At 47.2% G+C, this 57,671-nt stretch carries 57 protein-coding genes and 1 other annotated feature (2 of these 58 cut by a window edge); of the genes, 16 read left to right on the forward strand and 41 right to left on the reverse strand.

Features of this window, described 5'->3' with window-relative positions; genetic code table 11:
- The 10 genes from ccpA to NYE62_RS14970 form a co-directional block, all read right to left on the reverse strand.
- Window positions 1-507, reverse strand: the 5' portion of a protein-coding gene (gene ccpA, locus NYE62_RS14925) for a catabolite control protein A (protein WP_012118209.1). Its footprint begins 498 nt before the window's first position; the window shows 507 of its 1,005 coding nt (coding positions 1-507); it begins with the start codon at window positions 505-507; its stop codon lies off the left edge, out of view.
- Between the two features lie 278 nt (window positions 508-785).
- Window positions 786-1,862, reverse strand: a complete 1,077-nt coding sequence (locus NYE62_RS14930; RefSeq protein WP_003152383.1) for a bifunctional 3-deoxy-7-phosphoheptulonate synthase/chorismate mutase — start codon at window positions 1,860-1,862, stop codon at window positions 786-788.
- Window positions 1,863-2,097: 235 nt separating this feature from the next.
- Window positions 2,098-2,424, reverse strand: a complete 327-nt coding sequence (ytxJ, locus tag NYE62_RS14935) for a bacillithiol system redox-active protein YtxJ (RefSeq protein ID WP_007408776.1) — start codon at window positions 2,422-2,424, stop codon at window positions 2,098-2,100.
- A 25-nt stretch (window positions 2,425-2,449) separates the two neighbouring features.
- Window positions 2,450-2,863: a YtxH domain-containing protein gene (locus tag NYE62_RS14940; RefSeq protein ID WP_003152380.1), complete on the reverse strand. Its 414-nt coding sequence runs from the start codon at window positions 2,861-2,863 to the stop codon at window positions 2,450-2,452.
- A gap of 32 nt (window positions 2,864-2,895) precedes the next feature.
- The gene (locus tag NYE62_RS14945) at window positions 2,896-3,318 is read right to left on the reverse strand and encodes a DUF948 domain-containing protein (RefSeq protein WP_007408777.1); all 423 of its coding nucleotides are present in this window, start codon (window positions 3,316-3,318) and stop codon (window positions 2,896-2,898) included.
- A gap of 155 nt (window positions 3,319-3,473) precedes the next feature.
- Window positions 3,474-4,772: a UDP-N-acetylmuramate--L-alanine ligase gene (gene murC, locus NYE62_RS14950; RefSeq protein WP_015418019.1), complete on the reverse strand. Its 1,299-nt coding sequence runs from the start codon at window positions 4,770-4,772 to the stop codon at window positions 3,474-3,476.
- Window positions 4,773-5,012: 240 nt separating this feature from the next.
- Complete coding sequence (locus NYE62_RS14955; RefSeq protein WP_095352851.1) at window positions 5,013-7,616, reverse strand: DNA translocase FtsK; 2,604 nt, start codon at window positions 7,614-7,616, stop codon at window positions 5,013-5,015.
- 167 nt (window positions 7,617-7,783) lie between these two features.
- Window positions 7,784-8,389 carry a YtpR family tRNA-binding protein gene (gene ytpR, locus NYE62_RS14960; protein ID WP_022552814.1) on the reverse strand — a complete coding sequence of 202 codons (606 nt, stop codon included), beginning with the start codon at window positions 8,387-8,389 and terminating at the stop codon, window positions 7,784-7,786.
- Window positions 8,390-8,403: 14 nt separating this feature from the next.
- The gene (locus tag NYE62_RS14965; protein WP_012118213.1) at window positions 8,404-9,213 is read right to left on the reverse strand and encodes a DUF1444 domain-containing protein; all 810 of its coding nucleotides are present in this window, start codon (window positions 9,211-9,213) and stop codon (window positions 8,404-8,406) included.
- Window positions 9,214-9,228: 15 nt separating this feature from the next.
- On the reverse strand, window positions 9,229-9,552 hold the full coding sequence (locus NYE62_RS14970) for a thioredoxin family protein (protein WP_003152373.1): 324 nt from the start codon (window positions 9,550-9,552) through the stop codon (window positions 9,229-9,231).
- A 197-nt stretch (window positions 9,553-9,749) separates the two neighbouring features.
- On the opposite strand from NYE62_RS14970, the gene NYE62_RS14975 reads away from it, so the two are divergent.
- Window positions 9,750-10,196, forward strand: a complete 447-nt coding sequence (locus NYE62_RS14975) for a YtoQ family protein (protein WP_095352850.1) — start codon at window positions 9,750-9,752, stop codon at window positions 10,194-10,196.
- Between the two features lie 33 nt (window positions 10,197-10,229).
- On the opposite strand, the gene NYE62_RS14980 is transcribed toward NYE62_RS14975, so the two are convergent.
- Window positions 10,230-11,303 carry a M42 family metallopeptidase gene (locus NYE62_RS14980; protein WP_003152370.1) on the reverse strand — a complete coding sequence of 358 codons (1,074 nt, stop codon included), beginning with the start codon at window positions 11,301-11,303 and terminating at the stop codon, window positions 10,230-10,232.
- A gap of 158 nt (window positions 11,304-11,461) precedes the next feature.
- Between NYE62_RS14980 and NYE62_RS14985 the strand changes: the two genes are divergently transcribed.
- Complete coding sequence (locus NYE62_RS14985) at window positions 11,462-11,779, forward strand: PepSY domain-containing protein (RefSeq protein ID WP_003152366.1); 318 nt, start codon at window positions 11,462-11,464, stop codon at window positions 11,777-11,779.
- Window positions 11,780-11,834: 55 nt separating this feature from the next.
- Here NYE62_RS14985 and NYE62_RS14990 read toward each other — a convergent pair whose 3' ends face one another.
- From NYE62_RS14990 to trmB, 3 genes are all read right to left on the reverse strand, one after another.
- The gene (locus NYE62_RS14990) at window positions 11,835-13,532 is read right to left on the reverse strand and encodes an NAD-dependent malic enzyme (protein ID WP_031379297.1); all 1,698 of its coding nucleotides are present in this window, start codon (window positions 13,530-13,532) and stop codon (window positions 11,835-11,837) included.
- A gap of 78 nt (window positions 13,533-13,610) precedes the next feature.
- The gene (locus NYE62_RS14995) at window positions 13,611-14,456 is read right to left on the reverse strand and encodes an MBL fold metallo-hydrolase (RefSeq protein WP_033574222.1); all 846 of its coding nucleotides are present in this window, start codon (window positions 14,454-14,456) and stop codon (window positions 13,611-13,613) included.
- A 58-nt stretch (window positions 14,457-14,514) separates the two neighbouring features.
- Window positions 14,515-15,168, reverse strand: a complete 654-nt coding sequence (gene trmB / locus NYE62_RS15000) for a tRNA (guanosine(46)-N7)-methyltransferase TrmB (RefSeq protein ID WP_003152359.1) — start codon at window positions 15,166-15,168, stop codon at window positions 14,515-14,517.
- Between the two features lie 185 nt (window positions 15,169-15,353).
- Between trmB and NYE62_RS15005 the strand changes: the two genes are divergently transcribed.
- A complete protein-coding gene (locus NYE62_RS15005) occupies window positions 15,354-15,632 on the forward strand; it encodes a YtzH-like family protein (RefSeq protein ID WP_003152357.1) in 279 nt (92 codons plus the stop codon).
- Here the strand turns inward: NYE62_RS15005 and NYE62_RS15010 are convergent, their stop codons facing one another.
- From NYE62_RS15010 to thpR, 4 genes are all read right to left on the reverse strand, one after another.
- Complete coding sequence (locus NYE62_RS15010; RefSeq protein WP_003152355.1) at window positions 15,633-16,430, reverse strand: phosphotransferase family protein; 798 nt, start codon at window positions 16,428-16,430, stop codon at window positions 15,633-15,635.
- A 270-nt stretch (window positions 16,431-16,700) separates the two neighbouring features.
- A complete protein-coding gene (locus NYE62_RS15015; RefSeq protein ID WP_020956225.1) occupies window positions 16,701-17,630 on the reverse strand; it encodes a YegS/Rv2252/BmrU family lipid kinase in 930 nt (309 codons plus the stop codon).
- Window positions 17,631-17,682: 52 nt separating this feature from the next.
- Entirely contained in the window at window positions 17,683-18,615 is a 933-nt protein-coding gene (locus NYE62_RS15020; protein WP_241457623.1) for a hypothetical protein, read from the reverse strand.
- Between the two features lie 26 nt (window positions 18,616-18,641).
- A complete protein-coding gene (gene thpR / locus NYE62_RS15025) occupies window positions 18,642-19,193 on the reverse strand; it encodes an RNA 2',3'-cyclic phosphodiesterase (protein ID WP_088461252.1) in 552 nt (183 codons plus the stop codon).
- Between the two features lie 89 nt (window positions 19,194-19,282).
- On the opposite strand from thpR, the gene cysK reads away from it, so the two are divergent.
- A complete protein-coding gene (gene cysK, locus NYE62_RS15030; RefSeq protein WP_095352847.1) occupies window positions 19,283-20,254 on the forward strand; it encodes a cysteine synthase A in 972 nt (323 codons plus the stop codon).
- 37 nt (window positions 20,255-20,291) lie between these two features.
- Here cysK and pepV read toward each other — a convergent pair whose 3' ends face one another.
- The gene (gene pepV, locus NYE62_RS15035; protein ID WP_094032172.1) at window positions 20,292-21,683 is read right to left on the reverse strand and encodes a dipeptidase PepV; all 1,392 of its coding nucleotides are present in this window, start codon (window positions 21,681-21,683) and stop codon (window positions 20,292-20,294) included.
- A gap of 95 nt (window positions 21,684-21,778) precedes the next feature.
- Here pepV and NYE62_RS15040 point away from each other — a divergent pair, with 95 nt between their 5' ends.
- On the forward strand, window positions 21,779-23,083 hold the full coding sequence (locus NYE62_RS15040) for an NCS2 family permease (RefSeq protein WP_014418668.1): 1,305 nt from the start codon (window positions 21,779-21,781) through the stop codon (window positions 23,081-23,083).
- 33 nt (window positions 23,084-23,116) lie between these two features.
- Here NYE62_RS15040 and NYE62_RS15045 read toward each other — a convergent pair whose 3' ends face one another.
- Entirely contained in the window at window positions 23,117-24,277 is a 1,161-nt protein-coding gene (locus tag NYE62_RS15045) for an ABC transporter permease (protein WP_342497027.1), read from the reverse strand.
- Window positions 24,274-24,978, reverse strand: coding sequence for an ABC transporter ATP-binding protein (locus NYE62_RS15050; protein WP_064115643.1), 705 nt, complete (start codon window positions 24,976-24,978; stop codon window positions 24,274-24,276). Before NYE62_RS15050 ends, NYE62_RS15045 begins: the two co-directional genes overlap by 4 nt.
- 280 nt (window positions 24,979-25,258) lie before the next feature.
- On the opposite strand from NYE62_RS15050, the gene NYE62_RS15055 reads away from it, so the two are divergent.
- Complete coding sequence (locus NYE62_RS15055) at window positions 25,259-25,480, forward strand: DeoR family transcriptional regulator (RefSeq protein ID WP_003152337.1); 222 nt, start codon at window positions 25,259-25,261, stop codon at window positions 25,478-25,480.
- 127 nt (window positions 25,481-25,607) lie between these two features.
- Here the strand turns inward: NYE62_RS15055 and NYE62_RS15060 are convergent, their stop codons facing one another.
- On the reverse strand, window positions 25,608-26,327 hold the full coding sequence (locus NYE62_RS15060) for a pseudouridine synthase (protein ID WP_144663865.1): 720 nt from the start codon (window positions 26,325-26,327) through the stop codon (window positions 25,608-25,610).
- Between the two features lie 56 nt (window positions 26,328-26,383).
- Window positions 26,384-28,021: a polysaccharide biosynthesis protein gene (locus NYE62_RS15065; protein ID WP_003152313.1), complete on the reverse strand. Its 1,638-nt coding sequence runs from the start codon at window positions 28,019-28,021 to the stop codon at window positions 26,384-26,386.
- A gap of 207 nt (window positions 28,022-28,228) precedes the next feature.
- Between NYE62_RS15065 and NYE62_RS15070 the strand changes: the two genes are divergently transcribed.
- The 3 genes from NYE62_RS15070 (at window position 28,229) to NYE62_RS15080 (ending at window position 32,477) form a co-directional block, all read left to right on the forward strand.
- The gene (locus NYE62_RS15070) at window positions 28,229-29,494 is read left to right on the forward strand and encodes an NAD(P)/FAD-dependent oxidoreductase (RefSeq protein ID WP_342497028.1); all 1,266 of its coding nucleotides are present in this window, start codon (window positions 28,229-28,231) and stop codon (window positions 29,492-29,494) included.
- A gap of 179 nt (window positions 29,495-29,673) precedes the next feature.
- A complete protein-coding gene (locus NYE62_RS15075; protein ID WP_007408799.1) occupies window positions 29,674-31,209 on the forward strand; it encodes a BCCT family transporter in 1,536 nt (511 codons plus the stop codon).
- A 117-nt stretch (window positions 31,210-31,326) separates the two neighbouring features.
- Window positions 31,327-32,477, forward strand: a protein-coding gene (locus NYE62_RS15080) for an IS3 family transposase (RefSeq protein ID WP_222835235.1) whose coding sequence is annotated in 2 segments (ribosomal slippage) — window positions 31,327-31,600 and window positions 31,600-32,477 — 1,152 coding nt in all. Because the reading frame shifts where the segments join, the coding sequence is not laid out codon by codon here.
- 56 nt (window positions 32,478-32,533) lie between these two features.
- Here NYE62_RS15080 and NYE62_RS15085 read toward each other — a convergent pair.
- Window positions 32,534-32,716: a sporulation protein Cse60 gene (locus NYE62_RS15085; protein ID WP_003152309.1), complete on the reverse strand. Its 183-nt coding sequence runs from the start codon at window positions 32,714-32,716 to the stop codon at window positions 32,534-32,536.
- Between the two features lie 200 nt (window positions 32,717-32,916).
- Between NYE62_RS15085 and NYE62_RS15090 the strand changes: the two genes are divergently transcribed.
- From NYE62_RS15090 to melA, 5 genes are read left to right on the forward strand one after another with little or no spacing between them, the layout of a single operon-like run.
- Window positions 32,917-33,942 carry a LacI family DNA-binding transcriptional regulator gene (locus NYE62_RS15090; RefSeq protein WP_095352843.1) on the forward strand — a complete coding sequence of 342 codons (1,026 nt, stop codon included), beginning with the start codon at window positions 32,917-32,919 and terminating at the stop codon, window positions 33,940-33,942.
- A 41-nt stretch (window positions 33,943-33,983) separates the two neighbouring features.
- Complete coding sequence (locus NYE62_RS15095; protein ID WP_095352842.1) at window positions 33,984-35,261, forward strand: ABC transporter substrate-binding protein; 1,278 nt, start codon at window positions 33,984-33,986, stop codon at window positions 35,259-35,261.
- On the forward strand, window positions 35,258-36,172 hold the full coding sequence (locus NYE62_RS15100; protein WP_342497029.1) for a sugar ABC transporter permease: 915 nt from the start codon (window positions 35,258-35,260) through the stop codon (window positions 36,170-36,172). Before NYE62_RS15095 ends, NYE62_RS15100 begins: the two co-directional genes overlap by 4 nt.
- Entirely contained in the window at window positions 36,169-36,990 is an 822-nt protein-coding gene (locus NYE62_RS15105) for a carbohydrate ABC transporter permease (protein ID WP_342497030.1), read from the forward strand. The genes NYE62_RS15100 and NYE62_RS15105 overlap by 4 nt, the downstream gene beginning before the upstream one ends.
- Before the next feature lie 22 nt (window positions 36,991-37,012).
- Window positions 37,013-38,311 (forward strand): alpha-galactosidase MelA, encoded by a 1,299-nt coding sequence (melA, locus tag NYE62_RS15110; RefSeq protein ID WP_342497031.1) that lies wholly within the window; start codon window positions 37,013-37,015, stop codon window positions 38,309-38,311.
- Between the two features lie 36 nt (window positions 38,312-38,347).
- Here the strand turns inward: melA and NYE62_RS15115 are convergent, their stop codons facing one another.
- From NYE62_RS15115 to NYE62_RS15130, 4 genes are all read right to left on the reverse strand, one after another.
- Complete coding sequence (locus NYE62_RS15115; protein WP_012118234.1) at window positions 38,348-38,824, reverse strand: GNAT family N-acetyltransferase; 477 nt, start codon at window positions 38,822-38,824, stop codon at window positions 38,348-38,350.
- Between the two features lie 84 nt (window positions 38,825-38,908).
- Complete coding sequence (locus NYE62_RS15120) at window positions 38,909-39,220, reverse strand: rhodanese-like domain-containing protein (protein ID WP_003152299.1); 312 nt, start codon at window positions 39,218-39,220, stop codon at window positions 38,909-38,911.
- A 115-nt stretch (window positions 39,221-39,335) separates the two neighbouring features.
- Window positions 39,336-41,750: a leucine--tRNA ligase gene (leuS, locus tag NYE62_RS15125; RefSeq protein ID WP_342497032.1), complete on the reverse strand. Its 2,415-nt coding sequence runs from the start codon at window positions 41,748-41,750 to the stop codon at window positions 39,336-39,338.
- 108 nt (window positions 41,751-41,858) lie between these two features.
- Window positions 41,859-42,072, reverse strand: a binding site (T-box leader).
- A gap of 102 nt (window positions 42,073-42,174) precedes the next feature.
- Window positions 42,175-42,510 (reverse strand): DUF4257 domain-containing protein, encoded by a 336-nt coding sequence (locus NYE62_RS15130; RefSeq protein WP_015418038.1) that lies wholly within the window; start codon window positions 42,508-42,510, stop codon window positions 42,175-42,177.
- Between the two features lie 388 nt (window positions 42,511-42,898).
- Here NYE62_RS15130 and NYE62_RS15135 point away from each other — a divergent pair, with 388 nt between their 5' ends.
- Window positions 42,899-43,684: an STAS domain-containing protein gene (locus NYE62_RS15135; RefSeq protein ID WP_022553638.1), complete on the forward strand. Its 786-nt coding sequence runs from the start codon at window positions 42,899-42,901 to the stop codon at window positions 43,682-43,684.
- Between the two features lie 115 nt (window positions 43,685-43,799).
- A protein-coding gene (locus NYE62_RS15140) for an IS3 family transposase (RefSeq protein ID WP_241457897.1) occupies window positions 43,800-44,950 on the forward strand; the annotation gives its coding sequence in 2 pieces (ribosomal slippage) (window positions 43,800-44,073 and window positions 44,073-44,950; 1,152 coding nt in all).
- A gap of 64 nt (window positions 44,951-45,014) precedes the next feature.
- Here NYE62_RS15140 and NYE62_RS15145 read toward each other — a convergent pair.
- The 13 genes from NYE62_RS15145 to ytrA all read right to left on the reverse strand — a co-directional run.
- Window positions 45,015-46,199, reverse strand: coding sequence for an MFS transporter (locus NYE62_RS15145; RefSeq protein ID WP_095352838.1), 1,185 nt, complete (start codon window positions 46,197-46,199; stop codon window positions 45,015-45,017).
- Between the two features lie 195 nt (window positions 46,200-46,394).
- Window positions 46,395-47,114, reverse strand: a complete 720-nt coding sequence (locus NYE62_RS15150; RefSeq protein WP_342497033.1) for a TIGR02206 family membrane protein — start codon at window positions 47,112-47,114, stop codon at window positions 46,395-46,397.
- Window positions 47,115-47,221: 107 nt separating this feature from the next.
- Complete coding sequence (locus NYE62_RS15155; protein ID WP_007408811.1) at window positions 47,222-49,162, reverse strand: ABC transporter permease; 1,941 nt, start codon at window positions 49,160-49,162, stop codon at window positions 47,222-47,224.
- Window positions 49,159-49,914 carry an ABC transporter ATP-binding protein gene (locus NYE62_RS15160; RefSeq protein WP_007408812.1) on the reverse strand — a complete coding sequence of 252 codons (756 nt, stop codon included), beginning with the start codon at window positions 49,912-49,914 and terminating at the stop codon, window positions 49,159-49,161. The genes NYE62_RS15155 and NYE62_RS15160 overlap by 4 nt, the downstream gene beginning before the upstream one ends.
- A gap of 102 nt (window positions 49,915-50,016) precedes the next feature.
- On the reverse strand, window positions 50,017-51,021 hold the full coding sequence (locus NYE62_RS15165) for a sensor histidine kinase (protein WP_106080245.1): 1,005 nt from the start codon (window positions 51,019-51,021) through the stop codon (window positions 50,017-50,019).
- Complete coding sequence (locus tag NYE62_RS15170; RefSeq protein ID WP_144663859.1) at window positions 51,014-51,709, reverse strand: response regulator transcription factor; 696 nt, start codon at window positions 51,707-51,709, stop codon at window positions 51,014-51,016. The genes NYE62_RS15165 and NYE62_RS15170 overlap by 8 nt, the downstream gene beginning before the upstream one ends.
- Before the next feature lie 63 nt (window positions 51,710-51,772).
- The gene (locus NYE62_RS15175) at window positions 51,773-53,083 is read right to left on the reverse strand and encodes an FtsX-like permease family protein (protein ID WP_342497034.1); all 1,311 of its coding nucleotides are present in this window, start codon (window positions 53,081-53,083) and stop codon (window positions 51,773-51,775) included.
- The gene (locus NYE62_RS15180; RefSeq protein ID WP_007408816.1) at window positions 53,073-53,768 is read right to left on the reverse strand and encodes an ABC transporter ATP-binding protein; all 696 of its coding nucleotides are present in this window, start codon (window positions 53,766-53,768) and stop codon (window positions 53,073-53,075) included. Before NYE62_RS15180 ends, NYE62_RS15175 begins: the two co-directional genes overlap by 11 nt.
- Before the next feature lie 15 nt (window positions 53,769-53,783).
- Window positions 53,784-54,764: an ABC transporter permease gene (locus NYE62_RS15185; protein WP_144663857.1), complete on the reverse strand. Its 981-nt coding sequence runs from the start codon at window positions 54,762-54,764 to the stop codon at window positions 53,784-53,786.
- Between the two features lie 36 nt (window positions 54,765-54,800).
- Window positions 54,801-55,787 carry an ABC transporter permease gene (locus NYE62_RS15190; protein WP_144663856.1) on the reverse strand — a complete coding sequence of 329 codons (987 nt, stop codon included), beginning with the start codon at window positions 55,785-55,787 and terminating at the stop codon, window positions 54,801-54,803.
- A 15-nt stretch (window positions 55,788-55,802) separates the two neighbouring features.
- Window positions 55,803-56,783 carry an ABC transporter permease subunit gene (locus tag NYE62_RS15195; RefSeq protein ID WP_144663855.1) on the reverse strand — a complete coding sequence of 327 codons (981 nt, stop codon included), beginning with the start codon at window positions 56,781-56,783 and terminating at the stop codon, window positions 55,803-55,805.
- Window positions 56,777-57,655, reverse strand: a complete 879-nt coding sequence (locus NYE62_RS15200) for an ABC transporter ATP-binding protein (protein WP_020956239.1) — start codon at window positions 57,653-57,655, stop codon at window positions 56,777-56,779. Before NYE62_RS15200 ends, NYE62_RS15195 begins: the two co-directional genes overlap by 7 nt.
- Window positions 57,648-57,671, reverse strand: partial view of a GntR family transcriptional regulator YtrA gene (gene ytrA / locus NYE62_RS15205; RefSeq protein WP_003152275.1) — the end only. The gene runs 369 nt beyond the window's last position; 24 of the gene's 393 nt are visible here — the last part of the coding sequence; its start codon lies off the right edge, out of view; its stop codon occupies window positions 57,648-57,650. The genes NYE62_RS15200 and ytrA overlap by 8 nt, the downstream gene beginning before the upstream one ends.

Raw genomic sequence — 57,671 nt, forward strand, 5'->3', positions numbered from 1 at the left:
GGCATCATAAATCGCCTGTTCGTAATCAATGGCGACAGAAGGCGTCTCGCCCTGTTCTTCCACTGATGCCGCCAAGACGATCGGCACAGGAGAGCGCTTAAATTCTTCGACATGCTCGTCCGTAATGTTGCCGCCCATAAATACGATACCGTCCACTTGTTTGCCCAGCATCGTATTTAACAGATGCAGTTCTTTCTCAAGATTTTGGTCCGAGTTGCTTAAAATAATATTATATTTGTACATCGTCGCGATATCTTCAATTCCACGCGCAAGTTCAGAGTAGAAAATGCTTGAGATATCAGGGATGATGACGCCGACCGTAGTCGTTTTTTTGCTTGCAAGCCCTCTTGCCACCGCATTCGGGCGATAGCCGAGCCGATCAATGGCTTCCAATACTTTTTTTCTGGTCGTCGGTTTTACATTCGGGTTGCCGTTCACGACGCGGGAAACAGTCGCCATACTGACATTTGCTTCTCTGGCCACATCGTATATCGTAATGTTGCTCACTGAAACCACTCCTTTTACTGGATACACTTATCCTTATCTATAGCATAAACACTTTATGTAAAGAAATGTCGTACGATTTCGCATTCTGTCGTTTATGATTGTAAGCGTAAGTCAGTAGTGTACATTATTTTTCATTATTCATCAAATTTAAATATCTCTCATGAAATTATACACGTTTTTCCCAGTGATGAAAACGTTCACTTTCATTTTATAATTAAATAAAATGAAGATACGAAAAAAAGCCGCGCGAGGCGGCCTTTAAAGAGCGAAACGTTGTATTATGCTTTTACTTTCAGCATTGGCTTTAATTCGTTCAGCCATTTCTCGAATTCAGGTATATCCATCTGCTGCGCAGAGTCTGAAAGGGCAACGGAAGGATCAGGGTGAACTTCGGCCATCACGCCGTCAGCGCCGATCGCAAGCGCCGCTTTTGCTGTCGGAAGCAGGAGATCGCGGCGGCCTGTTGAGTGTGTGACGTCAACAAACACCGGCAAGTGAGTTTCCTGTTTCAAAATCGGCACGGCAGAAATGTCGAGTGTGTTTCTCGTTGCCGTTTCGTACGTTCTGATACCGCGCTCACAAAGAATGATTTGGTCGTTTCCTTGTGACATGATGTATTCAGCTGCATTGATGAACTCTGAAATTGTTGCGGCAAGACCGCGTTTTAACAATACCGGCTTTTTAACGGAACCGGCGGCTTTCAGCAATTCAAAGTTTTGCATGTTCCGCGCGCCGATCTGAATGACGTCAATGTAATCAATCGCTTGCTCAATGTGGGCGGGCGTTACGATTTCACTGATCACCGCGAGGTCATATTCATCAGCGACGCGTTTAAGAATTTGCAGGCCTTCTACGCCGAGACCTTGGAAATCATACGGACTTGTGCGGGGTTTAAACGCGCCCCCGCGCAGGATTTTAATGCCTTGTTTTTTCGCTGCGGCCGCTACTTCGGCAACCTGCTCATAGCTTTCTACGGCACAAGGTCCGACGATGAATCTCTGATCGCCGTCACCGATTTTTTCACCTTTAATGTCAACGATCGTATCTTCTGCTTTTTTCTTCCGGGAGACGAGCAACGCTTTGCTGTGATCCTCTTCTTGAAGTTCAAGTCCGGCTTTGAAAATTTCTTTGAAAATATGCTGGATCGTTGAGTTTTCAAATGGGCCGTCATTGCTTTCAATAATGCGGTTAAGCATTGTACGCTCTCTGACAGGGTCAAATCGGTTGACACCCTGTGCTTCCTTTGCTTTACCGATTTCTTTTACAACGGCTCCGCGTTCATTGATTAATTTAAGGATTTCTAAGTTTAGTGCATCTGCCTGCTGTCTTAGGCTCTCTAATTCCTTGTTGCTCATCTTTTTCATCCCTTCTATGCTATGTTTTATTTTAATGGTTAACATGCATCTTACTACAGTTATGCGAAAATAGGAATATGAAATAATAAATTTTTTCACATTCGGCTTTATCACCAAAACGCTTTTAAGCTTTTATGCGTTGAAGTGGTATATATTGATATCCTACATGATCCGGCTGAAATGATCAATAGTTTTTTTCAAAAAAAAACCGCCGGTATCAACCGGCGGCCAGCAATTATGAAAGGTGCTGCTCTATTGCGTTTTTTGTGATTTGTGAATGAGACGCGTGCCATTTCACTTCGCCGTTTGCAATGACGAATACTTGCGGGCTTTCATGTTTCACGCCGTATGTCTCGGCGATATAGTTTGAAAGCGGCCGGCTGTCCTGCACCTGCAGGTAATAAGAAGGCACTTCCGAATGCGCCGATGCAAAGGCGTCAAACTCCTGAAACGCGGCTTGGCTGATCGGGCAGGTTGTGCTGTGTTTCAAAAACACGAGCGTGTTTTCTTTCTCAGCGGCATTTTTGAACTCTTCCTCAGACGATATCAGCTGTTTTGTCATGTCGGTTATCTCTCCTTATTGAAGATCAGCGATTTGCCTGACCGGCTTTTTCCCCGGCGTCTTCCGCTTCGGCCTTGATGCTTTGGGCCGTGTCCTGCATTTCGCTTCTCGTCTCTTCGGCTTTCTCGGTTAGTGTGCTCTTAGAACGGTCTTTTAAATCCTTGACTTTATTCATAATCTGGCCTGACTGATCAGCTACCAGCTGGGTGATATTAGATGTTTTGTCTTTGGCGATGCTGACATATTGAGAGCCTTTTTCTTTCGCGTCGGCCGTCATTCTGTCCGTCTTATCCTTTAACGCAGAAGCCTGACTGCCGAGATCGTCGCGCAGCTCCTTACCTGATTTAGGCGCCAGAAACAACGCCGTTGTCGCGCCGATAATTCCCCCGATCAGCGTTCCGATTAAAAAATCCTTACTATTGATTCCATCTTTGCTCATTATGATTCCTCCTTAGTGGATTTTTCTTATGATTAAAGCGATGTTTTTTTCTTTTGCTTCCACTTGTCCCATATTTCCATAGCGGCCTGGCTCCAGGTGACAACCTGACTGATCTTATCCTGATTCTCTCTTACAGAGGCCGTAACGGAACCTGCTGCCTGCTTTATGGATGTATTAAACTGCTGGACGGAAGTTCCCACTTCCTGGACAGCATGGACAACCGTATTTAATTTCTCTGATTTTTCCTGAATGTCTTCCGCGAGACGGTTTGTCTTATGTAACAGCTCGGTTGTCTCTGCGGTAATGCCTTTCATCTGCCCTTCAAGGCCGTCTAAAGTCGAGGCAACGTTTGTTAAAGTCATCTGCACGGACTTTAATGTTTTGGACAGATAGATGACGAGGATGAGAAATGCAACGGCAATGAGTGCGACGCTTAAGTAAAGAATGATGATCATCTAATACCTCCTTAATGCAGGATATAGTGGTATATACCCAATTCTTAAAATGATAAACATATATGAAAGATCTGTATGTATACTATTTCTCCGTTTCTCGGTAAATCCCTTTGCAGCACGCGCAAAAAAGCAGTGAGAGCCCCACTGCTTTTTCGTTACGCTATGACGTTTTCATAGGCTCTCATATATTTTTGAATGTCTCCGGCGCCCATGAAGATCAGCACTGCGCCTTCATGCGCTTTTAACACGGATGTGTCATTTTCTTCAATGAGTTCTGCGTTAGCGATTTTTTCCTGAAGATCCGTGATCGTGAGCTTGCCGACGTTCTCGCGGGCAGAGCCGAAAATGTCGCACAGATACACGCGATCGGCCGCGCTTAAACTTTCTGCGAATTCATCCAGGAATGATTGCGTCCGTGTAAACGTATGCGGCTGAAATACCGCGATGATTTCACGTTCGGGATATTTTTGACGCGCCGCCTCAATCGTGACTTTGATTTCAGTCGGATGGTGGGCGTAGTCGTCGATCAGTACCTGGCTGCCGATCACTTTTTCATTGAATCTGCGTTTGACGCCGCCGAATGATTCAAGTCCGCGCTTAATCATGTTCACGTCTATCTCTTCATAGTGGCAGAGCGCAATAACCGCTAAGGAATTGAGGACATTGTGATGCCCGTATGCCGGGATGTAGAACGTATCGTAAAACGTATTGCGGACAAAGACGTCAAATGTCGTGCCTTCCGTATTTTTCACGATGTTTCTCGCTTGAAAATCATTTTCTTCTCCCGTGCCGTAATAAACGACAGGCACATTGGCGTGAATTTTCGGCAGGTACTCGTCATCACCGCAGGCAATGATGCCTTTGTTGACTTGAAGCGCCATGTTTTGGAAAGCATCAAACACATCGTCAATGTTGGCGAAATAATCAGGGTGGTCAAAATCAATATTCGTCATAATCGCATAATCAGGCTGATAGCTTAGAAAATGACGGCGGTACTCGCAGGCTTCAAATACAAAGTATTCGCTGCTTTCATTTCCTCTGCCCGTTCCGTCCCCGATAAGAAACGAAGTCGGCTTCGCCTGCTGCATCACGTGTGCCAAGAGGCCCGTTGTGGACGTCTTGCCGTGTGCGCCCGTTACCGCGACACTTGTGTATTTTTTCATATATTCAGCTAAAAATTTATGATATCTGATGACAGGAATCCCTTCAGCGAGCGCCTTTGCGATTTCCGGATGAGAATCAGGGAATGCGTTTCCGGCGATTACCGTTAAGCCGGGTTTGATGTTATCGGCGCTGAACGGATAGATCGGGATATTTCTTTTTTCAAGGGCAGCCTGAGTGAAAATCTGCTTCTCGATATCCGATCCCTGCACCTGATACCCTGTATCATGCAGGATTTGAGCAAGCGGGCTCATACCTGTCCCTTTTATTCCAACAAAATGATAAACAGTCATAATCGTACCTCCAACAAACGTCTATCTGTTCCCCAGTATATGACGCTCATTTCATTTTGCGACCGCCGCGGGCGAAAAGCCCGCACAGCGGCGCTTCCATTTATTTTTACGTTATCGTCAGTATCTGTAACTTTCTTTTTGATTAAACCTGCCGCATGATATTTCAGCGCGTGACAGTGATGCAGTTTTGATGGTCCATCCACTATCATACCATGTTTGTGAGAAAAATGAACGATATTCTTATTCTTGAGCAATGTCAGCGGCCGTAATCAGCACTTCACGGGGTTTGCTGCCCTTCGCTTCTGAGATCATGCCTTCGGCTTCCATCATGTCAATCAGCCTCGCGGCGCGGTTATAACCGATTCTGAACCTTCTTTGAAGGCTTGAGGTGCTGGCACTGTTTTGCTCCACGACGAATTGGCACGCCTCAGGAAACAGTTCGTCTTCTTCCTTAAGGGCGGTTCCCTGCCTGATCAGTTCTTCCTGTTCAAACAAATAAGAAGGCGGCAGCTGCTTTCTGACATGAGAGACGACGCGGTCAATTTCTCTGTCGGATACAAAGTTGCCCTGCAGGCGCACCGGTTTTCCGGTACCGTTTTCCCAGTACAGCATGTCGCCTTTTCCGAGCAGCTTTTCCGCTCCCGCCATGTCGATGATCGTTCTGGAATCTACCTGGCTTGAGACGGAGAATGCAATCCTCGTCGGTATGTTTGCCTTGATCATTCCGGTAATGACATCGACAGACGGACGCTGTGTCGCGACAAGCAGATGAATGCCGCAGGCTCTCGCTTTCTGCGCGATTCTGGCAATGCTTTCTTCCACATCGTTCGGCGCGACCATCATTAAATCGGCAAGCTCATCAATGACCACTACGAGGTACGGAAGCTTTTCGCCTGTCTTATGATCGGCGGTTAATTCATTAAAGCGGCCGATATCTCTCACACCCGAATGGGCAAACAGTTCATATCGCCGTTCCATCTCTTCCACAACCCATTTTAACGCGGCGGTCGCAGCTTTGGCGTCCGTGATGACGGGGCTGACCAAATGCGGAATTTGGTTATAAGGCGCAAGCTCGACCATTTTCGGATCAATCAGAAGCATTTTGACATCACTCGGATCCGCCTTATAAAGCAGACTGACCAAAATGGTATTGATGCAGACGCTTTTTCCCGATCCTGTCGCACCCGCTATCAACCCGTGCGGCATCTTTTTCAAATCAATGACGACCGGGTTTCCGGAAATATCGACACCGAGCGCGGCTGTAAGCGGAGACGGATTCGTCCTGAAAGCGGCGCTTCTGATCATCTGCCTTAAATCGACGACTTTGCTTACGCGGTTCGGAACTTCAATGCCGATCGTGTTTTTACCGGGGATCGGCGCCTCAATCCGAATATCCTTGGCAGACAGGCTCAGTTTAATATCATCTGCTAAGTTTGTAATTTTGTTTACTTTCACTCCGGGCTCAGGATGCACTTCAAAACGTGTGACGGACGGGCCTTGTGTGACATGAACGACTTGGGCGCGCACATTAAAGTTTTTCAGCGTAACGTTTAAAAGCTCGCGCTGTTCTTCAATCCACGATTGGTCGTCATGTCTTTGCGCCGGCGGTACGTCCAGAAGCGACAGATTCGGAAAGACATAGCTCGCTCCGCCCTCTGGCGTCTTCGCCTGCTTGTGTTTATCGCTTTTAAGCATCATGACGTTAAACGGAACATTGCGCTCTTTCGGCCGCTCCGCTTTTTTCACAGTCTGAGGCTGTCCTTGATGCTCCGTTTTTTCTTCGGCAGGCCGGGACGGGGCATCGGCCGTCTCGATGCTTGCAGGTTCAGGCTCGGGGTCTGAATGCCGCGTGACTTCATTGTACTCAGGCTGCGAGTCTGTTTCCTGTTCCGCGTCGGTTTCAGCTGATTCGGGCTTGTCTTCAGACTGCGGCTGAACCTCCTCATCGTATCCGGGTTCTGTGTATGTATACACCGTTTCTTCTGCGGTTTCAAAAGGCGGTGCTTTTTCCGGCTCAGGCTCCTGATATTCCTCCTGCGGCGCCGCTTGTTCCTCTGTGTTTTCAGCCGTTCGGGATTCTTCATACTCAGGCTCTTTAATAGGCTGCGGGCGGGTTTGTTCATGCTCTTGTTCTTCTGTAAAGCCGGCAGACTCCGCGCTTTCCGTGTGCTCCCGCTCTTCAGTCTGCTGCGGTTCTGCTGCTGCAAACACTTGCTCTTTTGCATTCTCAGCCTCGGTGTGAAGCTCCTCTTTTTTAACGGCCGGGATTTCTTCCGTTTCTTGTTTCGCAAACGGTTCTGGCCGGTCATTCGTCTGTTTTGTTATGCCGGATGTTGTGAAGACGGGCTCTTTTTCTGTTTCCTGGCCGGCTTTTGGCGGAACAAATTGCTCCTCTGAAAGCAATGTTACGTTCTCTTCACGCCGCTTTTCGGAATTAGGCGCTTTTTTTATGCTGTGCTGAGATTGAAAGCCGTAAACCGGTGAAGGAATGGATGACGGTTTAAAGGGCTTTTTCACCGTTTCAGGCTCTTTATGTGTATGCTGTTTCCGCTCGGTTTGCTCCTTCCCGGCGGCATAATCCCGGGACGGCTGGCGGCGTTCGTGCCTTTCCCGCTGTCTTTGGTTTTGCTCCGTTCGCTTATAGCCGTCCGGAACGACGGGGAAGCGGAAATTCCCTTTCGGATATTCGTAATATATTTTAGGATCTTCCATGCGCGTGAATTTGCCTTCTGGCTGATCCGGTATCTGCTGTTTCGGGATTTGGGCATGCGTGTTTGGTTCACGTTCATGCTCTTCTTCTTTTTCACCTAAAAATAAGTCAAAAAATTTATTCAGCCAACTCATGTTTAATCACTCTCTAACTCCCTTTTTAGTAGTCTGGGACGATATTTAGTATACCATTGCCGGGCGGCTCAGAAAAGATTAAGCTCCCAACTGAAGAAAGCCGTTAAGCAGGCCTGCTTAACGGCTTTCTCTCACATCATTCGATTCTGTGCGCTTATTTATGGGAGTTAGAATTGAAATGCTTCGCCGGCCTCGCGGCTGTCTTCAAGAACAAGAATCCCTTTTTCCGCCGGCGCATCCGGCAAAGCGAGTTCTTTCGCGGAGCAGATCATGCCGCTTGACGGAACGCCTCTTAATTCAGCGTCTTTAATCACAAGTCCGCTCGGCATCACCGCGCCGACTTTAGCGACGACGACTTTTTGCCCTTTGTCCACGTTCGGCGCGCCGCAAACGATTTGGAGGGTTTCCTCTCCCACATTCACTTGGCAGATATTCAGTTTATCCGCATTCGGATGTTTTTCTTTCGATTCAACGTGACCGACAACAAATTTCGGAGAAAGGTCAACCGTCAGCGTTTCTGAAACGCCGTTTCTGTTCAGTATTTCATTCACATCCTGAACGAATGTCTCAGACAAAGCGACGGGGCCGTTGTCCTCAATCTGTAGATAAGAAGACACATTAAAAATGTTAAAACCCGTCGTTTCTTTTGTTTCTTTGTTAAAGATTCTGATGACATCGCCTTCTCTTTCATAGGCGATTTCTTCGCGTGCCGCATCTTTAAGAGAGATCAGAAGCGTATCTCCCACACCTTCTTTATTGTAAAAAGCGTTCATAAGAAAAATCCTTTCTAATCCTTTTTCGGCCGGCTTTTCGCCATGATAAACACAGGTTCCAGTCTGCCTTCATTATACAGAAATGAAAGGGCCGTAATCGGCACCGTGCCGCTTGCAAAGAAGCTCATGGACATTTGCCCTAAAATATCATAACCCGATTCATTTCGAATGTCAGCAAGTATTAATACATCCTGATGCGGGACGGAAATCGCCAATTCGCCTTCAGCGGCCTGCTTGTATTCATGAAGAATCGAATCATTGAGAATCCGGCTGGCGTCATAGCCGTCATTCGCCCTGAAAAAATAAAAATAATTGTCCGCAACCGTATCCTGTTTCACAACTGAAGGAAGAGAGCGAAGATTGAATGACGCCGTCTCCCTGATCCGTTCTTTTGTCCAGTTTTCTTTCTCGAGCATACGGCTGTCAATTAAGCGGTACGTCTTGCCGAGGTCAAGCGCGTAGTAGATTCTCGTTTCGGCCGTATGGTCATCATACACGAGGGGAATGCCGTCGCTCGTTTGATCGGGAAATGATGTGGAGCGGATGACCGGATAGATACCGGCTTCCTTTCCGGACATCTCCTGTCCGCTGCCTTCCATCGCCTCCATTGCTTCTGACACATAGTAGACGATTTCGTCGATCGCTTCTTCTTTTTTCGTCTCCCACTTCGCAATGATCGGCGGGAGCTCCAATGTGATGCCTTTTTTGGTCGTTTGATCCTCAACACGGAGGGTGTCTTTTTCTCTGTCAAAAAAGAAGGATCGGTTCTCGTGCTGCAGGCGCTGTTTTAATAAATCCGCCAGCTTCCTTGACGTCATTTTCAAAGCCCGTGGCCTCCTTTATGCTTTAGCAAGGGAATCGGTTAAAAATTGCTCAATTTCTTCTTTTGTTTTACGGTCTTTGCTGACGAAGCGGTTCACTTCTTTTCCTCCGTTAAACACAACAAAGCTCGGAATGCCGTAAATTTCCCATTCCGCGCATGTATCAATAAATTGATCGCGGTCTACGTAGTAATAAGTGAATTCAGGAAAGTCCGCTTCCAGCTCAGGGAGAAACGGCTCCACAAAGCGGCAGTCCGGGCACCAATCCGCTGAAAACATAAATACCGCCCAATCGTCTTGTACCGCTTTTTGCAATTCTTCCGTGCTTTCAATCTTTTTCATTGTCATTCCTCCATCTGAATTATGAGTTTTTTATATGCTGATGTTTGTCCAATTGGATCATACCAGACTGTTTACAGCAAGACCAACTATATGCAATATCATTATCATATTTCATTTGCATTATCAAGCAAGTTTCGTTTACCATTTTGCTTGTAGCCGTACGAAAATCTGAATATGTACATAAGGAGGGGCAAAAGATGCATTTTGTCGTGTATTTAGCGGGTGAAATCCACAGTAATTGGCGGGATGAGATTAAGCAAAAAGCAACGGCGCTGGACCTGCCGATTACGTTTGTCGGCCCGATGGAAAACCATGAACGCTCAGACAATATCGGAGAAGAGATTATGGGCGTGCAGCCCGATTCTGTTTTAAAAGACGCCAGAGCTTCTGATATCAACAATTTCCGTACAGAGGTGCTGATGGAAAAAGCCGATTTTGTGATCGCCCTGTTTGGCGAGAAATATAAGCAGTGGAATACCGCGATGGATGCTTCTTATGCCATCGCAAAAGGAAAGCCGCTCATTCTCATCCGCCCGAAAGAACTTCATCATCCGCTGAAAGAGCTTTCCGGAAAAGCGAATATCACGGTCGAAACCGTCAATCAAGCGATGAAAGCACTCTCTTATTTATTTGAAACAGAATAAGCAGGCCGCCTTTATGCGGTCCTGCTTATTTTTTCACACATTTTCTCTGATCGTTTCGACCGTCTGTTTGTCACTCGCCATGACCAGCTTAATGAGCATTTCTTTCGCCGCGGCATAATCATCGACATGGATGATGGCGGCATTTGTATGAATGTATCTTGAACAAATGCCGATGACGGCAGACGGAACCCCGCTGTTTGATATGTGGACCCGTCCGGCATCCGTTCCCCCGCCTGAAGCGAAATATTGATAAGGGATATTGTGCGTTTCCGCCATATCAAGGACGAACTCTCTCATCCCGCGGTGCATGACCGTCGTTCTGTCGAGAATGCGGAGCAGCACCCCCTCGCCGAGACGGCCGAACAGCTCCTTATCGCCGCTCATATCATTTGCCGGGCTGGCATCAAGCGCGAAAAAGAGATCAGGCTGAATCATGTTGGCCGCTGTCTGCGCCCCTCTCAAGCCGACTTCCTCCTGAACGGTGGCCCCGGCGTACAGATTGTTCGGCAGGTCTTTTCCGTGCAGCTCTTTTAATAGTTCAATGCTTAACCCGCAGCCGTAGCGGTTATCCCACGCTTTGGACAATATTTTCTTCTCGTTGGCCATCGGGGTGAACGGGCAGACAGGCACGACCTGCTGTCCCGGTCTGATCCCCATTTTGACCGCGTCCTCTCTGTCATCGGCACCGATATCAATCATCATATTTTTGATCTCCATCGGCTTTGCGCGCTGGGCATCCGTTAAAATGTGGGGCGGGATGCTTGAGATGACGCCGATAATCGGTCCGTTATCCGTCTGCACCTCGACGCGCTGGGCAAGCAGCACCTGGCTCCACCAGCCGCCGAGCGTCTGAAATCTCAGCATGCCGTTATCCGTAATCTGCGTTACCATAAACCCGACTTCGTCCATATGGCCGGCTACCATAACGGTCGGCGCATCTTCAGCGCCGCGCCTTACTCCGAAAACACTTCCGAGTCTGTCCTGCACGATGTCATCCGCATATTTCGCAAGCTCCCGTTTCATAAAGGAGCGGACCTGATGTTCATTTCCCGGTGCGCCGGGAAGCTGCGTCAGCGTCCGGAAAAGCGTTTTCGTTTCCTCATTCATATTTTCCCCTCATTTCTATGTAATGCTTTTATTTTATTAGAAAAACAACCGTTTTCCAAGCGCTCAGATTGAATGGGCTGGAAAACCGTCGCTTTACTTAACACCGTCTGGCATCTTCTGTATAATAAAAATTACGACATAATTGGAGGTGCTTCATATTGAAATTACGTCATTTTCTCTTAGGTGCAGGAGTCGGATTATGCGCTGCCATCGCAGTGAAAAAGTATGCGATGAAACCTTATATCTCTTCAGAAAAAGCGCTCCGTATCGTGAAAGCGGCTTTTAAACAGCGCGGGCCGATAGACGGATCATGGATTTACACAGAGCCCGAGCCCTACCAGGTAAACGGAGAAACCATCCAGGTATACAAGACCGGCGTGACACGTTCGGCATTCGGCGAACTGGAGCAATATGAAGTTATGGTCAATGCAAAAACAGGCCAGATTGTCGATGTCATTGATTCTGTCGCCTCATAATTCGGACAAGCAAAAAATAAAGCCCAAAACCATCAGCGTTTTGGGCTTTATTCGGTTACATCGGCCGAATTCGTTTATATACTGGGTGCCACATCGCGTCCTGCACCGCTTGGATCAGATCCTCGGGTTCCGTTTCCGCTACACCGTCCTGAATCGCAGCTTTAGCTACAGCTACCGCCACAGTTGCCGATACCGTCCTAAGATCCTCCACTTTCGGAAGCATCGGCGCCCCCGGCTTGCCGACATCCACCATACCGGCGATGGCATTCGCGCAGGCAACGAACATATTGTCCGTAATGATCCTTGCTTTCGTCACAATCGTGCCGAGTCCGAGTCCCGGGAATACGAGCGCGTTGTTCGCCTGTCCGATATGGTAGGTAACGCCGTTATACGCAACAGGCGGAAACGGACTACCCGTAGTGACAAGCGCGCGGCCTTCCGTCCATTTAATCAAATCTTCAGGTTTTGCTTCTGATAATGTCGTTGGGTTTGACATCGGCAAAATAGCGGGCCGTTTGACATGCGAGGCCATTTCTTTGACGATTTCTTCCGTAAATGCGCCTGATACGGTGGATGTGCCGATCAGAATCGTCGGCTTGGCCTGACGCACCGTCTCCGCCAGATCAATTGATCCGCCTTCACCGCTGCGGCCGTACTCTTTCACTTCATCAGCAGGGCGCGCGTACGGAACCTGAAAATCACGCAAGTCCTTCATATCATCCGTTAACAATCCGTTTCTGTCGATACACCAAAAATGGCTGTAGGATTCTTCTTCGCTTAATCCGTCATGCACCATGGCTTCGCGCAGCTGCTCAGCAATTCCGATACCGGCCGTTCCCGCGCCGAAGACGACGACTTTATGCTCTTTTAAAGGCACTTTTGATGCTTTTGCACACGCTAAAACAGCTGCAAGCGATACCGCGCCCGTTCCTTGAATGTCATCGTTAAACGTACAGACTTTATCTTTATACCGTTTTAATATGCCGCGGGCGTTAGCCGTACCGAAATCCTCCCAATGAAGCAGCGCATTCGGGAATGTTTCCCGGGCAAGCGAGACATACTCATCAATAAAGCGGTCATATTTCTCGCCGCGCACTCTTGAATGCTGGTTTCCGACATACAGCGGGTCATTTAAGAGGCTTTCCTGATTTGTCCCCGCGTCCAATACGACCGCAAGCACTCGTGACGGATCAATTCCTGCCGCCGCCGTATACACCGCAAGTTTTCCGACAGAAATGGCGATGCCGCCGACGCCCCAGTCACCGATTCCCAGAATGCCCTCGGCATCTGTCGCAACGATTAAGTCAATGTTTTCATTTTTTCCGAACTGCTGAAATGCGGCGCGCATTCCTTCAGGGTCATCTATTGACAAATACAGACCGCGGGGTTTTCTGTACTCATGGCTGTAACGCTGGATCGCAGTGCCGACGGTCGGCGTATATACGATCGGCAGCATTTCGCCTAAATGATCATTTAACAGCCTGTAAAATAACGTTTCATTCCGGTCATGGAGAGCGGTCAAGTAGACATTTTTGCTCAGCTCATCAGGCTGCGAACTGAATTGTTCGTAGGCCCGCCTCGCCTGCTCTTCGATTGTCAATACTTTCGGCGGCAGAAACCCCTCGAGCCCGAGTTCCTTTCTTTCCTCCTGTGTAAAGGCCACCCCTTTATTTAAAAAAGGCGTAGAAAGCACTTCTAATCCGCGCAGTGTTGTTTTGATTTCTCCATCTTTCGTCACTTGAAATTGATTCACCTGTCTCTTCCTTTCAAAGCAATTTGTCTTAGGTTTGCTTTTATTCCCGAAATTCATACAGGCAAATCATCGATCCGCTTATTTTTTCTCCCGTTTGACAGATGCAGCCACTTCGCCGTCTTCTCCCCATTTTACCGCTCTGTAAATCGCGTCGTGATAGAAAATCAGCCAGGCGTCTTTTTCTGCCGCGAACGTCTGCCATTTCTGCTTTTCTGGAATAGAGGTCATCGGATAATCATCATAGGCCAGCACCCATAACGGATTTTTATGCGCATTCGTCGGCATCAGGTCGGCAAAATGCACAGCCGTCTCCCCTCCGTCTTCTAAGACGATGACGCTGTGGCCGTCGCTGTGGCCGCCGGTGTGGTGCATCGTAATGCCTTCTGTCAGCTGATACTCGTTTTCAAAGGTTTCGACCTGATCTTGCACCGCCTCCCAATTTTCTCTCCAATATGTATTTTTCGATCTGATATTAGGATTTCTCATTTCGCGCCACTCTGTTGCAGAAGTGATAATGCGGGCATTCGGGAAAACAGAGACAAGCTCCTCTCCGCTGTACTCCGTCAGGCCGCATGCATGGTCAAAATGAAGATGGGTCATCGCGGCAATATGAATGTCCTCACAGGAAAGCCCGAGGTCACGAAGAGATTGTTTCAGATTGGATTCCTGTGTTACGCCGTAATTCCTTTTTTGTTTATCAGAGAATTTCCCTCGGCCGATACCCGCGTCAACCAATATATTGAGGCCGTTTTTTCTGATCAGAATCGGGTCTGTTCTTAATTCAATCTGGTTTTTGTCATTTACGGGGTATTTTCTCGACCATAAAGGTTTCGGGACAACGCCGAACATCGCTCCGCCGTCCATATGTGTTACACCGCCGTCCAGCCATGTTAATGAAATATTCCCAATATTCAATGTCTCCATCTTGATCCCTCCTGATGTAATGGTAGCAAATGGCGGCATAAAAAAACAGACTCCCGCATCAGAGTCTGTCTTTTGTTCTCCATTCAACTTCGGCCCGATAAATCGGCTGGCCGAGCGCGGAGAATTTTTCTTCGTATTCTGTCATAATATTGCCCTTCGGATCGCTGTTGTGCAGATCAAGGCTGACTTCCGTCAGAAGCAGGCCGTATTCGGAAAAGCTTTTCAGAGAGTATTCGAATAAACCGCGGTTATCGGTTTTGAAATGAATCTCACCTGTTTCGCCCATCACTTCTTCGTATTTTTTCAAGAACGTTTTAAAAGTTAAACGGCGCTTTTCGTGGCGGTTTTTCGGCCACGGGTCAGAAAAGTTTAAATATACGCGCTTGATTTCTCCCCGTTCAAATACGTCATTCAGTGTTTCCGCGTCTATATTTAACAAACGGACATTGTGAGCCCCGCTGTCCTTAACTTTTTGGACGGCAGTGACGATGACGCTTTTAAACAGCTCAATCCCGATATAGTTGATATCCGGATTCTGCTTGGCCATTCCTGAAATGAACTGCCCTTTACCCGTACCGACTTCAATATGGATCGGGTTGTCATTGCCAAAGACCGTGTTCCACCGCCCTTTATACTGGGCCGGATCACTGATGGCGATGTCAGCGTTTTCTGCCAGAAAATCATTCGCCCAAGGTTTATGGCGCATTCTCATATGATTGACACCTCTATCTATAATTTCGAGTAACAACATACCATGAAACATAAAGAGCCGCAAGCGCCTTTTAAAGGCGCCGGCTGCATAAAAAAAGAGGCTCCCCGGTCCGGAACACTCATGTGATGCATAAAACCGCACCGCTTTGCACAATGTATGACACAGAAAGGATGTGTATATGAATCATGGGCTTAACAAGCGAACATCAGGTCCGGTTATTAAAGGACATACTGGCCGACCATCAATTGGATTGCTGCGGCACGGTTGCCGAGTATGAACAGCTGGAGCGCGTCATCAAATCACTGATGGCCAACACCGGGCTTGATTCAAATATAAAAAACGTGCTCGAGGATGTCTACCGCTACAGCCAGTCCGGCATCACGGCCGATTCCATCGACACGCATATTCAGGAGCACCAAAACCATTTGTCCCAATGGGTGGAGCAGATGGATTCGTACTCCTGACTACTTGACAATCCGCTTCATCAGGGCATGAAGCTCTTCCATGGCATCATGATACGCTTTGTCGTTTCCTTTTGATTTGTGCCAGGCGATGAAGGTGATGGTCTCCGATAACATGTACCACGCCATCCGCAGCCGAAGCCCTTCCGTGAGCTTCATGCCGTACATCCCAAGCCAGCTGTCCCACGCTGGCTCTTCGACGTAATGATACAATAAAGGGCCGAGATCCATGGCCGGATCAGCTATCATGGCGCCGTCCCAATCTATTAAATACAGCTGGTTGTCTTCAGACAGAAGCCAGTTATTATGATTCACATCACAATGGCAAACGACTTTTTCACCGAATTGCACCTGATCCACATGAGCTTCCAAATAAGCAAGGCCTTCCTGAATAAGCGGCGAAAATTGCCGCACGGCAAAGACGGCCTGCTTCAGCTGCGACAAAAGGGCGCCCGGATCAAGCGGTTCTTTTCCCAATCTTTTCAGCATGTCGAGCAAAGCTTTTGATGTGTGGATTTTGCGGAGCAGCTCAGCCACCGGGCGTCCGCTCATATCCTTTGCCTTCAGCTCCCTGCCCGCCATCCAATGCTGAGCCGTAATGACGTCCCCGTTTTCCATCCGTTTCGTCCAAACCAGCTTCGGAACAATGCCTTCGGCAGATAACACGGCTAAAAAGGGCGAGCTATTACGTTTTAAAAAAAGCTGTTGGCCGTTATGTTTCGCATAATATGCATCTCCTGTAGCTCCTCCGGCGGGGAAGATCTCCCAATCGCTACCTAGTAATTGTCCCAACCAGTTCATATCAATGTTCAACCCATCATTTCTTAAAATATTTTAGAATAGGCCTCCAGCCTGTCTCTATTGGCGGAGCGGCCTGTCATAAACAATTTCATGAGAATAAAAAAGACAGCTATTGAGAGTCTCATATGCTAATCAATAGCCGTCCTATAAATTTTAGCGCTACAGCACAAACTTCGTCAAGCATAACTAGCAAGAACACCTGTGAATTCTGAAGATTTATGCCGCGAACCGCTCTTTGCCGTGAAACATTTGACGGGTTTCATTTGTTTATTATGTTTTTATTTTCAACGGCGTACCGCCCGGCATAAGCCGAAACGGCGTCGTTCCGATCAGCTCGCCGTCAGCGTGAAACGGAATTTTCCCATCTGTTTCAAAAACGAATTCCTTCCCCTTTATCATCGTCACTCCGTCCATTTTGATATGCCGGCCGAAGCTCATCGCCCATAAAAAACGATACAGTGAGAAAAAGGACAGGTTTTCTGCGATGACAATATCAAAATGGTTTTGACGGGGATTTGCTGAAGGCGCCGCTTTCATGCCGCCTCCGTAATAAGGGTGATTAGCCGCAATGACAAACCAGACATTGCGGAATTCACGCTTCTGGCCGTCTGCCGTGCAAACAAATCTGAACGGCTGAAACCCCGAGGCCGTATGTAAATGCGCGAGCGGGTAAATCACAAAGCCGAGACGCAAAAACCGAAGAACGCGCGATAACGGAAAATTCGCGGCTGCCTTCAAAACTGAGGCATCGAAGCCGACAGACAGGTGGTTAATAAAATAAAGTGATTGCGCTTTGTCATGAAAAAAGTTGATGTTTCCCGCAAAAAATTTCCGTGTGAGCGGGCGGTGCAGACTTTTGATTTCTTGGAGGAGCGCCGACTTCTTAATACCGAGCCCTTTGGAAAAGTCATTGTACGAACCGGCGGGCACAAAGGTCAGCTCAATCTGATCCGTTCCTTTCAGTCCGTTAATGACTTCATGCATCGTCCCGTCACCGCCGATGACGAACAGCCGCTTAAGCTTATGATCCTGCATCATTGAAATCTGTCTCGCCAGCACCTCCGCATGTCCGGGATGCCCGGTCAAAAAAGAGCGGTGGCTGACCCCGCGCCTGGTCAGCTCTTTTTGAACTGATTTCCAGACACGCCGGCCCCGCCCGCCTCCTGAGACCGGATTAATAATAAAAAACCATTGACTCATCGTTTGTTTTCACCTGCTTCATAGATGAAGAGACAGCCGGCAAACGTCCGCTTTAATCAAGCCATTCCTGTCTCCGGCTTGAATCGCTCAAGCCGTAAGACAAAAGAGCCTTCGCCGCCTTCAGCTGGTGGTGCTTGATCGGCGCCGTATTTTTCTGCTGCTTTTCCAGCCACCCTGCGGCAGTCCGTTTATCAGCTATTTCCAGCCCGTACGGCGGCTCCGGGTAATCAATATAAGACGTTCTGCTGAGTAAAAGCTTCCGCACGGGAATGTCGGCCTGCTTTTCTTTTACGATTTGCGAAACGACCGAGCCCGTCCGCTGCAGGCTGAGAGCCGGATTCAATACTTGGCGTGTGCTGCCGGAGCCTCTTTCTTCCCAAAAACGGTGTTTTGATCCGATATATACGCTGTCCTCTTCCGCTTCCATAAAAGCAGCGCAGAAAATCTCCAGCGGCGAGATGATGATCATGCTCAGTTCGACGGACGCCTGCTGAATTTGCAGAACCGGATGATACATCACAAAATAGGAATCGGGCAGCTTTTGAGCCAGCATTTTTAACATCCCGTCCCTTTTGACCGCCTGCGAAAGCTCAGACTTTTGAGAAAGCGTGGAGCTCGCCCATTTTAATTGAAAGTCATACAGCTGATCTTTGAAAAAAGGCGCAAGCTCAGACTTTTGAGACGGAAGGTTCCCGAACAGCGCCTCTTCTCCCTCCGGCTCATCAAACCATTGGTGCCTCTTTTCATTTATATCGGCCGTATTTTCTTCTTTTCTCTTTTTTAAGGAAAATTTTTTCCTGGCCGGCGCTTGATCGGTTTCCCCGCCGGCAGCCGTTTCCGTTTCTTTTTCTTCCGTCATCCGGTCAAACGCTTCAAGAAGCGCCTCAAAGCGTTCTTTCTTCAGCCGGATAAACTGGTTCATATAATGATATGGATCAAGTTCATATCTGGATATGCAGTCGTGAATTTTGATGATCTGTGCCATGTGATTTCTCCACTCCGAATATTTGTTTATGTCAATTGAAACTGTGCGATTTCTTCGTATTTAGGCGACCGGTCAAGATGGGTCTGAAACAGGGAAAACCGGCTGACGGCACTTTGCACCCTGCCGCTTTCAAACGGCACATCGTCAGGAAACGGCCGGTCTCCCGCCCACTTCCGCGCCATCGTCATATGAGGGTGATACGGGCGTTTTTCCACTTGAAAACCGGCTTTCAAAACAGCCTGTTTTGTTTTTTCCCGCAAATCAAAGAGCAGTTCATTCCGTTCGGGCTCAAGGTGAAGCACTCTCGGCTGTCTGCGGTCGCCGAAAATATCCAGATGCTGAAACTGTACGGTAAACGGCTGCGCTGCCGACGCAGCATCTGCGAGCAGAGACGATAATTTCGCAAGCCGTTCTTCATCCGCGGCTCCGAGAAAAATGAGTGTAATATGATAGTCATGCGGGTGCACCCATTTTTTGAATGATAACGCCGGCTCCTTTTTGGCTGCTTCCCAAATCGGTTCAGCAATGTCAGCCGGAATCGGAATGCCGATAAAATAATGCGGCAATGAAGCTCTCATACGAGGATCTCCCCCTCTTTGGTTATGGTGTTATTATAAAACGGATAAGCGGAGAGGAGAACCCTGTCCGCTCATTATGATAGGATATTATGTACCGAACGTTTTATACAGAAAGGAATGAGCCGGCCTTGAAAATCGTAAACAGCACGGCGGAGCTGATCGGCGGCACACCGATCGTAAAGCTCAATCGTCTTCAGCCAGAACATGCAGCACAGGTCTATTTAAAATTAGAATCGTTTAACCCGAGCGGCAGTGTCAAAGACAGAGCGGCTTACAATATGATCATTGAAGCGGAAAACAGCGGGCATTTAAAACCCGGCTCCGTCATCATCGAACCGACAAGCGGCAACACAGGCATCGGCCTGGCGATGAACGCGGCGGCGCGCGGCTACAAGGCAATCCTCGTCATGCCTGACACGATGACGAAAGAACGCATCAACCTCCTGAAAGCGTACGGCGCGGAGGTTGTGTTAACACCGGGGGCGGAAAGAATGCCCGGCAGCATCAAAAAAGCGAAAGAACTCGCCGAACAGATTCCGGGAAGTTTTATCCCGATGCAATTCGATAACGGCGCAAATCCAGATGCCCACCGAAAAACGACCGCCATTGAAATCTATCAGGCCGTTCAGCAGCTCAACAGACCGCTCGGTGCTTTTGTGGCAACGGCGGGAACGGGCGGAACCATTACCGGAACCGGAGAAACGCTGAGGGAGCTTTTCCCGGATATGATTGTTCATGTCGCCGAGCCCGCGGGATCTCCCGTCCTGTCTGGCGGAAAACCCGGCGCTCATAAGCTTGTCGGGACAAGCCCCGGATTTATTCCCGGCATACTGAATCAGGACGTTTACGATGAAATCATGAAAATATCTGATGAAGATGCGTATACGACAACACGCCGTCTGGCCCGGGAAGAAGGTATACTCGTCGGCCCGTCTTCAGGCGCCGCCTGCTTCGCCGCCATTGAAACCGCAAAACGCCTCCCTTCCGAACAGATCGTCATCTGTATGACGGCCGATACGGGAGAACGTTATTTATCAACGGATTTATGGTCATTTGAATGATAAAAAGGGATGCCGCTTTCGGCGTCCCTTTTTATTATCACTTGGCAAGCTCATAAATGGCTTCGGCGTATAAAGCGGTTGACCGGAGAAGGTCATCGATTTCAATGTACTCATCCTTTTGATGCGCGCTGTCAGGCCGGCCGGGGAACAGCGGCCCGAACGCGACGCCCGCCGAAAGGGATCTCGCATACGTTCCTCCGCCGATTGAAATCAGATCCGCTTTCTTTCCCGTCTGTCCTTCGTAAACCTTTTGAAGCGTCTTTACGAGCGGATGATCGGCAGAAACGTGGTGCGGTTTGCTGTCTTTAAATTCTTCAAGCCGGAATTCTTCAGCAGACGTAAAAGCATCACGGATGACTTTGCTGTCTGAAGTGACGGGATAACGGATGTTGATGCCGAGTTCTCCTTCCTCACCCTTTCTGTATGTAAAGGTGCCGACATTCAATGTAAGCTCTCCGCTGATGTCATCCCTGCAATTAATTTTCAGTTTTTTGCCTCGTGTATCATTTGAAAAATAGTCACTGACGGTTTTGACAAAGTGCTTTCCGGCTTCATCCAGCTCTGTTCCGTTAAGGCATTCAGCAAGCTTTAAGCCGGCATTGACACCATTATCCGGTTCCATCGCGTGGCATGATTTTCCGTATACCCGAAGCGTCAGTTTTCCATTTTCCGAAACTGCTTCACCCTGTGTTTTTGACTGCTCAAGCCATTTGCTGAAATATGCGTGCACGGCATCAAGACCGTCCCCTTCAATAACCGCTTCAGCCGCATCCGGCACCATGTTCAAGCGCAGTCCTGAACGGAATGACAGAAGCCCGTTTTTTGCGTCTTTGTCAGAAGCGCTTTTTACAATGCGCAGTGATGCATCTATAATTCCTTTTTCCGCGTTAATGATCGGAAAATCCGCGTCAGGAGCAAAGCCGATGTCAGGCATTTTTTCGTGTTTGAAGTAGTGATCCACGCATCTCCAATCACTTTCTTCATCCGTTCCGATGATGATTCTCACGCGTTTGGATAAAGGGAGCTGCATGTCTTTGACGATTTTCAGCGCATAAAACGCCGCCATTGTCGGCCCTTTATCATCTATGGCGCCTCTGGCATATATCCGGCCGTCCCTGATATCGGCTGAAAACGGATCGCTCGTCCAGCCGTCTCCGGGCGGAACGACATCGACGTGGCACAGAACGCCGACGATTTCGTCACCCGTTCCCCATTCAATATGGCCCGCATAGCCATCAAGATTCTTTACGGTGAAGCCTTCTTTTTCACCGAATTCCAGCAGTGACGTCAGGCTGGCATTGACGCCTTCTCCAAACGGCCGGCCGGGACCGGCTGTTGATTCGTCCATTACGCTGTTGATCTGCAAAAACTTCTGCGTGTCACGGATCAGATCTTCTTTGTTTCTGATGACTTCAACTTCCCAGTTCATCACAAATCCCCTTTCTTGATAAAGACTTGCAAAATGTCGATAAAACGAATAATATAGATGATGTTTTGAAAAAATGTTCGTCATTGGAGGTACTTATGTTTCATCTCGACAAGCATCAAACGACAATAAAAAGAGAAATTACCGCGGGATTGACCACCTTTTTCACAATGGTGTATATCATTGTCGTCAATCCGGTGATCCTTTCCAATGCGGGAATTCCGTTTGACCAGGTGTTCACCGCGACGATTATCGCTTCCATTGTCGGAACTTTATGGATGGCTCTCGCTGCGAATTTTCCGATCGCCATTGCCCCCGGCATGGGCTTAAACGCGTATCTCGCCTTTCACGTTGTCGGCACAGGCAGCGGCATTACGTATCAGACGGCTTTCAGCGCCGTTTTTATTGCGGGAGTCATCTTTATTATTTTATCGTTAACGCCTTTAAGAAAACAACTTATAGAAGCGATTCCGGACAATTTAAAATACGGAATTACGACCGGCATCGGCTTATTTATCGCTTTTATCGGCTTACGCCAATCCGGAATCATCACGGCTGATAAATCTAATCTGGTCGCACTCGGCGATCTTCATTCGCCCGCCGTCATTTTAACGCTTATCGGACTTATCATCAGTATTGTACTGATGGTGCTGAATGTTAACGGGGCTCTGTTCATCGGCATGGCGCTGACCGCTATCATTGCCTTTTTGACCGGACAGATCCATTTCGCGAAAGGATTCATGTCCTTCCCGCACCTGCCGGAGGGGCTTTTGATCACAAATCCGTTCGGAGCCCTCGGGGATGTCGTGCATCACGGTCTGTACGCCGTTGTGTTTTCTTTTCTTCTCGTTACGATTTTTGACACGACCGGCACCATGATCGGTGTCGCCGAACAAGCGGGACTGATCAAAAACAATCAGCTGCCGAATGCCAGAAGAGCGCTTTTGGCTGATTCGACCGCTACGACGGTGGGAAGCATCTTCGGCACCAGCCCGACGACCGCGTTCGTTGAATCTTCAGCAGGTGTGGCGGCCGGCGGAAGAACGGGTCTGACGGCGCTGACGATTGCGGTTATGTTTGCCGTTTCCATGTTTTTCAGCCCGCTTGTCAGCGTCTTATCGGAAGTGTCAGCGATTACGTCACCGGCTCTGATTATTGTCGGCAGCCTGATGATGGGTGCTGTGTCGAATATCCGCTGGAATGAGCTTGATGAAGCGTTCCCGGCCTTTCTCGTCATTTTGGCGATGCCTTTAACGTCCAGTATTTCAACCGGAATCGCACTCGGCTTCATTTCATATCCGCTTGTTAAAGCAGCTAAGAAAAAATGGCGCGAAATCCATCCTTTAGTCATCATCTTCGCCGTGCTGTTTTTTATTCAGCTTTTTATTTTGAACGGACATTAAGAAAAATCCCTTTCCTTTTTCGGAAAGGGATTTTCACATATAAAGAACGGAAAGAATCGCGGCAATGAGACACCAGGCGGAACAGATGACTTGGATGACGGTTAATGCGCTGTTTCGCGCCCTGAAATAGTCATCACTGTCTCTCTTGATACCGCTTAAAACCGGTTTATCCGTGATCCGGTCAAATAAAAGTGACGCGGCATAGCGGCTGACGATCGCAAACAAAATGAGGACTGCCGGCTTCATTAAGAGCGGAAGAACGAGAATAAGAGCCGTAAAAGCCGCGGTTAAAAGGTAAAGCTGCCGGAGATACCCGCCGTTTCGGATCAGCACTTTAAAGAATAATTCTTTCCACGCCGTATACGCCGACCGTTTTGTAAAGATGTGCTTTGAGCCGGGATATAAAAACGGCTTGCTCCGCCCTTTATGTTTACCATTCGGGAGCTGCACATCATGGCTGAGCATCAAAACAGAGGCCGCGAATGAAAGCTTGCGCCTGTTCTCCTCAAGCACTTCTTCCTCAAAGGCCGATAATGTCTCCGTCCCTTTCCAAGTCAAAAGAGCGGAACAGATGAACAATATACATCCCGCCGGCCAAAGCCAATACCATTCGGCGGCAAAGACGATCATAAAAAACGCACCCGCCATCAGAACCATCACTTTCAGCCAGCCCGCCGCCTGATTCCCGAATGTCCGCCTGCTGTTTTTTCTGTGCCGGTGCACCGCTAATATCGCGGTATGGAAGCCGAACAGACAGCAAAACATACCTGAATATGCCGGTAAGGTACAGTCACCGTATTGGCGCCATAAGGGAAATAACAATACGGCAAGCGCACCCCATTTGATAAGGGAAAGGAACATCGAATACAAAAGCGCGTACCGTTTCAGCTTTTGCATCAGAAGTTTTGCATGCACCAAAAATACGTGATCCGCTTCCAGCAAAAAGGTATGAATAAAACCCGTGCACAACAGCAGGGCACTGAATACATACAGCCAGCCCCATCCTAATACTCCTGCCGCTCCATTAAGAAGCCCCCTGCCGTTCAGCCATTCAGCATATTGATAAACGGCAAATGCGGCAGCGGGAAGAACGATATACAGCGCGACCGTCCAATCAATGACCGTCTGAAACACCTTCCATTGATACCGCCAATAATGAAACAGCCTTTGAAAAAACAAAGCCCGCCCGGTCATCGCTGACTGCTCCGAACCGCTGAATAAAAGCAATCCAGCAGTGAACGGCTCCCCGTTTTTTCCTGAAGCTCCTCTAACGTGCCTTGAAGAAGCAGAGCGCCCTGATCCAGCAAATAAAACCGGTCGCAGATTTTTTCCGCTGTATCCAGAACATGAGTGCACATTAAAATCCCCGCGCCCCTTTCTTTCTCAGCAATCAGCATGTCGGTAAACAGCTTTGTTGAGATCGGATCAAGTCCGATAAAAGGCTCATCAATGATGTAAATATCCGGCTTCGCCAAAAATGCCTGTATGAGCATCAATTTTTGCTGCATCCCTTTTGAAAAACCGGAAGGCAAATCATGTGTTACAGACGTCAGCGAAAACTCTTCAAGCAGCCGCCCTGCCCGCTCACGGCATTCTTCCCCTTCTATACCCCGCAATGACCCGGTCAGCTCGAGGTGCTCCCAAAGCGTCAGTTCATCATAAAAACTCGGACGCTCCGGTATGTAAGCATAAGATGAATCATTCCACTCAATACCGCCTTCTATATCCCGGGACAGCCCGAGAACCGCCTTTATCACTGTGCTTTTCCCCGCGCCGTTCGCTCCGATTAAACCGGCAATTTCACCCGCATTGACTGACAGAGATACATCAGAAATCACCTTCGGCCTGTCAGCATAACCGGCGCAGACAATGTTTGCATTCAATAATTCTCCCAAACTTCTCACTCCCCCGTTTTCATACGGACATGTATAAAAAAAGTTTCAGTTTCCATAATAATAAAAGCGGACCGGGCATAGTAATGCACCAAGGCGGCACCCATTTGGAAAAAATTATCTGCGCTTATTCCTAGATTCATGTTGTCCATATCGTGTATAATGGAGGCAGTTAAAAGAGAAAAAACAGAATGTCATCCTTTGTTGCTTATTCGTACGAAGTTTTAGAGTCGAAAGTTGTGGTATATCAAGTCCATCCGATCTTATGATAGGGAGTGGTTTTTTGAAACCTTCAACAAATCGTATGCTGACTCGGATTAAATCAGTTTACATGTTCATCCAGGAAAAAGGCCTTGTGACAACACAGGAACTGGTTGATGAATTCGGCATTACACCTAGAACCATTCAGCGAGACTTAAATGTGTTAGCATACAATGATCTTGTTCATAGTCCTAGCCGAGGCAAGTGGGAGACAACACGAAAAAAAGTGAAAATTACATCTTAAGCGAACAATTACATAAGGCCCTTTTCGGCCTGACATGCTGCAAGGCAAAGCAGCGTCTTTGCCTTGTTTTTTGTTCCTCTATATAAAAAGCCCAAAACAAATCTGTTTTGGGCTTTTCTGATATCGATTACACTTCAGCGCCTCTCAGCGTTTCGAGCTCTTCTTCAGTCAGCTCGCGGAATTCTCCCGGTTTAAGATCCGGGTCAAGAGAAACAGCCCCCATCGAAAGCCGCTTCAAATAAGCCACTTCATTTCCGACAGCCTTTGCCATCAGCTTCACCTGATGATATTTGCCTTCTGTAATGGTCAAGTGAATCACCGTTTCATCCGGGCTTTCTGTAATGATTTCAACGGCTGCCGGCTTCGTTTTATAGCCTCCTTCAATGACGACGCCTCTTTCCAGATGAACGATGTCTTCCGGTGACAGAGGCGAGGTTAACCGGACCTCATATGTTTTAGGCACATGCTTTTTCGGAGAAAGCAAGCGATGAGTGAGCTGCCCGTCATTAGTCAGAAGCAAAAAGCCTTCCGTATCCTTATCAAGACGTCCTGCCGGAAACGGTTCAAATCGCTGTTCTTCAGGCGTCAGCAGATCAACCACCGTTTGCTGGCGACTGTCTTCGGTAGCGGACAGGACTCCTTGCGGCTTATTCATCATGACATAAATAAATTCACGATAGTCTGCCGGCTCTCCGTATACCGTGATGTCCTGTTTTTCCGGATCGACATGGGTTTTCACATCTTTCGCCGGCTCTCCGTCAATCATGACAGCCCCGGCCTTGACGATTTTTTTCACATCTTTTCTTGAGCCGAATCCGCTGTTGGCAAGCAGTTTATCAAGTCTCATCCTGATCCTCTCCTTTAAAAAGAAAAGCCCGCGATAAGCGGACTATTCATTATTTCTCAATGGGCGGAATGCCTGCCTCTCCTCAAAACACGGGGCAGACGGTTTCCAAACATTTTCTGTAAAAATCCGATTCGGTACGCGGCAAACATGTACACCGCACCGCCGACAGCGGCGCAGACAAAGACGACAATCGCCGCATGCACCTGGCCGCTTTGGTATGTTACAAAGAAACTGAGCAGCCATTGAGTCAGCTTGACCGCGACTCCCATCACGACGGACAGGACTGCGATTAAAATGACCCGTTTTATAAGTACCGTATACGAATAGCCCGCATGGCGCTTAATCATAATAAAACCGTACAGAAGAGAAGCGATATAACCGAGCGCCGTTGCCAAGATGGCCCCGTCTCCCTGAAACAGCTTGATCAGCGGCACGTTCAGCACCACTTTTATAATGACGCCGATGAAAAGGCTCACGACAGCAAATTTCTGCTTATTAATCCCTTGCAGGATCGCGGCGTTTACGGTAAACAGAGAAAACAGAATCGCGACAGGCGCGTACCAGAACAATATATCCTGTCCGATATCCGGGCGAAGACTTTCAGAGCCGTAGAAGAACGTATAGGCCGGACCCGATAACACGGACATCCCGACAACTGCGGGAATAACCAAAAACAGAATGATTTGCATCGTCTGGTTAATCTGCTGGTTCAAAAGCTTATAATTCCTGCTCGTAAACGATTCAGTAATCGTCGGAATCAGCGTCAGACCGAAAGCGGTCGCCAGAGAAACCGGGATCATGACAAGCTTCGGCACATAAAGAGTGACAATCGCAAGCATGTCCTGGCTGATATCCTTATGGCCTGCCGCAATCATCGCTTTATTAAACGTATTCGTATCGATATAAGAATACAAAGGAATCGCCAGTCCGACAAATACGTAAGGAGCGGCATAACTGAAAAGCTCAATGAACATTTTTTTATAACTTAAGTTCGCAGACGGGACGAGATTCGGCTTCATCGCCAGAAGATCGCCCTTCCGCTTATTCCAGTAAATATAAAGGACGACAAGCCCTCCGAATGATCCGATCAGCGCCGCAAAAGTCGCGTATCCGACTGCGATGACAAGGCCGCCGTTGATCACTCTTAAAATCAAATACGTTGCGCCCAATAAAAAGATGATCCGGGCAAGCTGCTCCACAACCTGTGAAACGGCTGTCGGCCCCATCATCTGATGACCTTGGAAAAAACCGCGCACAAGACTCATAATCGGCACGACCAAAAGTGCCAGACTCACCATCCGGATGACATAAACGACGTGGTCAATCGTAAGTCCGTTGTTACTCGTGCCGCCGAGAGATGTTTCCGCAAAAAACGGCGCCGAAATATAAAGAATTGAAAAAGCGATCATCCCGGTTACGAGCATAACCGACATTCCCGCTCTCAGCATCCGCCTGCTCGTCTCATAGTCTCCTTTGGAGTTATATTTCGAGACAAATTTTGAAACCGCGGCGGGAAATCCCATCGTGGCAATGTTTAAAAACAGTGTATATTGATTATATCCGTATTGAAACAAAGCTCCGCCCGTCGCTCCGACCATCGCTCCGAACGGGATCAGATAAATCATCCCTAAAATCCGCGATATATAGGTGCCGAGCGTCAGCACGAACGTGCCCCTTAACAATTTGCTTGACATGTTTCCTCATCACCATTTTCTACGAAGATTCAACTTTTCTATTTTAACACAACTGGGCAATTAGACGGTAATAATTACAGCGGGAAACTTTTTGGGAAAACTCTTTAAAAAACAAAATACGTTTAAGGATTCCCTTTCTTTCGCTATAATAGCAGAAAGCGGACATTTCCGCCTATTATACGTAAAAAAGAAAGTTGTTGATGAAAGATGAAACATTATGACGTGATTGTGATCGGCGGCGGCCCGTCCGGTTTAATGGCTGCGATTGCGGCAGGCGAAGAAGGCGCGGACGTATTATTAATCGATAAAGGAAACAAGCTGGGACGGAAGCTGGCGATTTCCGGCGGCGGGCGCTGCAACGTGACCAACCGCCTCCCCGTTGAAGAAATCATCAAACACATCCCCGGCAACGGCCGCTTTTTATACAGCGCGTTTTCCGAATTTAATAATGAAGATATCATCGCCTTTTTTGAAAAACTCGGCATTCAGCTGAAAGAAGAAGACCACGGGCGCATGTTCCCGGTGACGGACAAAGCGCAAAGCGTTGTCGATGCGCTTTTGAACCGATTAAAACAACTGAATGTCACCATCCGCACAAATGAAAAAATCAAAGAAGTGCGGTACGAGAACGGCAGGACAGCAGGCATTACGACAAACAATGACGAACACATTAACGCAGACGCCGTTATTATCGCGGTCGGCGGAAAATCAGTCCCGCATACCGGCAGCACCGGAGACGGCTATGCATGGGCGGAAGCGGCCGGTCATACCGTGACCGAACTCTTTCCGACGGAAGTGCCGGTTACGTCGTCAGAACCGTTTATTAAACAAAAAACACTTCAGGGGCTGTCTCTTAGAAACGCGGCCGTCAGCGTTCTGAATAAAAAAGGCAAACCAATCGTCACACACGTGATGGACATGCTGTTTACCCATTTCGGCTTGTCAGGCCCCGCCATTCTCCGCTGCAGCCAGTTTGTCGTCAAAGAACTGAAAAAGCAGCCAGAGGTCAAACTCCGCATCGATCTGTTTCCCGGCATCAACGAGGAAGAGTTATTTCAAAAGATGCACAAGGAACTGAAAGACGCACCGAAAAAAGCGCTCAAAAATGCGCTGAAGCCGTGGATGCAGGAACGGTACCTGCTTTTTCTTCTGGAACGGAACGGTCTTGATCCGCAGACAAGCTTTACGGAATTGCCGAAGGATCAATTCAGGGCTTTTGTCAAAGACTGCAAACAATTTACGGTTGCCGCTGACGGAACGCTTTCTTTGGACAAAGCGTTTGTCACAGGCGGAGGTGTTTCCGTAAAAGAGATTGAGCCGAAACAGATGGCGTCAAAAAAAATGGAAGGCTTATATTTTTGCGGAGAAATACTCGATATTCACGGCTATACCGGGGGCTACAATATCACTTCAGCCTTTGTTACGGGGCATCTCGCCGGTTTGAATGCAGGACGTTTCTCACGCTCGCTCTAAATGGTTTAAAGCGCACTTACCTGAGCGTCCCCGTTGATAATTGACCAAAAACATGATAGAGTTTTCTGCGTTTTGTTTCACCTGATTGAGGGAATAGGAAGAAAGGATTGATCTGCAATCGTACGACCATACTAAAACAAAATGGCGTATTGAAAAAAATAGTCAGAGGGTGAGAACGTTTGAAGAAGAACATCTCCAGTGTTTTTTGGATTGTGATTGTCATCACAGCCGCTGCGGTTTTATGGGGGGCCATTTCTCCTGACAGCCTGCAGCAAGTCACTGATACGGCACAAAAATTTATTACGGATTCTTTCGGCTGGTATTATCTGCTGGTCGTTTCTATATTTGTCGGTTTCTGTCTCTTTCTCATTGTAAGTCCGATCGGCACAATAAAACTCGGAAAACCCGGGGAAAAACCGGAATTCGGCTTATTATCATGGTTTGCCATGCTTTTCAGCGCAGGCATGGGAATCGGTTTGGTATTTTACGGGGCTGCGGAACCGATCAGCCATTACGCCATCAGCTCTCCCTCAGGTGAAACAGAAACGCCCCAAGCATTTCGTGATGCGCTCCGGTACACATTTTTCCACTGGGGGCTGCACGCTTGGGCCATCTATGCGGTTGTCGCTTTATGTATCGCATATTTTCAATTCAGAAAAGACGCGCCCGGTTTGATCAGCAGCACACTGACACCGCTTTTGGGCGATAAAGTAAACGGGCCGATCGGCAAAGCGATTGACTGTATCGCCGTGTTTGCGACCGTTGTCGGTGTGGCGACAAGCTTAGGGCTCGGAGCGACTCAGATCAACGGCGGTCTGCATTATTTATTCGGCATTCCGAAAACATTTTCCGTTCAGCTGATCCTGATCGCTGTCGTGACCGTGTTATTTTTGATTTCTGCGTGGAGCGGCATCGGCAAAGGGATTAAATACTTAAGCAATACCAACATGGCGCTCGCGGCTATTTTAATGATCTTTATGCTCATTGCAGGCCCGACGGTGCTGATTATGAACTCATTTACCGATTCTATCGGCCAATATATCCAAAATATCGTGCAGATGAGCTTTCGCTTGTCTCCGAATGATCCCCAAAAACGCGAATGGATTAACAGCTGGACCATTTTCTATTGGGCCTGGTGGATATCCTGGTCGCCGTTTGTCGGCATTTTTATCGCCCGTGTATCAAGGGGCCGGACGATCCGGGAATTTTTAATCGGGGTATTGGTGACACCTTGTATATTGGCTTTCTTATGGTTTGCGATCTTCGGTGTATCCGCGATGGATCTTCAGCAGAAAGGCGTATTCAATGTCGCGGGAATGTCAACGGATACGATGCTGTTCGGCGCACTCAGCCACTATCCGCTGACAATGGTGACATCCGTATTAACGCTTGTTCTGATCGCTGTATTCTTTATTACATCAGCGGATTCAGCGACATTTGTGCTTGGAATGCAAACGTCTTACGGCTCTTTAGACCCGTCAAACCGGGTGAAAATCATCTGGGGCGTCATCCAGTCCGCCGTGGCAGCGGTTTTGTTATATTCCGGCGGTCTGGCCGCACTGCAAAACACCGCCATTCTTGCCGCGGTTCCGTTTTCAGTCGTGATTCTTCTGATGATTGTGTCTCTGTACAAGTCATTAGCGAGCGAGCGAAAAGGAATCAAACAAGCGGAGAAATACCAAAAACCGAGAAGTCCCCGCGTCAAAAAAGCATAATGCACAAAGAAGCCCGGCATTTCGGAACTGACCCCATAATATGAGACAAACAAAAAACACCTTCAAGTTTGAAAACGGACCGTTGTTATCCGAAATAAAACTTGGAGGTGTTTTTCTATGGGGACAAGAGTGAGTTATCCGGTTGAAGTCAAACAGAAGGCTGTAGGAATGAGATTGGCGGGCGTGCCTATGAAAGAGATCATGCAGGAATTGAATATCAAAAATAAGACTCAGGTTCAGACATGGGTTAGATGGCATAAGGCTGGGGATACCCACCGATTCGAACAGCCTGTTGGAAAGCAATATACTTATGGAAAGGGTCCGGAGTATTCTTCTGAATTAGAGAAACTCCAGGCAGAGAATCGTTATCTGAGACAACAGAATGAAGTGTTAAAAAAGTACAACGAATTGGAAAGGAAGCTGATAGGGAAACGACAATCAAACTGGTAGAAGAATTGCGCAAGACGATGACGGTACAGGACATCTGTGTCCATTTAGATATTTCACGCACTTCATATTATAGATGGAGAAAGAATCTGACTAAGAGTAATCCTAAGATACGACTGGAGAAACAAATCGGCACGTTGTGCCGAGAACACAAGTATCGATATGGATATCGAAAAATCACAGCCATACTAAAAAAGAGAATAAGTATTAATCATAAATCTGTTCAACGTATTATGCAGAAAAATCAATGGCAGTGTCGGGTTAAGATGAAAAAGCGTAAAAAAAGTGGGCAGCCATATTCTGTGGTCGATAATATATTGGATCGGAACTTTCAGTCTGATCGCCCTCTTGAAAAACTGGTAACGGACATCACATATTTGCCTTATGGACAGAAACAATTGTACCTTTCCAGTATATTGGATTTATACAATGGAGAAGTGATTGCTTTTACGATTGGAGATAAGCAGGACACAGACTTTGTCTTAGACACACTTGATCAGCTGCCAACACTTCCTGAAAACTGCGTGTTACATAGTGACCAAGGTTCTGTTTATACATCTTATGAGTATCAGAAAGCTGTTAAAACAAAAGGCATTACCATGAGCATGTCCCGCAAAGGGACGCCCGCTGATAATGCCTCCATCGAATCGTTTCATTCCTCACTAAAGTCTGAAACGTTCTATCTTAACAGCATTGATCGAACTACGACCGCCATCGTAGAACGCACTGCCATAGAATACATTCATTATTATAACAATATTCGTATTCAAACGAAACTAAACAGCCAATCGCCGATACAATATCGGCAATTGGCTGTATGAAGGTGTTTTGATCCCTGTCTCAAAAACGGGGGTCAGTCCCTTTCGTCCGGGCTTCTTTATTTTCGGTATAAAATGAGAGCGGAAAAACAATAAAGCTGCTCACCTTCAGGATCACAGGCCGCCGCTACCGTATATTTAATATCAACGAGCTGTTCATCAGAAATCCCCTTTAAAAATGTATTGACTTCAGTCTGCAGATCCTTTTCATGCTCCTCATCAAAAACAGCTATCTTCAGCACATCACCCTCTCCTTTCTCTATCAATTTATTCCGGTTCAATTGAAATATGATAGAGAAAAACAGATTTTCTTTTTTACTGATTTTTACTAAAAGTAACCAAAAATAGTTGTTGAAAACGCTTACTCTCGTATGATAATATCATTTTAACAATAACCAGGTCATTTCTGTTTAGTAAATATTTAGTAAAAAGGAGATGCGAAATGGTCCGTCTCAAAGATATTGCCTTACAGGCATCTGTATCCAGCGCGACAGTATCGAGAATTTTGAATAAGGATGACTCTTTGGCTGTGACTGATGAAACAAGAGAAAAAGTTCTGAGGATCGCCGATGAGCTGGGCTATCAGCCGTCGGCAAAAAGACGGAAGAACCGCAGCCGCAGCGATTCAGCGCCCCTGATCGGCGTTGTCAGCTGCCTATCACCGGAAGAAGAACGGCAGGATCCTTATTTTTCGGCGATCCGAAAAGGCATTGAGGAAGAATGCTTTCGGCAAAAAATTTTTATCACATCTTCTATCCATCTCGGTTCTTTTCAAAAGCATATGTTTTACGAACTGGACGGCGTCATCGTCATCGGCAGCCTGCAAGACGAGGCGCTTACGAATATCAGCGCCGCTTTCAGGCACGCGGTGTTTGTTAACGGCACCCCCGATCCCGCCCGCTACGATTCTGTCAGCGTGGATTTTTATGCCGCAGCGCAAAAGGCGATAGAACATCTTCTGTCGCTCGGTTACCAGCGGCTCGGTTATATCGGCGGCCGGGAGCGGGAGCATACCGTCATAGACGGTGTAAACAGCAATAAAACGATTGAGGATAAGCGTCTGACCGCTTTCTTACAAATGGCCGGCGCCGAGCCGGAGCATGTACTGATCGGCGAATACAGCATGCACGAAGGGTTCCGGCTGATGAATGAAGCCATCAAAGGCGGAAGTCTCCCCGATGCCTTTTTTATCGCAAGTGATTCGATGGCTGTCGGCGCTTTAAAAGCCTTGCAGGAAGCCGGCCTTCAAGTCCCGCGCGATACGGCGGTTGTCAGCTTCAACGGAATTGATGAGGCAGAATACGCCAGCACGCCGTTATCAACGGTAAAAGTATACACGGAAGAGATGGGCCGGACGGGTGTCAAATTGCTTCTCGACCGTTTAAACGGCAGAACCGTCCCGCTGGCCGTGACGCTCCCCACTTCATTGATTGTCAGACAAAGCTGCGGCTCACAAGAAAGGAGGTGACGTGTCCCGCAGCGTTTATATCATATTTAAAGGAGGAAAAGATGATACGCTTACTGGCTTTGTTTCTTTCTTTTACTTGCATGATACTTCCCGGCTGCTCGGCAGAACAGAGCGGCGCCGGAGAAAAGCAGAAAACATTGACAGTCTATTCCACCATATCCTCAGACAGCGAACGCGCCGTATTCAGAAAGTTGGCTGATTCATTCCAAAAAGAACATCCGGACATTCAAGTAAACGTTCATTTCCCAGGCAATGACTACGAAAATATGATGAGGGTCAGGATGGCGGCCGGTGATATGCCCGATCTTTTCGACACACACGGCTGGGCCAAAATCCGCTACGGAGAATATACCGCCGACCTCAGCGGCATGTCTTGGACGAAGCGGCTCGATCCGAATTTAAACAGCATGCTCAAAGACGCCAAAGGCAGAATATACGCCTTCCCTCTGAATCAGGCAAAGGACGGACTGGCCTACAACCGCACAATGTTGGAAAAATACGGAATCAAACCGCCGGAAACAATGGATGATTTTATGAAGGCACTGAGACAGATTAAAGAAAAAAGCGGCGGAACAGTCACCCCCTTCTGGTTTGCCGGCTATGAGAAAAGCTCATTTGCCCAATATTACGATCAATTCGCCGCACCGCTTCTCATCACAGATCCCGCACACCGTTACAAAAAACAACTGTTAAACGGAACCTTCCGCTGGACACACTTCACCTATTTATCTGACAAACTGAAAGAGATGCAAAAGGAAAACCTGCTCAATATAGATGCCGTGACGGCAAAACGGTCCCAGCTCATTGAACTGATGGCGCAAAACAAAATCGCCTTTACGCTGCAGGGCGGCACCCTCGGCCAAGACGTCGCTCAAATCAATCCGAAGGTAAAAGTCGGCATCATACCGACCCCGGCCGTCCACAAGGGAGACGCGCCGGTTTGGATCGGAGGCGAACGTTACACGCTGGCGGCATTCAAGGATTCCCCGCGGCTTGAAGAAGCGAAACAGTTTATCGCATTTATGGCCCGACCCGAGCATGCAAAATCAATTGCCGAAGCGACCTCGCTTCCGGCCGGATTAGTGAATGTGCAAACGGACATTTTCTACGCAAATGACTATAAGCGCTATCAGCATATTAAGGTGCAGCCTTATTTTGACCGCCTTTATTTGCCGAACGGAATGTGGGATGTGATGGGAACAGCCGGGCAGGAGCTGATGGCCGATATCTTAACCCCCGCTGAAATTTCAGCGAAACTCGGCAGGGAATATAAGCGGCTCCGGCTTCAATCTGATTCACGGGGAGCTGAAAAAGAATGAGTGATCTTGCAAGAGAAACCCAAGGATTTCAACATCAAAAGCCGGTAAAATCCGCGTCACTATGGTGGATGTACGTTCCCGCTCTTGCCACGGTTTTTATTTTCATGATTTTTCCGTTTGTCAAAGGCGCTTTTATTACATTTACAAACTGGAACGGCTTCTCACAGACGTATCAATGGGTGGGGGTTACTCAATATAAAAGGCTTTTTACAGATCCGGACACGTGGCTTGTTGTGAAAAACACTTTGCTTTACGGCATCGGAAGCACTTTTTTTCAGAATATGCTTGGACTTTTATATGCGCTGCTTTTGAATCAGAGCTTAAAAATGAAGGCGCTCACAAGAACGATCGTCTACTTGCCCGTCATTATCAGTCCGCTGATTATGGGATACATTTGGTATTTTATTTTCTCATATGACGGGGGTGCGCTGAATGATGTGCTTGGCGCACTGGGAATCGGTCCTGTCAACGCCTTGGCAAGCCCTGCGGCAAACCCGTGGATTATCGTCATGATTAACACGTATCAATACGCAGGCATTGCGATGATTGTATATTTGGCGGGGCTGCAAAGCATTCCGAAAGATTATTACGAAGCCGCAAAAATGGATGGCGCGGGAGGTCTTCAGCCGTTTTTCACCATCACCCTGCCTTTATTGATGCCGGCTGTCACCATCAACATGGTCATCAATATCATCGGCGGGCTGAAGCTGTTTGATGTCATTTTCGCGCTGACCGCAGGCGGGCCGGGCAATTCCTCTCAATCGATGTCAACGTTTATGTATGATTTATATTTTAAACGGCAGGATGCAGGATATGCCGCCGCCCAAGGCGTGTTTATGTCCGTCATGATTCTTGTCATCAGCTTTTCGGCTCTCTTGTATTTCAAGCGAAAGGAGACGGAAATGTCATGAAAACAGCCCGAATGCGGATTTTTACGCTGTTGGCAGCCGTTATCTCGTGCGTTCATATTGTCCCCTTTTATATTTTGCTGACCACGTCATTAAAAGCAAAAGGTGACTACAGTTCAAAATGGTCGCTGCCATCCGCCTTTTCATTTCAGAATTTTCGTGAAGCATGGGAACTTGCCTCTCTCGGGCAATCCTTTCTGAACACGATCATCATTACAGCCGTTTCCGCCGCTTTATTAATTTTCATGGGTTCGCTTGCCGCATACCCGCTCGCAAGAAGAAATACAAAGCTGAACAAAATCGTCTTCGGCCTTTTGATTTCAATCATGATCATCCCGCCTTTGACTTCCATGGTTCCTTTATACAAGATGGTCGCTGATGCGGGGCTGATCAATACGCATGCCGCAGCCATTCTCATTAATACGGCTGCATATATGCCGCTGACCGTTTTCTTATATTCAGGGTTTATCCGCTCCTCCATTCCGAAAGAGCTTGAGGAAGCCGCCAGGATCGACGGCGCGGGATTGATCAGGACTTTTTATACAATCGTGTTTCCTTTGTTGAAACCGATTACCGCAACGGTCTGCATTATTTCCTGCGTGTTTATCTGGAACGATTACCAATTTGCGATTTTCTTTTTACAAGATCAAAAGGTGCAGACATTGACCGTGGCCATGGCGGGATTTTTCGGCGAAAACGCGAACAATCTTCACTTAGTCGCCGCAGCCGCAATTATGGCGATGCTGCCGATGGTCGTATTGTTTTTGGCGCTTCAAAAATATTTTATCTCAGGGCTGTCCTCCGGGGCGGTCAAAGGCTGAGAAGAAAAGGGAGGAATTTCTGTTGAAGAAAATTACGTTTATCGGAGCGGGGAGCACGATTTTCGCAAAAAATGTACTGGGGGACTGCTTACTGACTAAAGCATTAAACGGGTTTGAATTCGCGCTTTATGATATTGACGCTGTACGGCTGAAAGAATCCCAGCTCATGCTGGAAAACATGAGAGACCGCTACAATACGAGTATATCCATCATCTCCTACGATGACCGAAAACAGGCGCTGAAACACGCCGGCTATGTGATAAACGCCATTCAGGTCGGCGGCTATAAACCCGCGACGGTTATTGACTTTGACATCCCGAAGCGGTACGGTCTCCGCCAGACGATTGCCGATACCGTCGGAATAGGCGGCATTTTCCGTTCCCTTCGCACCATCCCCGTTTTATTTGACATCGCAAAAGACATGGAAGAGGTCTGCCCGGATGCGTGGCTGTTAAACTATACAAATCCGATGGCCTCTCTGACCGGAGCGATGCTCAGACATACAAATGTCAAAACGGTCGGCCTGTGCCACAGCGTCCAGGTATGTACCAAAGATCTGTTTGACTCACTCGGCATGGATCACGAAGGGACGGAAGAACGCATTGCCGGCATCAACCATATGGCTTGGCTTTTGGAGATTAAAAAAGACGGAATTGATTTATATCCTGAAATTAAAAGACGGGCACGCGAAAAACAAAAGACGAAACATAAGGACATGGTGCGGTTTGAGCTGATGGATAAATTCGGCTGCTACGTAACGGAATCATCTGAGCATAATGCCGAATATCACCCGTATTTTATAAAAAGCCGGTATCCTGAGCTGATAGATGAACTCCAAATTCCGCTTGATGAATATCCGAGGAGATGCGCGGAACAAATCAACAATTGGGAAACGATGAGAGACGGCATCATCAACAACCAAAACCTGACGCACGAACGCTCAAAAGAATACGGTTCGAGAATTATTGAAGCGATGGAGACGGGCAAACCGTTCACATTCGGCGGCAATGTGCTGAATACCGGGCTAATACCAAATCTGCCGGCGAAAGCGGTCGTTGAAGTGCCTTGCACAGCCGTCAAAAACCACATTATGCCGTGCTATTCGGGCGAACTTCCCGAGCAGCTCGCGGCGCTCAACAGAACAAACATTAACACACAGCTTTTAACCATCGAAGCGGCCGTTACATTAAAAAAGGAAGCCGTATATCAGGCGGCCATGCTTGACCCGCATACAAGCGCCGAGCTTTCCATGAATGACATCATATCTTTGTGCGATGACTTATTTGAAGCGCACAAAGACCGGCTTCCGGCTTATCACTGATCATTCGCGTTCCGGTCCTGGGCGGGCCGGACGCTTTTATATGTTCAGTACCAGTTTGACCGTCTGTAAAGTGTGTCCTTTAAAATCTTCTTCAAATTCACATACCCATTGAAACCCTTTCGCTTGATAAAAGGATAAGGCAATGCGGTTCTCTTTTTCTGCATGGACATAAAGCTTTTTTACCCCGCCGGACTGCCTGATGCATTCTTTAAGGAGTGCCGTGCCTATCCCGCTTCCCTGGCAATCCGGGTCAATATAGATGGCGGTCAGCTCCGCATTTCCGTCTTTTTGAACCGGGGTGGCATTTGCAAAACCGAGCACTCGCCCCTCTTCTTCTGCCACAAAGAACAGAGAATGCAAGAGCCGGCGTTCCATCATCTCATCCTGATAGGCGGATTCGAGAAACTGATCTTGAATATGTCTGGGAATAATCCCTTCATACGTATGATGCCAGCTTCGTTCTGCGACTTGCCGGACCTGTTTGATATCGTTTGTTTTCATCGCGCGGATCATCGGTTTCACCTGATTCGCCTCCCGTTTTTTTATAAAAAAAGAAGAAAAAGACGCACGTCCCTTTTCTTCTTTCACTTCAAAGCGTTATTTCTTCGGCTTTGTTTCGCCTTCCCACTCCAGCATGCCGCCTTCAACATTAACCGTACGGAAGCCCTGCTCATGTAAATACATACAAACGTTCATGCTTCTTTTTCCGGAACGGCAGATAAATACATATTCCTTGTCCTTGTCTAACGCATCCATCTTCTCAGGGATGTCCCCCATGCGGATGTGAACGGCCTCCGGAATCATTCCTTCGGCAACTTCTTCGTCCTCTCTGACATCAATCAGATACAGCTCTTCTCCCGCTTTTAATTTTTCTTCCAGTGCGGCTGTGCTGATTTCATTTATTTTCAATGTGTGACACTCCCATTCATCTTTATGGTGTTAAGTATACCAAAGCCCGCGGTGCAATTTCTATGATAGAGACTGATAAAAAAGCCCCTCTCTGTAGGAGAGGGGCTTCGCCCGGTCAGTTTGCCACGATATTGACAAGCTTGCCCGGTACGGCAATGATTTTTCGGATCGTTTTTCCTTCAAGCTGCTCTTTTACTTTTTCGTCAGCTTGTGCGAGCTGTTCTAACGCTGCTTTATCAGCATCAGCCGGAACCATTAATTTCGCTTTTACTTTTCCGTTCAGCTGGACGACGATTTCCACTTCATCGTCCACCAGTTTTGATTCGTCATAAGCAGGCCAAGCCTCGTATGCAATCGAACCTTCGTGGCCGAGTTTTTCCCACAGTTCTTCCGCCAAATGCGGCGAAATAGGAGAAAGCAGCTTCACAAAACCTTCGATATATTCTCTCGGCAGTTCATTCGCTTTGTAAGCTTCATTAATGAAGACCATCAGCTGAGAAATGCCCGTGTTAAAACGAAGGGCTTCGAAGTTTTCTGTCACTTTCATGACCGTTTCATGATAGACGCGCTCAAGAGTTTCGCCTGCGCCTTCTGTCACTTTGCCCGTCAGCTCGCCGTTTTCCTCGATAAACAAACGCCATACGCGGTCAAGGAAGCGGCGCGCTCCATCAAGGCCTGATTCAGACCAGGCGATAGATGCATCAAGCGGCCCCATAAACATTTCGTACAGGCGGAGCGTATCTGCTCCGTGAGACGCCACAATTTCATCCGGATTGACGACGTTTCCGCGGGATTTACTCATTTTTTCATTATTTTCCCCGAGAATCATTCCTTGGTTATACAGCTTTTGGAACGGTTCTTTCGTCGGCACGACACCGATATCGTAGAGGAATTTATGCCAGAAACGCGCGTACAGAAGGTGAAGCACGGCATGCTCCGCTCCTCCAATGTAAATATCAACGGGCAGCCATTTATCCAGTTTCTCAGGTGAAGCGAGCTGATCCGGATTTTTCGGGTCGATAAAGCGGAGGAAATACCAGCAGCTTCCCGCCCATTGCGGCATCGTGTTCGTTTCTCTTCTGCCTTTTTTGCCCGTTTCAGGATCAGTGACTTCCACCCACTCTTTAATGTTGGCAAGCGGTGATTCACCTGTTCCGCTCGGTTTGATCTCATCGGTTTTCGGCAGAATCAGCGGCAGCTCTTCCGCCGGAACGGCTGTTGACGTGCCGTCTTCCCAATGAATGACCGGAATCGGCTCGCCCCAATAGCGCTGGCGGCTGAACAGCCAATCACGCAGACGGTATGTCACTTTTTTCTCACCGTTTTTCGTTTCTTCAAGCCAGGCGATCATTTTTTCAATCGCTTCCGCTTTATTCAGTCCGTTCAGAAAGCCGGAATTGACATGCTCTCCGTCCCCCGTGTACGCTTCTTCTTCCGTGTTTCCGCCTTTTACGACTTCTTTGACAGGCAGGCTGAACACTTTGGCGAATTCAAAATCACGTTCGTCATGCGCCGGCACGGCCATTACAGCGCCTGTTCCGTAAGAGGCGAGGACATAATCCGCTATCCAGATCGGCAGCTTTTCCCCGTTTGCAGGGTTTACGGCATATGCGCCCGTGAAGACGCCCGTTTTTGTTTTCGCAAGATCCGTCCGTTCCAGGTCACTTTTCGCCTGAACTTCTTTAACATAAGCATCTACCGCTTCTTTTTGTTCAGGCGTCGTGATGGCCTCAACAAGCTCATGCTCAGGAGCCAGTACGGCATAAGCCGCGCCGAACAGCGTGTCCGGTCTTGTCGTAAACACGGTAAACGTGTCATCAGTGCCGTCGATCGCGAAATGCACGTTTGCGCCTTCTGAGCGTCCGATCCAGTTGCGCTGCATGTCTTTAATGCTTTCCGGCCAGTCAAGGTCTTCTAAATCTTCAAGAAGCCTGTCCGCATAAGCGGTGATTTTCAGCATCCATTGTCTCATCGGGCGGCGTTCAACCGGATGGCCGCCCCGCTCGCTTTTGCCGTCAATGACTTCTTCGTTCGCAAGCACCGTTCCGAGCGCCGGGCACCAGTTGACCGGCACTTCGTCTACGTAAGCGAGCCCTTTTTCGTACAGCTTGGTGAAGATCCACTGCGTCCACTTGTAATAGTCCGGATCAGTCGTATTGATTTCACGATCCCAATCATATGAAAATCCGAGCGATTGAATCTGGCGGCGGAAATTATCTATATTTTGTTTTGTGAACTCAGCCGGATCATTCCCCGTGTCAAGCGCGTATTGCTCGGCAGGAAGCCCGAACGCGTCCCATCCCATCGGATGAAGCACATTGTATCCTTGCATGCGTCTCATGCGCGAAAGGATATCGGTTGCCGTATAGCCTTCCGGATGTCCGACATGAAGGCCGGCTCCTGAAGGATACGGGAACATGTCAAGCGCGTAAAACTTCGGCTTGTCATTCTCTTCACTGACGGCGAACGTTTTATGTTCCAACCAGTAATTCTGCCATTTCTTTTCTATTTTTTCATGCTGAAAACTCAACGTAAAAACCTCCTTCTGATTGAATACGGCGTATGTAGTCCAAGTATTGACGGGATGAGAAAGATTATATTCAGATTATTCTAAAACTAAAAAAACTCCCTCATCCCAAAAAGGGACGAGAGATTTTTATTTCCCGCGGTACCACCCTCGTTAGCACGGTTTTGAGCCGCACTCACTTGATACTTTTAACGCAGTTATGCGTCAGCGGTTTTGCCGCTGCAACTCTGAGGCGAGTTCGGAAACAGACTTGATTGACTTGCACCGGCCGTCAACTCTCTGATTGCAAAATCTGCTTCTTACTGCTCCTCTTCACTGTTCTTATCGCTACCGTAATCTTACCTGTATTTTATAGAATTCTGTTCATAAGTGCAAGCAGGTTTGTATACAATGGGAATGTACCCGGAACGGGTCATGAGCGGGGATATTATTTTGATGGAGGATTTTTTTGCTGGTGTGGTTTTGCTTCGGCCGAATCACTGTTTTGTTCTCTGACAAAATCAAAGCTCCTGAGAACAGCTTCTCCGCCGTAGCCTGCGATTATGGATAAGATGACGAGTTGAATTCCTGAATCGGGGTCAGCGGATAAGACAAGTAAGATGGAAGCAGCCATTCCGATAAAACCATCTTCCAAAAAACCGAGATAGATAAACCGCTTTGTCATTCTGGGTTTCTCCAGCCTGCCTCTCTTTTTCACATGACCGAGAACCCCCATGATGCCTCCAATTACACAAGCAATTATTACCTGATGCAGCATCTTCATCACCTTCCTAAAGCCCTTATTTAGTAAAGCGACTTCAGGCCATCCAGCCCCCTTACGAATACGATGATTTTCGATATCTACATACCGGCGATTGAGCAGGAAAGTAAAAAGCTTGTTTCTTCCATTATATGTGAACACATGATCGGTAAGCTTGATGCATTAGATTCATTTTTCACCCAGTGACAATGACCTAGTTACTTACTTAGCGATGATGTGCCTTCCCCTTATATATTCAGTGTATATGAGGACAAGCCCGAATGACAAATTGCAAACTCCGGCTGCTTGAATCAGAACATATGTTATGCTACGGTTACTGTAGATTCATTTAAAAAGGGGAGAAACAATGGCTGAAAAAGCGCACAGCTTTACGGCCAAAAGGGGGTTTTACATGGCTGACTCAAATGTATTCGGAAAACTGGAGCAGCTGGAGCTTATCAAAAAGGCGCTTGATCACGCACGCATCGGCGTGGTGATTACAGACCCCTCTCTTGAGGACAATCCCATCATATATACAAATCAGGGATTTATGGATATGACAGGCTACTCTTCCGAAGAGATATTAGGTAAGAACTGCAGATTTCTGCAAAGCAAAGAAACCGACCGTCAACAAGTCGCGAAAATAAGAAAGAGCTTAAACCAGAAAGAAAAGATCACGGTACGGCTGAAAAATGTCAAAAAAGACGGCACCCCATTTTGGAATGAACTCAACATTGATCCTCTGTATGTTGAAGACAAGCTCTATTTTGTCGGTTTTCAAAAAGACATCACAGAGCAGAAAGAATACGAAAAGCTCCTTGAGGATTCCCTCGCAGAAATCACGACGCTGTCAACGCCGATTGTTCCGATCCGAAACGGCATCTCCGCTTTGCCGTTAGTGGGAAACTTAACGGAAGAACGATTTGATTCAATCGTGACAACTTTGACGGACATATTAACCGCATCTAAAGATGATTACTTAATTATAGACTTATCAGGTCTGGCCGAGGTAAACGAACAGACCGCTGACCGGATTTTCAAATTGCACCACCTGCTTAAATTAATCGGCACGGAATTGATTATCACCGGGATCAAGCCTTCCCTCGCCATGAGAATGAATCAGCTTGATGCCAGCTTTTCTTCATTAAAGACGTATTTAAACGTTAAGGACGCGGTCAACGTGCTTCCGGTCGTATAAACAAAAAAATCCCGCCGAAACGGAACTGACCCCATAATATGAGACAAACAAAAAACACCTTCAAGTTTGAAAACGGACCGTTGTTATCCGAAATAAAACTTGGAGGTGTTTTTCTATGGGGACAAGAGTGAGTTATCCGGTTGAAGTCAAACAGAAGGCTGTAGGAATGAGATTGGCGGGCGTGCCTATGAAAGAGATCATGCAGGAATTGAATATCAAAAATAAGACTCAGGTTCAGACATGGGTTAGATGGCATAAGGCTGGGGATACCCACCGATTCGAACAGCCTGTTGGAAAGCAATATACTTATGGAAAGGGTCCGGAGTATTCTTCTGAATTAGAGAAACTCCAGGCAGAGAATCGTTATCTGAGACAACAGAATGAAGTGTTAAAAAAGTACAACGAATTGGAAAGGAAGCTGATAGGGAAACGACAATCAAACTGGTAGAAGAATTGCGCAAGACGATGACGGTACAGGACATCTGTGTCCATTTAGATATTTCACGCACTTCATATTATAGATGGAGAAAGAATCTGACTAAGAGTAATCCTAAGATGCGACTGGAGAAACAAATCGGCACGTTGTGCCGAGAACACAAGTATCGATATGGATATCGAAAAATCACAGCCATACTAAAAAAGAGAATAAGTATTAATCATAAATCTGTTCAACGTATTATGCAGAAAAATCAATGGCAGTGTCGGGTTAAGATGAAAAAGCGTAAAAAAAGTGGGCAGCCATATTCTGTGGTCGATAATATATTGGATCGGAACTTTCAGTCTGATCGCCCTCTTGAAAAACTGGTAACGGACATCACATATTTGCCTTATGGACAGAAACAATTGTACCTTTCCAGTATATTGGATTTATACAATGGAGAAGTGATTGCTTTTACGATTGGAGATAAGCAGGACACAGACTTTGTCTTAGACACACTTGATCAGCTGCCAACACTTCCTGAAAACTGCGTGTTACATAGTGACCAAGGTTCTGTTTATACATCTTATGAGTATCAGAAAGCTGTTAAAACAAAAGGCATTACCATGAGCATGTCCCGCAAAGGGACGCCCGCTGATAATGCCTCCATCGAATCGTTTCATTCCTCACTAAAGTCTGAAACGTTCTATCTTAACAGCATTGATCGAACTACGACCGCCATCGTAGAACGCACTGCCATAGAATACATTCATTATTATAACAATATTCGTATTCAAACGAAACTAAACAGCCAATCGCCGATACAATATCGGCAATTGGCTGTATGAAGGTGTTTTGATCCCTGTCTCAAAAACGGGGGTCAGTCCCAAACAGCGGGATTTTTTTATGTCGTCATCGCACTTGGACGTTTTGTTTATTAACGGTTTTCAAGCGTTTGTCGTACAGCACCGTCGCTGCGATGCTGACAACAAGAAGCACCATCAGGATCAACAGCAGCACGCTCATGCCGTACTGATCAACCAGCACGCCGCCAAGGAGCGGCCCGATCATTCTGCCGCCCGTCGCCGCACTGTTGACGAATCCTTGGTAAAACCCTTCTTTCCCCTTAGGCGCAAGCTGATTGGCAATGGTAGGCACGGCAGGCCAGACAAGCATTTCTCCGACGGTTAAAATCACCATTGCGGTGAGGTACATCGGAAATTGCTTGGCGCTGAGAAGCACGCCGAACGAAACGATAAAAATACAAAAGCCAATGACCATCTGCGTTTTTAACGCACCGGACCATTTTTTCAGAACAACTCCTATGAGAGGCTGTCCGGCGACAATTAATATTCCGTTTACGGTCCAGAGCACACTGTATAATGAAAGCGGCATACCGATGCTTTGAGTATGTGACGCAACGGTTGTGGACCACTGCGAATAGGCAATCCACCCGAGAACATACCCGCCGCTCAATATGAGAAGCGCCGTAAATTTCGTTCTGCTGCTGACAGGCTCGTAGTCCAGAACAGAAGCCTGGCTCGCATTTCCGGTTTTGATATTTCGAAACCCGAAAAATACGATAAGGAAAAACAGCACATACAGCATAGCATTGGCTAAAAACACGTACGTAAACGAGTACGCCGCAACCATCCCGCCGAGTGCCGAGCCCACGGCGACACCTGCGTTCTGAGCTACATAAATCGCATTAAAAGCTCTCCGCCCGCCTTCTTTCCATACCGCTCCCGCCATGGCGTAACTGGCCGGAAACACGATACCGGAACCGAAGCCGACAATGATGAGCAGCCAAATATAAACGGGCCATTGATGAAACAGAACGAGTCCGAGAAGACTTGCCAATGTGATCATAATGCCCAGCATAATGGATTTGAATCCGCCGATTTTATCAAACAAAAATCCGCCGCATAAATTCCCCGCCACACTGGCCCCGGAATTCAGCATCAGAACAATCCCCGCAACAGTCAGCGATTTCCCTAAATGATTATGAATATAGATCGTATTCAGCGGCCACAAAAAAGATGCGCCCGTCACATTGATAAACATTCCGATGATTAATATCTTCAAAGCACGCGGCATACCGATCCCCCTCTCTATATAAAAAACCCCATGAAAAAACGGAAACCGCAAGCCGCGGCTCCGTATCGAACACGTTATCATAGCACATTCATTCTATCGCCGCGGACGTCTTTTTTCAACATCAGAATCTGAAAAAAATAATGCCGGAATGTTGAAAAAATTACAAATGATTGGATTCACAAAAACAGGCCGGCCTCATGCTCTTTTCCTCAGCAGCCAAAACGGGATATACAGAATGAAAAAGCTCAATATCACCGCCGCTTCCATTGATAGAAGATACCACGGCCAAGGTCCGAAAACATTCAGAAGCGAAGCGGTCTTCGGTTTTTTCATTAAATATAAGTAATTTGCATTCAGCACACGATCAATAAATAAGACACACGCCCCGTACAGATTTACGATCAGCACCGATACCCACAGTCCGCGCACCGACGGTCTATACTTTTCTGCAGCGGCCATGAATAGACAGGTAAGAAAAACACAGCCGTGGGAGACGAAAAACACGATGTACCGAAAATGAGGGAAAGAATACGCCCCTAAATCAGGTGTTGCCATCGCCTGTACGGCGCTGCCCAAACCGACAAAATAGAGGAAGGCGAACAGTTTTTTGCTTTTTGTCATGACCATCAGCATCGCCAAATAGACGGAAAGGTCGCTCAGCTGCAGCGGCAGAGCTGTTTTCAGCGACCAGGCATGATGACAAAGCAGCCATATATGATAGCTGATCTGCGACACGGCAAGGAGAATGAACAGCACATATCGGAAAACGCGATTCGGCCGGCCGTGATTGAGCTGTTTCCGGAATATGATCACGCACACCCCAAGCAATCCGATGACCAAAAGCGTGAAAATGTGTTCCCTGGAAAATAGATGAAAGGCCCCTGTTTCAGATTTCAATTGAAAATACTTCTGCATAAGGCTCCCCCGCGCGAAAAAATGACGTATGTCTATTCTTTTAAAAATCGCTTTCTTCTATTCATAAAAAAAAAGCCTCCGCTTATGCGGAGGCTCCTCAACTTGTTTTACAAGGCGGATTGAATGACCTTTTTATAGTATAGCACCGACAGCATGCCGAAGATTGAGTACAGCAGCGTATACAGCGCCATGACGATGATCATCGGCGTCCACACTTCCGTTCCGAATAAAAACCATCCTGACTGAACGGCAAAATAGCTGTGGAACAGCCCGAGAACGAGCGGGATGCCGAAATGATACGCCTGCTTCCGGCGGATGCCTTTCAGCAGATCCCCCGTTGTGAAGCCGAGCTTCCGCAATATCGTGTAATCAGCCTTCTCATCCTCACACTCGCCCATTTGTTTAAAATAAAGGATACAGCCTGAGGTGATCAGAAAGGTTAATCCCAAAAAGCCGACAATAAACATGATTAGCCCCATGTTTTTCTTTTGGGTGTCAGCCGTTTCAAATTGCGAAAGCGCACCGTCTGAATAGTGCTGCGCTTGAAACAGACCATCAGCTTTTTGGATGTCCTCTTCACGTTTGAGTGTAATGCCGAAAAATCGATTGGATTTTCCCTGGATGGACGGGTCGATATCTTTCTCGATCCGGTCGAATACCTGCTGCGTGACAATAACGGTCGGCAGCCCTCCGCTTGTAAATGTATATGACAGGAGGAAGTCGTTCTTCAAGCCCTTATACGCCAGCGGTATTTTATCCGTTTTGCCGTTTATATCAATGGAACCTGACGTTTTCAGGTCGAGAAATCTTTTCATCATATCATTATATCCGGTAAACACGGCTTCTCCGTCAGAAAGTTCCGTCCCTTCCGCGTCTTTCTCGCTTATAATCGGCAGCGCCAAGCTGGACGGGTCTTGTTGAAAGCTTTTCATGTCGCCGTTTATGATGTTCTTCATATTGACACCGGCTTGAATGGTCTTGATTGTTTTCACTTTGTGTTCAATTCCGTTTTTCTTCAATAAAGCGGTAAATGAGTCAGTCTCCTTTTGGTTATCAAACGCAAAGTCCGCGGCTGTATTTTGCTCAGCCGATTTTTCCGCGGAATAGTATGAGATATAGCTTAAAGACAGCAAACCGATTGCCAGCGCCGAAAGAGTCGTAATAATCGTCAGCAGCACGGCGTTTGACTTCATCCGGAACATAATGGATGACAAAGACAGCACTTCACTGACATTCAGATACCCGCCTTTTGATTTCCGGATGAGATTTGCCAGAAAGCTGACCGAACCTTTATAAAACAGATAGGTTCCGATAATGACCGAGCCGAGAATAAACACCATTGCCGAAAACAGTTCATTCATGCTCGTAAAACTGCCTCCGAATAAATCCGCGGACACGGCATAGCCGGCGATAATGGCCGCAATACCGACAACGCCGATCGACATCTGCACCCAAGAAAGCCGTCTTATGCCGCTTTCTGACGATGACGCGGTTTTAAATAAAGACAGAATGCTTTGCCGTTTAATAAACAAGTAATTCATCATCATAATCAGCACGTAAATTGCCCCGAACACAATTAACGTCTGAACGAGCGCCTTGCTTGAAAAAAACAGTGAGACAGAGGCTTTCACACCGACTGTATGAAACAGCATCATCATACATAATTTCGAGAGAGAAAAGCCGGCAAAAATACCGATCCAAATCGATCCGAAATACAAAATGAAATTTTCTGTGCTGAGTATGCGGAAAATGTGCATTTTCGTCATGCCGATTAATCGGAATAAGCCGATTTCCCGGCCGCGCCGTTTAATAAAAATGGTGTTGGCGTATAAAAGAAATACCGACACGATCGCCACAAGCAGTACAGAGGCTGCCCGGATTGCCGCCGCTCCTTTTATGGAGCTTTTCATTTCATCAAGCGCCGGATCGTATTGCATCGTGACAAACGCGAAATAAAGGGCGGCGCTGAACACCAGCGCAAAAACGTAAAGGTAATAGTTTTTCAAATTCTTTTTCAGGTTCTGGAAGATCAAATGATGAATACTCATGCCTGAACCCCGCCCAATACACTTTGCGTTTTCATAATATCCTGAAAAAAGTCCGGTCTGTCCTGGCCGCCTTTATTCAGCTGTGTATACACACGGCCGTCTTTAATGAAAACCACACGTCCGGAATAGCTGGCGGCAACCGGATCATGCGTCACCATCACAATGGTGGCGCGGCGTTTTTGATTCAGGCGGCTGAGTTTATTCAGTAAATCCATGGCAGCCTTTGAATCGAGCGCTCCGGTCGGCTCATCAGCAAAAATAATGCCCGGCTCGTGAATAACAGCTCTTGCGGCAGACGTCCGCTGTTTTTGCCCGCCGGAAATTTCACTCGGATACTTATGTCGCAAATCATAGATCCCAAGCTCCTCTGCCGTCTCGGCAAATCGCAGGTCCGCCTCTTTCTTAGACATTTTCGTAATGGATAACGGCAGGAGTATGTTTTCTTTCACGGTCAGGGTGTCCAATAAATTATAATCCTGAAAAATAAAGCCGAGATGCCGTTTTCTGAATTCGGCAAGCTGTTTTTCTTTCATGGATGTAATCTCCGTCTCATTCAGTTTAATGGTGCCCGCGCTCACTTTATCAATGGAGGAAAGCACATTCAAAAGGGTCGTTTTCCCTGATCCCGACGGGCCCATAATGCTGACGAATTCCCCTTTGTGAATCTGAAGATCAATTCCTTTCAGCACCTCTTGTTTATTCAGCTTGTTTCCGTAGCTTTTTTGGATATTGCCTGCTTCTAAAATCATCACGTTCTGATTCTCCTTTTACATTGGTTATCTTTATTTTAAAAACAGAAGCCGTTTTTTTCGTTTGATTAAGCGAACAAAAGAGAAAAGCATGTGACACTTTTGTCACACGCTGAACATGCTGACGGCATCGTTCTGTTTCGGAAACACCAAGGTAAAAACCGTGCCGCTTTCCGGCTCAGAGCGCACGCTGATCTGGATAAGAAGCGGAGCCGCGGCTTTTTGAGCCAAATACAGGCCCATCCCCGTTGACGCGTGATCACGCCTCATTCGCGTCGAGGTAAATCCCTTTTCAAAAATGCGCGGAAGATCTTTGGGCTCGATGCCGATGCCGCGGTCTTCGATTTCCACATGCACCCGGCCGTTTTGTTCATAGCTTTTTACGGTAATGTCATCCGCCTCACTGTATTTGACGGCATTGCTTAACAGCTGCCTGATGATGAAGGAAAGCCATTTTCCGTCACTGAGAACGTCCGGTGAATCGAGCTGAATGTCAAACCCGATCCCTTTTTGTATACACCAAGATTGCAGATTTTTAATTTCTTTGAAAACGAGCGGCCTGAGCTGAATTCGCTGGAATGATAAATCATTTTCAATAAAGGACAATCGTTTCTGATGAAGCTGCTGGTCCAGAAGATGGTGAATCCGCAGCCATTCATACAGCAAAGGGGCTTTGAGCGGCTGTTCATCAAGGCGCTCAATCATGAGATGCATCGCTGTCAGCGGTGTTTTGACCTCGTGAATCCATGACATCAGATCGTCCTTTTCATGCTCTGAACCCGCCCGAAGATCTAGTGAGCTTTTTCTTAACTGCTCTGTCTGCCCTTCAATGCTTTCTTCAACGATAGACTCAAACGGACTGTCAGGCGCTTTAAGGTAAGACATGTCTAAATTGGCGTCCCACTCTCTTAAGCTTTTATAATAGGCGGTCTCTTTACGATAGCGGAACAAGAGAAATACAAGAAACACAAGAAGCGACAGGTAAACGAAATACAGCACCGAAAAAAACGGAATAGACGGATCAATATATGCCGCAAAAAGGAGCACAGCCTGCTGAAAAAGAAACATCGCGATCCAGCTCTTTCTTTCGAGCAGAAATGATTTAATCATAAAGATCGTCTTCTTCCTTTGCGATGTATCCCTGCCCCACCTTGGTTTCAATCATTTTCCCGATCCCTAATTGATCGAGTTTTTTCCGCAGCCGGTTGACATTCACCGTCAGCGTATTATCACTGACGAAACGCTCATCATTCCATAGGCTTCTGATGAGTTCTTCCCGGCTGACGATTTTATTTTTCTGCTCAGCCAGCAGTTTTAAGATCAGCATTTCGTTTTTGGTCAGCTCGACCGAATCGTTTTTACGGTTGACCGTGTTGGTTTCTGTGTCAATGACCGCCCCGCACCATCTTTTCATCAGCGCCGGTTCTGTGCCGTATTGATGCACACGGCGGAACACCGCCTGTATTTTCGCGATTAACACATCAAAGTGAAAAGGCTTCTGAATAAAATCATCTGCCCCGAGCTGCATCGACATGACCATATCCGCGGGATGATCGCGCGAGGACAAAAAGAGAATCGGCACGTTTGATTGGGAGCGTATCATTCTGCACCAATGAAAGCCGTCAAATTTCGGCAGCTGTACATCAATGATCACCAAATCAGGCTTGATTTCGGTAAACTCCCGGATGACCCGGCTGAAATCTTTTATTCCGTGCACCGCAAATGACCAGCCCGTTAATCTCTCTTTCATCTCATGAAACAAAGTGTTATCATCTTCTATTAACAAAATGTGAAACATGGTATCCGCCCTTTTCTGATAGATAGAGGAAAAACCGGCTGATGTCCAGCCGGCTTTTTTCCTTTACAGTTCTCTTCTTAATGCGGTCAGAACGTTGGTTTTTGTCGCTTTGCGGGCCGGATTCATACCGGAAATCACCGCGACCCCCGCACAAATGACAACTGCGATCACAACGAGGCTGAGCGGGATATAGGAGAAGGTATAATGAAGATCTTCAACTCCGGTGTTTCCCCCTACCGCTTTCAAGATAACCGGCACAGCCAGATTGACGGCAAAACTCACTCCGTAAGAAATGATAATCCCGATGACAGAACCTAATATCCCGATATAGGCGCTTTCCATCAGGAACATTCTGCGGATAATGGACGGGCTTGCGCCGATCGCTTTCATAATCCCGATTTCCTGTGTTCGTTCCGTCACCGCCATCGTCATCGTATTGAAAATACCGATGGCAGAAATCACGACGGCGATAAAGCCGACAAAGATCAGGCCGATTTTAAAGACGAGGAAAAAGGTGTTGACGCCCTTCAGCTCGGTTGTGACAGATCTGACATAAAAGCCGTCATCGGTGAGGTCATGGGTAAGCTGATCGACATGATCGAATTTGTCCGCATACACATTGATGCTTTTTTCCACATTTCCATTCTTCAGATCCAAGAATGTTGAGAAGTCCTTCTTGAATTGATCACTCACAAAAATATTTGTATCCTCTATCCAATCTTGGGACGGTTTTTTTGTAATTCCGACTACTTTAAAGTCGTACGTTTTCGTTTTCTCAACGTCTCCGTCTTTGTTTGTTTTGGAGATGCTCAGCTGTATCGTTTTATTAAGCAGGTCTTTCGTATAGCCTTTTGGTTTTTTCACCTCCGACATGTCGCCTTGGTGATCCTTTAACTCTTTATCGTAAGCGTCAGCCTCTTTTTTCGTCAATAGGTTCTTCGCAAAATCATAGCCGACCACGATTTCATTCTCTGTACGGGCGACTCTTCCCTGATCAAGCTCCATATTGGCTTTGACTTCATCGTTCATGTTTGTCAGCACAATGGCTGAATCTTCATTTGTTCGGTTTCCCAATGACGCTTTGTTCGGTTCATACACTTGTGTTCTTTCAACGACAGACTTGACTTTTTTATACTTTTCCAAGTCTGATTTCTTCACGGCTTTTCCGTTCTCTTGACCGAGCACATTGATTTCCGTAACAATTTGCTGGCTCATCGTAATGTCTGTAATCGTTTTTTGAATGCCGAATCCGACGGACGCCAACACCACTAAAAACGCGCACGCCATTGTCGTCGCCAGCACCGTCATGAAAACACGCAGCCGGTTTTTCTTCATATTTCTTCTGATAAAGTGAATCTGATCCTTAAATCTCAACAGTAACGCCCCCTTTTAATACACCGTCATGCAGCTGGAATTTTGAATGTGCGATCGAAGCGACTTCATCGTCATGCGTAATGATGACAAATGTAATCCCGCGCTCCCGGTTCAGCTGCTGAATTAATGCAAGCACCTCAAGTTCCGTTTCTGAATCAAGGCTTCCCGTCGGCTCATCAGCTAAAATAATTGACGGATTTAAAATCAGGGCTCTTGCGATACTGACACGCTGCTGCTGACCGCCTGACAGCTCATTCGGATAATGATTCGCATGATTCTCAAGTCCGACCCGTTTCAGCATGTCCGCGACTTTCTGCTTGCGTTCAGACGGTTTGACGCCTTTTAAGGCAAGCGGCATTTCAACATTTTCATAGGTTGTCAGACTCGGAATGAGCTGAAAACTTTGAAAAATAAAACCGAAATGCCCGAGGCGGAACTGCGCCCACTCTTTTTCACTGAAGCCCGTCACATCAGTGCCGTTAATGACGATACGGCCCTTCGTCGGCGCTATGTATCCGGATATTAAATTCAGAAGCGTTGATTTTCCGGAACCGCTCCGACCGACGATACAGGCAATTTCCCCTTTTTCAACGGTCAAAGAGACATCCTTCAGCACCGGAACCTCACTCTCTCTGCCTTTCCTGCCGATTTTAAATGAATGATCAATATGCTGTACTTCTATCACGTACACCACTCCCCCTTATATCTGTTTCGTTTTTTTATAGATGAAGTAATAACTGATGAAAAACCCGATAACCGCGCCGATAAGCATGCCGAATATATAACCGGTAAACGAACCGTTATAAGCATATCCGCATACCCCCGCACTTCCCAGCATACTGAGCACCATGACGAGCACTTGAATGGTGCGTTCAATGTGTTTGCTTAGGATAAAATGTCCGCTTCGTTCACTCGGCATTTTCAGGAAATTCGCATAGCCGAATAGATAGAAACAAAATCCCATTAATGCGGAGATTAACAATGCGTGTTTCATGTAATACATCCATGATGTATGGATGTAAGCGGCAGGCATGAAATAGATCAGAAATCCGCTCCAAGGGAAATCAATATCCGGCACAGCCTGCCTGCCAAAAAGGAACTCAGCGTTTAACAGGTAAATCGTCATAACCACGATCGGAAAGACGGAAACCGTGAACGCTGTGATCAGCTGTGCCGCTAAATTGCCCGTTATCGTGCCGGCAGCTGTCACTAATGCATAAATCATCAAGCTGATGACCAGCATCCCTGCGCTGAATGATTGAAAATGATGGACAGCGTCAGGTTTAAGCGCTAGAAACAATATGTCAGATACTCCGTAAGAAACAACTTGCGAGCCGGCTAACACGGCTGCCCCCAAGAAAAACTTCGTATGAAATATCCGGCTTCTCGAGTACGGAAGACTCAGTGTAAACATCCTTTCAGCCCGGCCTCCTCTTATCAGAAAAAGCCCCATCATAACCGGAGGAATGAAATGCAGCCCAATCAAATTCCGATTGCTGTAATCAATGCTGAACGTACAAACTGAACCTGAATATTGATGAAGCGCACTCAAACAATCCTTATAGTGAAAATACTCATTTATAATTGCCAAAGGGCCTAAAATAGCTAAGAACCCCGCTGTAAGGAGCAGCAGCGTCTGCCGCTGCTTCCATTCTTTATAAAGCAAACCGCTAATCGGCACCTTGCCTTCCTCCAAACTGCTCATTTTCAAACAGATCTACATATGCTTTGACTTCCTGTAAACCGTAAAATAACTGATGAAAAACCCGATAACCGCGCCGAAGATAATGCCGGCTAAATAGCCGAACATCGTGTCTGTGACCCCGTATCCGAAAACGCCGAAACCCATAACGGCAAAGGCAATCACCAAGATCTGCGCCGGCCGGTCCAACTTACTCCAAAGAAAGAATCTGCCGTTCCGTTCATTCGGATGTTTCAGAAAGCTGACGTAACCAATCAGATAAAAGACAAGGCTCATCACAATCGGAATGATTAAAACCAAATCCCTTTCTCTGATCCAGTCGTTAAACACATATCCAATAGGGGTTACAAATATAAAAAGACGGGATTCGATATAACTGCTGATAAAAGAAAATTGACTTCCCACACTAATATCGAAAACGACCTCCAAATTCGCGGCCGGCAGACCGATGAGTAAAAAGGGCAGAACCGTGACGGTAAACGCCGTTAACAGCTGGGCGAATATCTGTCCCGTTAATGCACCGGATGCCATTAACAAGGCGTAAGCCATAAAACTGATGACAATCATTCCGATTGAAAAATGATCAAAATCGTACGTATGGCTCGGTTTCAGCAAAGATATCAGCAATGACGCCGCTCCATAGCCTATCGCCTGAGGAACAACAATGACTGCTGCGCCAAGCCAGAATTTCGTCTGAAAGATTTGGCCTCTGCTGTATGGCATGCTTAACAAAGCATCCATCGTTCCCTTTGTCCGTTCCAAGCCTAATAAGAAGACAGCAATGATGACACTCACAATCCAGCTGAAGGAAAGAGGCGACCCATTCGTATAATTGACAACGAATTCACAATCTTGAAGAGCTTGGTTATTCAAACATTCTTGATATGTTGAGTAGTTGTTATAAACCATAAAAGGGTTTGCCGCCATTAAAAGAATGCCGCTGCATAAAAACAACCACTGATTTTTTTTCCATTCTGTGTACAACAATCCCCGCGGTATCATTCCGGTCCTCCTCTCTTACACATGCTTCGTTTTTTTATAAATCACAAAATAACTGACTAAAAATCCGATCGCTCCTCCGACCAGCATCCCGGCCACATACCCTGTCATCGTATGTCCCGTCGAGTACCCCGCCAGGCCAAAACCGAGAACGGCGATTATGATCACCACAATCTGAATGGGCCGGTCAAGCTGTCTCCAAAGGAAAAAACGGCCGTTCCGTTCCGCCGGCTGTCTGACATAGCAAAAGTACCCGATGGCATAAAATACAATACTCATCACTGCCGGGATGAGTAATATATACTTGCTGGCAGATACCCAATCCGTATTAACATACATGATCGGAATCAGATATTGAAACGAATCGTTTAGGTAAGCATTGACTGACGGCATCAGCTCATACATGCCGACCCCGAAAATGACTTCCGCATTTGTCAGCGGCAGCGTAATAATCAGGTAAGGCGCTATCGACACAGTAAACGCCGTTAACAGCTGGGCGAACGTATTGCCCGTTAAGCAGCCTGCACTCGCGACCAATGCAAAAGCCAAAATACTCACAATAATCTCTCCGACGCTGTAATGGTGGAAGAAATATACGCGCTCAGGCTTTAACAGAAGAATGAGCAGCTCAGCCAGCCCGTAGCCGATGATTTGGAATCCGGCAATGACCGCCGCTCCGAGCCAAAATTTAGTGTGAAACACCTGAGCACGGGAATAAGGCAGACTGAACAGCGCATCAATCGTTCCTTTCGTACGTTCCAGTCCGAATAAGCAAACCGCCAAAATGACAGCGGGCGCCCAGTTTAAGTTCAGCATTCCGCTATCCAAAGAATTCACATAAAACTTACAATATGCTCCGTGGGTGTCCAGACAGCCTTGATAAACCAGATAGGTATTTAACACTTCAAATGGATTGACCGCCGCTAAAAAAATGCCGACCATCACAAGAACAGTTCGATTCTGCACCCATTCCCTGTACAGCAATCCCCTGTCTACCATCTCCGGTTCCCTCCAAACTTCGCGATGAAGACCTCTTCTAAGTTCACAGGAAGTTCATTCCATACTTTCGGCCGCAGCTCTTGCAGAAAGTTCTTTTTCTTCTCATCGTTCTTTTGAATCAGCACCGTATAAAACACACCGGCATGGTCGAGAATCGGTATGTTTTGTTCTCTGATCTTCAAGGCGACGTCCTCTTCAAATGCCATTTGGATTTTCATGTACTCTTCCTTCATATCATCCAAGTCCATCACATTCGTCAGCTGATTTCCTTCCAAAAACCCGATCCGGTTGCACATTCGCTCAATATCTTCTAAACGGTGTGAGGTAATCAGAATACTCGTTTCCCTTTCAGCCACTTCATCCACCATAAGCTGCAGCACGTCATGACGCGTTACGGCGTCAATTCCGTCCGTCGGTTCATCCAAAAGGATAAGAGCCGGGCGTGAAGCAAAGGCAAGGACGAGCGCAAGCTGTTTTTTCAGGCCTGTCGATAATTCACGGTATTTCTTCGTTTCCGGAATGCCGTACCTGTTCATCAGCTCATTGGCGTAAGTCACATCAAAATTCGGATAGATTCTGCTTACAATCGCAACAAGCTGTTTATATGTATACTTGTCATAAAAAGGATTTTCAACAGGCATATAAATGATGTTCTGTTTTACTTTCGGATGCCGCTTTATTTCCACCTGATTAAATAAAACCGTCCCTTGATCCGGCAGCAGAATCTGCTGAATGAGCCGGAGCAGTGTTGTTTTCCCTGATCCGTTTCGCCCGAGCAGCCCGAAAATTTCACCTTTTCCGATGGTGAGCGAAATATCCTTGAGCACTTCTTTACCGTCTATCGTTTTTGAGAGATTCCGCAATTCAATCATGATCCTTGCCTCCTTT

This window comes from Bacillus sp. FSL K6-2861, from assembly GCF_038630725.1.
Taxonomy (GTDB): Bacteria; Bacillota; Bacilli; order Bacillales; family Bacillaceae; genus Bacillus; species Bacillus velezensis.

Coding starts and splice junctions, on each gene's coding strand:
- NYE62_RS14940 (WP_003152380.1), bottom strand. CDS start 2,863: ATGAGCAAAGATGGAATCAATAGTAAGGATTTTTTAATCGGAACGCTG.
- trmB (WP_003152359.1), bottom strand. CDS start 15,168: ATGAGAATGCGCCATAAACCTTGGGCGAATGATTTTCTGGCAGAAAAC.
- NYE62_RS15135 (WP_022553638.1), top strand. CDS start 42,899: ATGGCTGACTCAAATGTATTCGGAAAACTGGAGCAGCTGGAGCTTATC.
- NYE62_RS15045 (WP_342497027.1), bottom strand. CDS start 24,277: ATGACCGGGCGGGCTTTGTTTTTTCAAAGGCTGTTTCATTATTGGCGG.
- NYE62_RS15095 (WP_095352842.1), top strand. CDS start 33,984: ATGATACGCTTACTGGCTTTGTTTCTTTCTTTTACTTGCATGATACTT.
- NYE62_RS14980 (WP_003152370.1), bottom strand. CDS start 11,303: ATGAATGAGGAAACGAAAACGCTTTTCCGGACGCTGACGCAGCTTCCC.
- NYE62_RS15165 (WP_106080245.1), bottom strand. CDS start 51,021: ATGATTAAATCATTTCTGCTCGAAAGAAAGAGCTGGATCGCGATGTTT.
- ytxJ (WP_007408776.1), bottom strand. CDS start 2,424: ATGACAAAACAGCTGATATCGTCTGAGGAAGAGTTCAAAAATGCCGCT.
- thpR (WP_088461252.1), bottom strand. CDS start 19,193: ATGAGAGCTTCATTGCCGCATTATTTTATCGGCATTCCGATTCCGGCT.
- NYE62_RS15200 (WP_020956239.1), bottom strand. CDS start 57,655: ATGATTGAATTGCGGAATCTCTCAAAAACGATAGACGGTAAAGAAGTG.
- NYE62_RS15065 (WP_003152313.1), bottom strand. CDS start 28,021: ATGTCAAGCAAATTGTTAAGGGGCACGTTCGTGCTGACGCTCGGCACC.
- NYE62_RS15105 (WP_342497030.1), top strand. CDS start 36,169: ATGAAAACAGCCCGAATGCGGATTTTTACGCTGTTGGCAGCCGTTATC.
- NYE62_RS15100 (WP_342497029.1), top strand. CDS start 35,258: ATGAGTGATCTTGCAAGAGAAACCCAAGGATTTCAACATCAAAAGCCG.
- NYE62_RS15145 (WP_095352838.1), bottom strand. CDS start 46,199: ATGCCGCGTGCTTTGAAGATATTAATCATCGGAATGTTTATCAATGTG.
- NYE62_RS15070 (WP_342497028.1), top strand. CDS start 28,229: ATGAAACATTATGACGTGATTGTGATCGGCGGCGGCCCGTCCGGTTTA.
- NYE62_RS15195 (WP_144663855.1), bottom strand. CDS start 56,783: ATGGTAGACAGGGGATTGCTGTACAGGGAATGGGTGCAGAATCGAACT.
- NYE62_RS15090 (WP_095352843.1), top strand. CDS start 32,917: ATGGTCCGTCTCAAAGATATTGCCTTACAGGCATCTGTATCCAGCGCG.
- NYE62_RS15040 (WP_014418668.1), top strand. CDS start 21,779: ATGTTTCATCTCGACAAGCATCAAACGACAATAAAAAGAGAAATTACC.
- NYE62_RS14955 (WP_095352851.1), bottom strand. CDS start 7,616: ATGAGTTGGCTGAATAAATTTTTTGACTTATTTTTAGGTGAAAAAGAA.
- NYE62_RS15020 (WP_241457623.1), bottom strand. CDS start 18,615: ATGGCACAGATCATCAAAATTCACGACTGCATATCCAGATATGAACTT.
- murC (WP_015418019.1), bottom strand. CDS start 4,772: ATGACTGTTTATCATTTTGTTGGAATAAAAGGGACAGGTATGAGCCCG.
- NYE62_RS14945 (WP_007408777.1), bottom strand. CDS start 3,318: ATGATCATCATTCTTTACTTAAGCGTCGCACTCATTGCCGTTGCATTT.
- ytpR (WP_022552814.1), bottom strand. CDS start 8,389: ATGAACGCTTTTTACAATAAAGAAGGTGTGGGAGATACGCTTCTGATC.
- NYE62_RS15015 (WP_020956225.1), bottom strand. CDS start 17,630: ATGAGTCAATGGTTTTTTATTATTAATCCGGTCTCAGGAGGCGGGCGG.
- NYE62_RS14975 (WP_095352850.1), top strand. CDS start 9,750: ATGCATTTTGTCGTGTATTTAGCGGGTGAAATCCACAGTAATTGGCGG.
- NYE62_RS14995 (WP_033574222.1), bottom strand. CDS start 14,456: ATGGAGACATTGAATATTGGGAATATTTCATTAACATGGCTGGACGGC.
- NYE62_RS15060 (WP_144663865.1), bottom strand. CDS start 26,327: ATGAGACTTGATAAACTGCTTGCCAACAGCGGATTCGGCTCAAGAAAA.
- NYE62_RS15170 (WP_144663859.1), bottom strand. CDS start 51,709: ATGTTTCACATTTTGTTAATAGAAGATGATAACACTTTGTTTCATGAG.
- cysK (WP_095352847.1), top strand. CDS start 19,283: ATGTACCGAACGTTTTATACAGAAAGGAATGAGCCGGCCTTGAAAATC.
- NYE62_RS15150 (WP_342497033.1), bottom strand. CDS start 47,114: ATGCAGAAGTATTTTCAATTGAAATCTGAAACAGGGGCCTTTCATCTA.
- pepV (WP_094032172.1), bottom strand. CDS start 21,683: ATGAACTGGGAAGTTGAAGTCATCAGAAACAAAGAAGATCTGATCCGT.
- NYE62_RS14970 (WP_003152373.1), bottom strand. CDS start 9,552: ATGAAAAAGATTGAAAGCACGGAAGAATTGCAAAAAGCGGTACAAGAC.
- NYE62_RS15010 (WP_003152355.1), bottom strand. CDS start 16,430: ATGAACTGGTTGGGACAATTACTAGGTAGCGATTGGGAGATCTTCCCC.
- NYE62_RS15005 (WP_003152357.1), top strand. CDS start 15,354: ATGGGCTTAACAAGCGAACATCAGGTCCGGTTATTAAAGGACATACTG.
- NYE62_RS14930 (WP_003152383.1), bottom strand. CDS start 1,862: ATGAGCAACAAGGAATTAGAGAGCCTAAGACAGCAGGCAGATGCACTA.
- NYE62_RS15130 (WP_015418038.1), bottom strand. CDS start 42,510: ATGAAGATGCTGCATCAGGTAATAATTGCTTGTGTAATTGGAGGCATC.
- NYE62_RS15115 (WP_012118234.1), bottom strand. CDS start 38,824: ATGATCCGCGCGATGAAAACAAACGATATCAAACAGGTCCGGCAAGTC.
- NYE62_RS15190 (WP_144663856.1), bottom strand. CDS start 55,787: ATGATACCGCGGGGATTGTTGTACACAGAATGGAAAAAAAATCAGTGG.
- NYE62_RS15155 (WP_007408811.1), bottom strand. CDS start 49,162: ATGAGTATTCATCATTTGATCTTCCAGAACCTGAAAAAGAATTTGAAA.